This window comes from Oceanobacillus sojae, from assembly GCF_900162665.1.
In the GTDB taxonomy this organism is placed as follows: Bacteria; Bacillota; Bacilli; order Bacillales; family Amphibacillaceae; genus Oceanobacillus; species Oceanobacillus sojae_A.
Genome location: NZ_LT727809.1, coordinates 1 through 57671 on the forward strand (window position 1 = coordinate 1; position 57671 = coordinate 57671).

Sequence of the window (57671 nt, forward strand, 5' to 3'; positions counted from 1 at the left end):
TCTGGTGGCGATAGCGAAGAGGTCACACCTGTTCCCATGCCGAACACAGAAGTTAAGTTCTTCAGCGCCAATGGTAGTTGGGGGCTTCCCCCTGCGAGAGTAGGACGTTGCCAGGCACATTGAAAAAGAGTTAAGCATAATAGTGCTTGGCTCTTTTTTATTATTTTTCATGATAGAAAAATCCCTTTTCGATTGAGAGAAATTTTGTCTTCTTAATCAAAAAGGGCATACTTAATAATAATATATTTTATTTTTTGGTAATATGCCAGCGATTGTTGATTGAATCAGTTATACTTGCAATCGCACCGTCTCCCGTAACATTACATGCTGTACCCAAGCTGTCTTGAGCAAGATACAGTGCAATCATTAATGATACCATCGTAGGGCTGAAACCTAACATTGATTCGAGTAACCCAATAGATGCCATCACTGCTCCTCCTGGAACTCCAGGTGCGGCAATCATCGTAACTCCTAGAACAAGTAAGAAGGGAAAAATAGTTCCAAATGTAATGGATTCTCCTTGTAAAAATAAAACAGCAGTGGCACAGCTCAACAGGGTAATCGTGCTTCCGGATAAATGTATATTTGCAAGTAAAGGAATTGTAAAACCAGCAATATTATCTTTTACCTTTAATTTTTTGGTCTGCTCCAATGTAACAGGAATTGTTGCAGCAGATGATTGAGTTCCAAGTGCTGTAAAATAAGCTGGCAACATTGTTTTTAACATCTGAAAAGGATTCTGCTTGTTTAACGCCCCAGCAAAAGAGTACTGAAGAATTAAGTATAAAATATGTAATAGAATAATCATTACAAATACAACAGCAAATACCTGTAGAATCGATGCTACCTGACCTGCGTGAGTCATGTTAGCAAAAATTCCAAAAATATGAAATGGTAATAACGGGATAATCGCTTTACTGATAACTAATTCTACGATAGAACGAAAATCATTAAAAACATTTAATAAAGCATTATTTTTTAAAGCAGCCATTCCAATTCCTAAAACAAATGCAAGAATAAGTGCAGTAACTACTTCAAAAGGCGGGTGTAATTCAAAATCTAAAAATCCTCCCAGCAGTGCACTGCTGGGATCATTAAACATGGTTAATGATTGTCCGTTTAAAATAGCTGGGTAAAGATTGCTTGCGGTTATGAATGCAATGATACCAGCGAAGATAGTGGATGTATAAGCAATTAAAGCGGTAATGGATAATAATTTCCCAGCTCCTTTACCCATGTAACCAATCCCGGGGGCGATAAAACCAATAATGATAAGAGGGATAATGAAACTTAAAAATCCGCCAAATATATCATTAAAAGTGGCAAATAAACGAATAAGCCAATCATTTGCAATTATTCCGATAACAATACCAAGAGCAATTGCAATAATAATACGTAATAATAAACCAAATCGTTGCATAAAAACTCTCCAATCTAATTTGCTTATAGCTCGTAATGAGTCATAGTATAACTTAAATTGTAGCTGATAGCCAGACAGATATTTCATTTGAATAAGCATAACTAATAAAAAATGGGAAGTACCGCAAAGGATACTTCCCTGTCTGACATATTAACTCATTCCAAATGGCCCTAACGTTTCAGGATCTTTTTTTCCTGAGTTTGATTTTTGTTTCGAGCTAAAAAAAGGTGCTGCCTGTTGCAGCGCCTGACCTACATTCTGTTGTTGATTGGTCATAGAATAAAATGTAGCTGCGCCGATACCGACAGAGGCAACCAGTGGAAGCCAAATTGAGTTTTTTTCCATACTAATCCTTCCCTTCAACAAGTGTGAAAAAGGCAGTTATTAGCAGCTGACCAACAGATAGAAAGCCAGCCCAGACAAGCTTATTATTTCCGTAGAAAAATAAATTATGAAAGTAATTAATTAACATCTGCTTTTGTGTCGAGAGCTGCATTCATCCCGGCGATTCTGCCGGTAACCAGGGCAGAGGTAATATTATATCCCCCGGTATAGCCATGTATATCTAAAATTTCTCCGCAGAAATATAATCCATGCATCATTTTTGATTTCATTGTGTTGGGAACAATTTCTTTAATAGAAATGCCTCCGCCGGTAACAAAGGCTTTTTCCATCGGAAGACTGCCATGTACTTGGAAGGTAAAATTTTTAATATTTTTCACAAATTCAAGCGTGGTGCTTTTAGATATATTGGCACATTTTTGTTCTGCTCCAATATCATGCTTTTCCATTAAATAATCAAGAAGACGTTCAGGAACCAGTCCTTTGACTGCATTCTTAAAAGCTTTTTTGGGATTTTCTGAAAGAGTATCCTTTATTTGCTTGAATAAATCATCTTCTGTTATTTCCGGTAAAATATCAAGATGCATTTCTACAGCATTTCTGCCGCGCATAAGCTCTTTGACAACAAATTGGGAACAGCGTAAAACGGCAGGGCCGGAAATACCGAAGTGGGTGAAAATCATATCCATCTGATGCGTGACGATTGGTTTTCCCCGCTTATTTAATACGCTTAAACGAATATTTCTTAAAGAAAGACCCTGAAGTTTTTTTTGCTTAATAAATTCTTCATTTGAAGTAAGTGCCACTTCTGTAGGGTATAACGCAGTTACGGTATGTCCGGCAGTTTTTGCCCACGGGTAGGCATCACCTGTAGAACCAGTATGAGGTACAGCTTTCCCACCTGCAGCAATAACAATAGCTGCAGCTTTAACAGAATCATCTTCTTCAAGATGTACAGTGTGTATATCTTCACCGTATTCTATAGCCGTTACTTTCGTATTCATTTTCACCGTAACACCTTGCTCTTCCAATTGATGGATAAGAGCATTTACAACATCCATTGCTTTATTTGATGCCGGAAACATTCTGCCATGGTCTTCTTCCTTTAATGCAATTCCGAGACCTTCAAAGTAATCAATAATATCATAATTATTAAATACGGAAAAAGCGCTATATAAAAATTTACCATTACCGGGAATATGCTTTATCACTTCCTCTTGTGGTAAGCGGTTGGTTACATTACAACGGCCGCCTCCGGAGATGGCTAATTTTTTGCCAAGTTTTTTTCCTTTTTCAATAAGCAGTGTTTTTGCACCATGTTCAGCTGCTGAAATCGCAGCCATTAATCCGGAGGGTCCTCCGCCGATAACGACAACATCATAATTCAAAGTTTTCCCATTCCTTTCTTTTCCATGCGTATCGTAGCATTTTCTAAAAAAATGTACAATATATATTATTTATTCGTAATAATAAAGAGTTTTCATAGGATTTGTCGATTTTTAGCAATTTAAATCAAAGAAAGCAGCCAAAAAGTATGCTAAAATTAATAGGAAGTGCTAAAATAAAGCAATCTATTTTATTAATCTAATTGTAGGTGAAAAAGTTACAATGTCAAATATGCTAAGAGGAACGATGCTGTTATCAGGTGCATCCTTCCTGTCCAGATTTTTAGGAATGATTTTTGTTATACCGTTTTTTGCAATTGTTGGTACGGCAGGAAGCGCGTTATTTACATATGCGTACACTCCATACAGTATTTTTATCAGTTTATCCACCGTTGGGATTCCTGCGGCAGTATCGAAGTTTGTGTCTAAATATAATGCTTTAGGGGATTACCAAATCGGGATGCGGATGTTTCGGGCTGGCAGCGCATTGATGCTTGTCACTGGTGTTATTGCGTTCCTTGTAATGTTTTTATCAGCTGATTGGATAGGAGCACGGCAAATTAAAGGAGACGGCGGGCCAATTACCCCGGATGATATAGCTTTTGTTATTCGGATGGTCAGTTTTGCGTTAATTGTTATTCCGGCAATGAGTATTGTCCGGGGGTTCTTTCAAGGGAATCAATCGATGGGGCCAACTGCTATTTCACAGACAGTAGAACAAATTGTTCGTATCATAGCTATTTTGGCCGGCTCATATATTATTGTAAATTATTTTAATGGATCAATTACATTAGCAGTCGGTTTTGCTGCATTTGCAGCTTTAATCGGTGCGCTTGCATCATGTTTGGTTCTATTCTGGTATTGGCGAAGGAGAAAACCGTTTATTGATAAACAAATTGCCAAACAGGAAACAACACATGATTTTCGCACAGTTGATTTATTTAAGGAATTATTCCGCTATGCCGGTCCATTTGTATTAGTCGGCTTAGCTATTCCGCTGTATCAGCTTGTCGATCAGTTTACATTTCAGCCGGCAATGGTTGCAAGCGGCAGAGGTGCATTATATGATACAGAATTAGCGGTAATTAATAATTTAGGACATAAAATAATTATTATTCCAATGACGATTGCTACAGGATTATCTATGGCAATGCTTCCATCATTAACAAATGCTTTTACACAAAATGATCAACCTGCTTATAAAAAGCTCATTAATCAGGCTTTACAGGTTATTATGGTTTTTGTTATTCCTGCAGCTGCCGGGATTGCAATCCTTTCTGACGAAATTTTTGGGGCTTTATTTACGCTGGAGGATATTGAGATTACCGGCTCATTAATGGCGTGGTATGCTCCAGTAGCATTGCTGTTTGGACTTATTACCGTTACAGCAGGAATGCTGCAGGGGGTTAACCAGCAGAATTATGCAGTTGTCAGCTTGCTGGGCGGCTTATTAGTGAAAGTAATTTTTAACAGCCAGTTTATTCATCTGTTTGGCGGCAAGGGTGCAATTTTAGGTACGGCGATTGCAGCAGGAATTGCTGTCGGTCTCAATTTAGCACGATTAAAAAGAACTGTGAATTTTTCATTTAAACAAACAATTAAACGAACGATTTTAATATTAATTTTTACTGGCATGATGTGCTTCGTAATTGCTGTATTAAAATTTGCTTTCAGCTTCTTCCTGCCATATCAGGAGGTACGCTGGGCAACGGTTGTCATGCTTCTGGCCGGCGTATCCGCCGGAGGATTGTTTTATCTCTATTTAGCGTACAAATCAACTTTGCTGGATCATATATTTAATGGAAGTGTACCAGGTTTAAACCGATTAAACCGCATGAAAAGATAGAAGTTGGGAGATTCCTATGCGATTAGATAAATTATTAGCAAATATGGGCGTCGGAAGCAGAAAAGATGTAAAAAAGCTGCTGAAAGCGAAAAAAGTCACTTTAAATAATAAAGTAATCAAAGATGGCTCTGTTAAAGTAAATCCAGATGAGGACAGTATACGTGTAGAAGGGGAGCCCATTATCTACAAGGAATTTATTTATTTAATGCTTCATAAGCCTCCTGGTGTTGTATCAGCAACTGTTGATGTAAAAGATAAGACAGTTACTGACCTGTTATCGGAGCAGGATAAGCATTTTCAGCCTTTTCCAGTAGGAAGACTGGACAAAGATACGGAAGGGTTATTATTAATTACAAATGATGGGGAACTGGCCCATCAGCTGATCTCACCTAATAAAAATGTTTCGAAAATGTACCGTGCAAAGGTAAAAGGAGATCTCCCGCAGGATGTTGTTCAACAATTTGCTGCGGGTATTACTCTGGATGACGGCTACCGCACTAAACCAGCTAAACTCAAAATAGTAGCTGCAGCTGAAGAACCAGGGGTTTCTGAGGTCGAAATAGAGATTACAGAAGGAAAATTTCATCAGATCAAGCGGATGTTTGAAGCAGTAAATGCTAAAGTTATCTATTTAAAACGGTATCGAATGGGCGAGTTGAGCATAGACAGCCAATTACCATTAGGAGCTTATCGCCCGCTGACAGAGGAAGAAATGGCGTACTGCTTCCGTTTAAAAAATAAGGAGTTTTGATGATGTCCCATTATTTTATTGGTATCCAGGTGAAGCCGGAACTGGCAAAGCAATTATCAGTATGGCAGACAAGTCTAAGCAACCAGCTTCCATATAAGCAATGGACAAGCAGGACGGACTTTCATATTACACTTGTTTTTCTAGGAGATGTGGATGAGAATTTAATACAGACTCTTCAAAGCAAACTCCCATTTGCAGCAACTTATTCAATATTTGATATAAAAAGAACCACGTTAGGGACGTTCGGAAACAAGCAGCATCCGAGGGTTCTCTGGATGGGTATTGAGAATAATCCAGTATTAAACCAGATTCAGAGAAAAGTTGTTCAAATCTGTGAGTCAATTGGATATAATAAAGATAACAGAGCATATACTCCGCATATTACAATAGCTAAGAAATGGGCAAAACAAGATAAATTCTTAACTGAAAAGATTTGGAATGATGTATTGAATAATATGCCTGACTTAGACGATAAATTTAAGGTGGATGCTTTTCATTTATATAAAGTACACCCTGCGTCAAATCCCAAATACGAGATTGTTCAAAGTTTTCCATTGAGCTGAAAGCAATGAATGAGTACTGCGAGCGTATATAGATAAATGAGTTTGTAAATCGACGGTAAAACGATCTTTGCAGCCCTTTTTTATAGTGCACAGCACAGGATAAATATTTTCTATTTAAAGCATTCAACTAAAGAGCTGACGAATGCCAGGGTTTCTAATGAGAAAGAGGAGAATAGATGGCACAGTTAATTAAGCTACAGGATTATATCTCAAGATATGAGTGGGATACATATCGCTATCCCACACAATATATCAGACAAAAGAAAGAGCAATGGCAGCGCTTCTATTCAGATTGGCTTAATCCTGTTCTGGAGGATGAAGAGCAGGCAGAAGCTGAAAATACGGAGGAAAAAATTTCTATTCTGCAGAAATGGAAAGAGCGTTTCATAAAAACGCCGGTTGTTGTAGAGGATCTAACACCTGATGAGAAGATAGTAAAACGAAAAAAAGACTTGATTAAAGTGCCTGATACAGAGGAAGAATTAAAACAGGTTTTTCTGGACCGGTTATTGGAAATTCAAATGAAATGGGCGTCATCAACTGTTTCACAGGTGTCTATTGTTGATTCTGGTTATTATAAAGATTCTTTATTGCGATTCTTATTACAGCGTTTTCCAGATACATATTTAGTGATGTACAGGCCGATATTTGAAGTGAAACAGGCGGCAGTTGAAACAGATATTATACTTATTACTCCCATTGGGGTAGAAATACTTGCTTTTGTAGAATTGAATACAGAGGAAGTAATTATGGCCGGAGATGAACGGACCTGGACCGTTACAGCAAAAAATAATGAAGAGCCGACACGTATTGTTAATCCATTAATTTCATTAAAAAGATCTGAAAAATGGATTGAACGTTTTCTTCATGCGGAGAATATTGATATTCCGATTAAGAAAATGGTTATATCCAGAACGAACCGTATTTTATATGCAACATCACCTTACCAAAGTGAGATTATTGATAAGCTGGCTTTCCCGGAATGGTTTCAGGATAAGAGGTCTGTACATTTACCGCTTAAGAAGAGACAGCTGAACGTAGCTGAAGCATTATTACGAAACAGCTTATCGCAGTCTATACCAAGACCGGAATGGGAAGAAGAATAAGCAGCCGGATTACTATAAGAAGAGGATAACAAAATATGTATTTATTGATTGTGAATCCGAATGCCGGAAATGGTCATGCCAAAAAGATTTTTGAACGAATTCAAAAAATGACCAGCTATCAAAATATAGAGCGAAAAACATTATTTACAAATCAGCCGGGCGATGGCCGGATTATTGCCGAAACTTATTCAAAAAATGAACATATAAAACAGGTTATTGTTATCGGTGGCGATGGAACGATGCATGAAGTAATGAATGGCTGGTCAAATCAGGCTGTGCCCATCTCATTTATCCCGGGCGGCTCCGGGAACGATTTTGCTAAAGGAACAGGGCAACGGAATAATGCTGAAAAACAATGGCAGAATCTCATTTCAAACCCGGCTAAGCATCATTTTTGGAACGGCTCATTTCAGCTGGAAAACGATCGAGAAAAAAAGTTTATAAACAGCCTGGGTATTGGAATTGATGCAGCTACAACAAAAATAGCGAATCACTCCCGTTTAAAGATTTGGCTTAATCATCTCAGATTAGGAAAGCTGATTTACCTCATTGCATTAATTCAAGCTATTTTGAGATTTCAACCAATGAATATCCATTTGACGTATGATGGAAGGACAAGACATATAGAAAATGCCTGGATGGTATCAGCGGCGAATCACCCCTACTGTGGAGGAGGATTAAAGGTAGTTCCTCATGCAACAGTTAACCCAAACCATCTTTCCGTATTGGTTATCCATCAGATTTCCAAAAAGAAAATCCTGTTGTTATTCCTGCTGGTTATCTTTGGGCTGCATCGATATTTAAAAGAAGTTGAATTATTTCAGGTAAAAGAAATGACAATGGAGGTTGAATCACCTGTCAGCTACCAGGCAGATGGGGAAACCGGCAGACTTCAGTATTGTTATGTAAAAAGAGATAAACAGACGGTACATATAAATAAATAGTAAGAAAAACAGATTGATTGAAGTTTCATTCTATTTTAATATAATTGATAAATCATATAGATATTGTAATTTTGCTCATTTATAGATACAATAAAGACTTAACACGTTAAAAAGAATCATATTATTTATCGGAAATAGAGAAGGATTGCTTACCTTATCTGTATTCGTAAACAGATAAAAAAAAGAATGGTCTATTACATAAAGTGAAACTTCATTCAGTAGGGTTTGCAACACATAGAATGTTTCGGCAGGACTGGGACTTTCCAGCCGAAGAGCTTTTGCGGTTACCTGCCCCATTAGGGCCGTTACTGGCTGCCAGACGTCCACTTAAATAATGAATTATTTTATTATTTCTTGAAGTGGGGGTCTTGCGGTCAGTTACACTGGGATAAATAAAGATTTTTCGGACGATCCTTGAATGCTAATTTTGAAAGATGGGAAGACATTATGATTAACTGGCTCGAACATGCTTTAGGTACAGGGTGGCTTGTCAGACCGGCTGGTGGTTTAACCGGTGAGGCATTTATAGCTGAAAAAAATGGGAAGCGTTTGTTTCTGAAAAGAAACACATCGCCCTTCTTAGCGGTACTCTCTGCGGAAGGAATTGTACCAAAGCTTATTTGGACAAAGAGAATAGAAAATGGTGATGTTATTACCGCTCAAGAATGGCTGGAAGGGCGTTCTTTGAATGAAGAAGAAATGAAGCAGCAAGCTGTGGCTGATTTATTGTATAAAATACATCATTCCTCTGAATTAATGCATATGCTTTTAAAAATGGGGAAAAAACCGACGACTTCAGATGAAAGTTTTGCAAAATTATGTTTGCAGTTAGAAGAAAATGGTTTAATACATGAGCATAAAGAGGTAAAGGAAGCAATTGGTTTATTAGAGATGATGCTTCCCTACACTAGAAATCAAAAGCTGGCAGTATGCCATTGTGATATGAATCATAATAATTTAATCCTAACAAGAGAAAATATGATTTATTTAATTGATTGGGACAATGCAACCATTGCTGACCCAGCAACAGATATTGGTATGCTCTTAAAATGGTACATTCCCCGGGAAAACTGGGAAGAGTGGCTTATCAATTACGGCATAGAACCGGATAGACAATGGTTTATTCGCATGTACTGGTATCTGCTTCAGGATAATCTGCAATTCTTATGCTGGCATTTTGCACGTCAAGAAAATGGAAAGGTTCAGCAGAGATTAAAAGAACTACTGGAAATTAACTGGTCCATTAAAGAGTTTATCGTATCATAAACTGCGCGCATACATCTTCTTACAGATTTTGCTGGACCATATTAATCCAGTGACTGATCTGATCCTGATGATCATCGATATGCTTGGAGCAATCAGAGATGACAGCCCCTTCTTTACCATATTGATGAATGCTTGACAGGACATCCTGAATATCCTGGTCAGAAAGTTCTTTTTGGGCTAGTATGGAAGCAGCAAGCCGTTCCAGCTGAGCATATTCATTGGGGGAACCAGAAGCATTAGATTGATGCTCATCCAGAATATCACATAATAGCTGCAGTTTGTTTTCCATAGATAATTGCATCTTAATTCACCTCATTCCTGAGCATAGTTTAAACGAATGATCATTTATTATTCACAGCAGCTTAACTTCTCTGACCTTCTTTTTTATAGAGGATGTTTAAAAAGTGATATATGAGCTGCGTTCTTTACGTACCGGGTTTACGGTTTTTGAAGTTATTACATAAGTAAAAGCAGTAAAGTGAGGACAATTTATATGAGACAAAGATATAAGCCTTGGGCTGACGATTATTTAAAAGAAAAAAATCATATTGCACTAGAAAATCCCGGACTGAATAAAGGGAAATGGAACAGCGTTTTTGGAAATGAAAATCCGATTTATGTAGAAATTGGCTCGGGTAAGGGGCAATTCATCACGGGGATGGCAAAGCAGTATCCAGATATTAATTTTGTCGGGATCGAAGTTGCCAAAAGTATTATTGTTTCAACTGTTCAAAAGGTGGATGAAGAAGGCTTGGGCAATATCCGCCTTTTAAATGAGGATGCGAACGATATCCGTTCTTTATTTGCGGATAATGAAGTTGAACAGATTTACCTGAATTTCTCTGACCCCTGGCCAAAAAATCGTCATGAGAAGCGTCGCTTGACTTATAAGAGCTTTTTAGAGCAATACCAGGATATTTTGTCAGAAGAAGGTCAAATCGTTCTGAAAACAGACAATAGGGGATTATTTGAATATTCCCTGGTTAGTTTTTCCGAATATGGGATGAAGTTGGCAGAAGTGAATTTGGACCTGCATGCGATAGAAGATGAAACAAATGTGAAGACAGAGTATGAAGAAAAGTTCTCTTCCAAAGGACATGTTATTTATCGCTGTAAAGCAAAATTCTAATCTTTTCAAATGAGTGATTGACAGCTATTGCATTTATTTGTCATAATGTAATATGATGTTATCGTATGTAATGAACCTTTAATCTGGTCCTGTGAGGCTGGTAAGGTCAATCGGATAAAGCAAAATATATATTCCTTTAGAGGATAATGTTCCTTTGTAAATTCTGACACCTTGCCTTCCAAATGGGTAAGGTGTCTTTAGGTTAGACAGGGTATAAATATGGAATTTACGTAGAAGGGACAGATAGCTATGAAATCAAGGGAAATACAGGTACATGAACGGCCGCCGTTATTACAAAGTCTGCCTTTAAGTCTGCAGCATTTATTTGCTATGTTTGGATCAACCGTTTTAGTTCCAATTTTATTTAATGTGGACCCAGCCACCATTTTAATGATGAATGGTTTTGGAACACTGCTTTATATTCTTATTACAAAAGGAAAAATTCCTGCATACTTAGGATCGAGCTTTGCGTTTATCTCTCCAGTTACAATGGTTCTGACGAATGGCGGAGGATATGGTGCAGCACTGGGTGGATTCTTTGTGGTCGGTCTTGTCCTGACCTTAATTGGGGTTATTGTAAAATACGCAGGTACGAGCTGGATTGATGTGATTTTCCCGCCGGCTGCGATGGGAGCAATTGTTGCGGTTATCGGACTGGAGCTTGTGCCTAATGCTGCAGACATGGCGGGACTGTTGCCTGGAGAAGATGCTTCCAGAGATATGACAGCTATTACTATATCTTTACTGACTCTGGGAGCCACTATTATTTACTGGGTAACCTTACGTGGATTCTTAAAAATTATTCCAATTTTACTTGGTATAGTGACTGGTTACATTATTGCAACCATGTTTGGAATTGTTGATTATTCAGCAGTGCGTGAAGCTGCCTGGATTCAAATGCCGACATATTATCAAATTGAGTTTAATTGGTCTGATATTCTTATTATCTTACCTGCTGCACTTGTTTTAGTACCGGAGCATATTGGACACTTAGTGGTTACAGGGAATATTGTAAAGAAAGATATGGTAAAGGATCCCGGCTTGGACAGATCGTTATTTGGTAATGGTATTTCCACAATGATTTCCAGCTTTTTCGGATCAACACCAAATACAACGTATGGCGAGAATATAGGTGTTCTCGCGATTACAAGAGTATATTCTACATGGATTATTGGCGGAGCAGCAGTACTTGCAATTCTTCTTTCTTTCTGCGGAAAACTGGCTGCCTTAATTTCGTCTATACCAACACCTGTTATGGGCGGGATTTCTTTATTACTATTTGGAATTATCGCAGTAAGCGGCTTGCGTATGCTTGTAGAGCAGCAGATTGATTATAATAAATCACAAAATTTAATACTGACCTGTGTCGTTTTAGCAATTGGTGTAAGCGGAGCAACGATCCAGCTGGGAACAGTAGAGCTGAAAGGGATGGGCCTGGCAACAATTGTCGCAATTTTAATTAGTCTATTCTTTAAACTGTTAGATATATTAAACTTATCAAATGAAGATAAGTAAAGAAGTTTAAACTAAATAATTCACTAAAAAAAGAACTTTGGCAGCATTTAAAGTGTAACGGAAGAAATTACATGCTGCTTTAAAGTTCTTTTTTCTATTATAAATTTTTCCAGATGAATAAAATTACAAGGAAATATAGAAAGCGATACCAATTCAGGAGCCATAACATTTTATTAGCTGTTATATAATAGAATGCAGTAATATCAAGCTGTAAAGCCTGTTAAATTCTTATTGACGAGTGGTCTCATTGGTGATAATATGTCGATTATCGACAAAATGATTTAATGGTTAACAACTGATTTGAAGCGAAAAGCATTACCTGGAAACAAATTATTCATTGAATACTTTGAAAACGAAGCAGTGCCATATTCTCATGGGCTGTATTTTTTACTCTTATATAAGTTCAGCTTAGATAGAATATGAATTTTTTTCAGAGAAGTATTTTTAGGTATTAAAATCTTTTATGTAATGCGGGTAAGGAATGTATCCAAAAAAACGAAATCTTTTGTTATACATTAAATAGTCAGAAAAATATGTGAATGCAATATTAATCTCTATATATTGAATTTACAAAGTTTTTCAATTGTATCGTTAAATCAGGTATTGATTGTCTATAGTCGTAAAAATGTTCATAACCTTTTTTTTAGACAGACATCAAGAATGAAACTATTAAATTTTGGAGGATGAATGAGCATGTCACAGATGTTAGCGTTAGTACTTATTGTTTTGATTTTATATATAGGGGATGTTGTTGCTGCCAGGACAAAAGCCTGGGTGCCATCGATTTTTGTCTGTGCAGTATTGTTTTTAGCTGGATATTGGACCTTTTTCCCGGAAGATATTGTTTCAGTAGCAGGGATACCTCCTGTAGTTGCTACAGCACTTATGTACTTGTTAATTGTAAATATGGGTACACTGTTATCTCTGCAGGAGCTGAAAGCACAGTGGAGAACTATTCTAATTGCATTTGCCGGTATTTTAGGTGTGGTTGTCTTTTTACTCAGCTTCGGAACATTACTATTTGGGTTCCAGCCGATGGTTGTTGCCATTCCTCCATTGGTAGGCGGGCTGGTATCTTCACTGATCATGTCTGAGGGAGCTGCAGACGCCGGGCTTGTCAGTCTATCCGTATTTGCGATTGTTATTTATGTTATGCAAGGCTTCGCCGGCTACCCTTTAACATCAGTTATGCTGAAAAAAGAAGGGAAGCGGTTATTGAGTCAGATACGCAGCGGGGAATTAGAATCAGTTGATGAGACGGCGGATAAAGAGACTGTGAAAGAATACGAGGGTGCAAGGTTATTTAAAAAGCTGCCAGAGCAATATAATACAAGTTATTTCATCTTTTTCAGATTAGCATTCACTGGTTTCCTGGCTTATATTGTTTCTACTTTGCTGGAGCCGCTGGTAACTATCAGTCCAATGGTGCTTTGCCTGTTATTTGGTGTCATTGGAAGAAGCGTGGGTTTCTTAGAAAAGCAGGCACTGCAAAAAGCAAATGGTTTTGGGTTTGCCATGTTAGGATTAATGCTATATGTTCTTGACGGATTAAGAAATGCTACTCCAGGTATGATGCTTGATATCATTTACTTATTAGTCGGCAGTATTCTTTTAGCAGTCATTGGTATGTATATTTTCTCATTTATCGTTGGAAAGCTTTTGAAAGTCAGTAAGGCAATGGCATATGCCATATCATTGACAGCCTTTTATGGTTTCCCGGCAGACTATGTTATTACGAATGAGGTTATCAACTCTTTAACAAAGGATCCAAAGGAAAGAGAAATTTTAACGAGTCATATGCTTTCGCCGATGCTTGTTGGAGGATTTGTGACGGTGACGATTGTGTCTGTTATACTAGCAGGTGTATTTGTTAATTTCTTGTAAGTATGTATTTAATGGAGGTATCATCACATGAAAGTTAGTCAGGAACGGATTGAAAAGCATATTAAACGTTTAAGTAAATATACAGCTACACCAAATGAGGGTACGACACGCTTAACGTATAGTGAAGAGGATCTACAGGCCCGCACCTATATAAAAGAGCAGATGAAAGCATATGGACTGGAAGTAAGGGAAGACGGTCTCGGTAATATTTTTGGCAAGCTGGAAGGCGAAAAGAAGGATGCTCCGAGTGTTATCGTAGGCTCTCACTTTGACAGTGTTCCGAATGGAGGAGATTATGATGGTCCAGCCGGTGTCGTTGCCGGATTAGAAGTAGCAGCTCTATTTCAGGAAAATCAAATTAAGCCGGCATATCCTTTAGAAGTTATCGCGATGATTGAAGAAGAAGGCTCCAGATTCGGCGGCGGTTTAATGGGATCCAGAGGAATTGCCGGATATCTTCAAAAGAAAGACATCGAACAGCTGAAGGATAAAAATGGTATCTCTGTGCCGGAAGCTATGAAAAAGATCGGTTTAGATCCTTCCTTAAACGTAAAACGTAACCCGGAAACAATAAAAGCATTTTTAGAAATGCATATTGAACAGGGGCCACTTTTAGAAGAAGAGCAAATTTCGGTTGGTGTAGTGGAATCTATTGTCGGATTAACACAGCTGGAAGTAACGATTTCCGGAAAAGCAGGACATGCTGGTACAACACCGATGGATCGTCGCTCAGATGCGCTGGTTGCAGCGGCGAATATTATTGCCAAATTCCCGCAGATTGCAATAGAAGAAGGAGAAGGAACTGTTACAACAGTAGGAAGACATGAGGTATTCCCAAATGGAGCCAATGTTATCCCGGATAAAGTGAAGTTCTCTGTCGATATTCGTTCAAGCAAAGAAGAGCATATTAAAAACGTAGTACAAAAAGTAAAAGACGTCATTGCGTCTTATGAAACGGATAATATCCAGGCTGAAGTAGAGCAATCGCTGTATATGGAGCCGAAGGAATTAAATCAGGAAATCCGTTCTCTGCTGCAAGCATCCTGTGAACAGTTAGATATATCATATATAACAATGCACAGCGGAGCAGGACATGATGCGATGGTTCTTTCTGATATAACGGATGTTGGATTGATTTTTGTTCCCAGCAAAGACGGTCTAAGTCATTGTCCGGAGGAGTGGACAGCAATACATGAGCTTGCTGCAGGTGTGGAAGTATTATATGAAACGGCATTAAAATTAATAGAAGAATCCTAGTGCTATTTTAGCACTGGGTTTTTTTATTATCGACAGCTTTTCTTACAAATAAAAGTCTGGTGCTGGCAGGTATGAGCTTTGCTAATGAACAGGCAGCGGACTATATTTCGTGTATCCTTCGAACTGCTGATAAATTAACGGAAAAAAATGTACATGACTTATTATTACATATTGATAAAAATAATTCTGTGAAGGAAGAGGAGCTGGAAGATTCAATTTCTGTATATCGGGCAAGCTTGAAATATGGAATGAAAATAGGATTTAACATGGCTAAATTGGAAATAAAAGAAAAATTTCATTCTTCCATATGATATATTGTTAGTACAAGATTGATTCAATTTATAGATAATGCTGATTATGTATTAATTATTTAATTGCATTTGTGCATTTTGAAGTAATAAAAGGAATGAAAAATAAACAGCAAAAAAGCCCGCTAAAAAAAGCAGGCTTTATATCTATGTATTGATTAATTTATTCAACAATGATAAAATATAAAAGTTAAAGATATACTTGATAATATATACGTATATATTATCATTATACAGTATAAGAATATATATGTCAACTATTTGTTTCGGTTTCAAAGGAGGAAGTTGATGGATAAGCAAAATAATAACCATGAATTTGAATATCAGCGGCTGGAGAAGGTATTAGATATTATTGAAAAGAAACAAACTGCTTTGAAGGAACAGTCCTCCAAGGTCAAAGAGGATGTCGTAGAGCTGCGTAAAACTTTTTGGGATGATATTACGGTCAACATGGATGAAATGGATGATATCATTGAAACACAGGAAAGCATTAAGCAGCAATCAAATATCCTTGCCCAAAAAGAACGGCATTATGGGAAAAATTATCAACGGATGAATCAATTAGAGCGGCTGAAAAATCAACCTTATTTTGGAAGAATTGATTTTCAGGAAGAAGGCAGTGAAGATATAGAGCAAATTTATATTGGTACTTCTTCTTTAATGGATGAAGAAGAGAAGGATTTTCTTATCTATGACTGGCGTGCTCCTATTTCCGGGATTTATTATGATTATGCTCCAGGACCGGTAGAATACAGGAGTCAGGAAGAAACGGTTCATGGGGAAATGAGCTTGAAGCGGCAATTTATGATTCGTAATGGCAAAATGAAAGGAATTTTTGATACATCGGTAACAATCATTGATGAGATGCTGCAGGAGAGTTTAAGTCAGGCGGCAGATACGCAAATGAAATCTATTGTCTCTACCATTCAGCAGGAACAAAATGCTGTTATCCGTCATCGCGGCAGTAAGGTGCTTGTTGTTCAAGGCGCTGCAGGAAGCGGAAAAACATCAGCGGCTCTACAGCGTATTGCTTATTTACTTTATCATCATCGGACCAATTTAACGGCAAATCAAGTATTATTATTATCTCCAAATGATTTATTTTCGAGCTATGTAGCAAATGTTCTGCCTGAGTTAGGTGAAGAGCCTGTTAACCAGCAAACTTTCCACCAATTTGTTTCTAATGGAACGGATAATGCACTGCATGTAGATTCACCATTTACTCAAATTGAAAAACTGATGCGTTTGGAGGAAAAAGAGCAGCAAACCAAATTAGAAGCTATCCAGCATTTTTCCAGTATTGCTTTTATGGATGATATTAATCGGCAATTAGAGAAATTAAACCGGACAAATCTTACTTTCAGATCAATCCGTTTTCGGAATGAATTACTGATTGATAAAAAAGAGATAGAAAATTATTTTGCATCACTGGAGAAAGATATGCGCCTTCCCAATAAAATGGAGCAGCTGAGGAATTGGCTGCTGCAGCGTATTCGTGAAATCCAGAAAGAAGAAATCAAAAAAGACTGGGTTCTGGATCAGATTCAGCTGTTATCCAAGGATGATTATATGAAGGCTTATCATGAAGCTGAAAGTGAGCAGGAGGAAAGCAGTATTCAGGATGAAGAAAAGGTTTTACGAGAGAAAATTATTCGTAAAACTTTTGCTCCTTTACAAAAAATGATACGTCAAAATCGCTTTGTCAATACATTTAAAATGTATATGGACCTGATAGCAGAGTTGAATGGGAATGATGCTATCCAGCAATATAAGGTAGAAGCAATAAGGCTGCTCCGGAAAAAACAGCTTCCATGGGAACTGGCAACAGCTTATAATTTCTTTAAAGGGGAGATAATTGGCCATGAAGTTACCCGCCCGGTGCATTTGATTGTTATTGATGAAGCACAGGATTATACACCGTTTCAGTTTGCGTATCTAAAGCATCTTTATCCGTATGCCAGCTTTACATTACTTGGTGATGTTAATCAGGCAATCTATTCCTATGCATCAAAGGAGAACCCAATTCAAGAAAATATCTCATATGAAGATAGTACAGAACGGATTGTATTAACAAAAAGCTATCGATCAACGAAGCAGATAGCAGATTTTACATCTTATTTTTCGCCAAGCGATGAACCGGTAGAACCTTTTAATCGCAGCGGTGCACTTCCAGAAGTGATCCGTCTGACAAAGTCGATTTCCGAAAAGGATGCACTGCTTTATAAAATAGAGGAGAAGCAGCAAGCAGGATATGAAACAATCGCCATTATTGCGAAGACAGCTGCTGGTTGTGATGATATATACCGGAAGCTGCATAAAGAAATAGATTTAAAACAAATTAATGAGGATTCAAAAACCTACCAAAAGGGTGTTGTTGTTGTTCCTGTTTATTTGGCGAAGGGGATTGAGTTTGATGCGGTAATTCTTGCAGATGCTTCTGATAAGTTGTATTCGCATGCTGCAGATAAATATCTGCTTTATACTGCGTGTACCCGGGCTATGCATGATTTAACGATTTTATTTTCCAATGAAATGTCTCCGTTCTTAAGCAAAGTCCCTAACGAGAAATATAGATATACGACGATTGTTGAGAGATAAGAAAAAGGATTTCTGCCCCTAATTTGAACGGGTGCAGAAATCCTTTTTTTTATTGATAATTATTTGTTTCAAAAAGGTCGATCAGCTCGATATCTGGATTTTTATCTTTAAACCAGTTTAATGCAAACTCATTACGGAAGAGCACGAGCGGCTGATCATGACGGTCGCGGACCAGCAGATTTCCTGAGTCAAATAATGAAGCATCAGCCTGTTCAGGCTTCAGCCATCTGGGAATACGCTCACCAATGGGCTCCATGATTACTTCCGCATTGTACTCATTTTCCATACGATAAGTAAAAACCTGATATTGTAATTCCCCGACTGCGCCCAGAATAAAAGAATCTGTTAATTTATCCCGGAACAGCTGTATGGCGCCTTCCTGGACAAGCTGTTCAATCCCTTTACGGAATTGCTTTGACTTCAATGCGTTTTTTGCCATTACCTTTTTAAAGATTTCCGGCGGGAACTGCGGCAGCTCATCGAATTCATATTTTTCTTTACCAGTAAGCAGGGTATCTCCAATTTGATAAGCATTTGGGTCATAAATACCAATAATATCTCCTGCATATGCTTCCTCGATAGTTTCCCTGGATGAGGCGACCATCTGCTGAGATTGGGCCAATTTTAATTCCTTTCCAGTCCGGGCCAACTGAACGCTCATACCGCGGGTGAATTTTCCCGAACATACACGTAAAAAGGCAATACGATCACGGTGCGCTGGATTCATATTTGCCTGGATCTTAAAAATAAATCCGGAAAAGTCTTCTTCCTGCGGGTCAACTGCCCCTTTGGTTGATTTTCGCGGTGTCGGACTTGGTGCTAAGCGGATAAAGGAATTAAAAAATGTTTGAACTCCAAACGGAGACAGTGCACTCCCAAAGAAGACAGGAGTTAACTCGCCGTTTAAAATCGCTTCCTCCGAATACGTATTTCCAGCTTCTTCAACAAGCTCTAATTCATTTAATGCGTCCTGGTAAGTTGCATTTTCAGTCAACTCCGGATGATTTTCCAATTCCTGATAAGGAATATAGGTTTCTTCTGCGCCAGGGTGATGCTGTACAAATTGCTTATTATCCCGGTCAAAGATTCCTAGGAAGCCTTTTCCCATGCCTGCAGGCCAATTCATTGGATAAGTATCAATTTCTAAAACCTCTTCCAGCTCCTCTAATAAAGCGAGAGGTTCTTTTCCTTCCCGGTCTAATTTATTCATAAAGGTAAAGATAGGAATACCGCGCATACGGCAAACCTTGAACAGCTTAATCGTCTGGGCTTCAATCCCCTTGGTGGAATCAATAATCATAACCACACTGTCGACAGCGGTTAATGTCCGGTAGGTATCCTCACTGAAATCCTCATGCCCTGGGGTATCTAAAATATTGATATGAAACCCTTCATATTGAAAGTTCATGACGCTGGATGTAACAGAAATACCACGCTGTTTCTCAATTTCCATCCAGTCAGAGGTAGCGAATTTACCGGATTTTTTTCCTTTAACTGTTCCGGCTGAACGAATCAGATTACCATATAATAACAATTTTTCTGTCATCGTTGTTTTCCCGGCATCGGGATGCGAAATAATCGCAAATGTTTTTCTTTTTTTTACTTCTTCTTGAATTGTCATAGCGAAATCCTTTCTATAGATAGACTGATCAATTATTAAAAGCTGTGCTGCCTGCTGATAGTTTGATCAGGAGCTACGTTTAAAATCATCATTTTTTTATTAGATGTTCAAGTGTTCTTGCTTTATAATAAACAATAGATATATCATACTACAATTTAACCCCATTCGTGAAATAATCAAAGGGAAAAAATAAAAAAATCTGGCCAGGTGCTTATTTATGACAGAATATAAGCCTGGCTGAAATTATGGAAGTATGAGAAATGAATGAAAAGGTCGTGCAGTAAGATGGTATGGATATCCAAACAGGAAATTAAAGAGCGGTGCGGAGAGCTGTCTTTTAAATATGGAGAACGTCTCTGGAAGAAAGGAAATGTCCAGTTGACCTTTCTCAATCAGCAGATTGTTGGCACAGTCAGAACAACTGATGATTTTCATATAACGCTGACGTACCGGAATAATAAAATAGAAAGCACCGGATGCAGCTGTCCGAAGCTTGGTTCGTATACATTGGATTGCCAGCATATTGCTGCAGTTTTAATTGGCATTCATGAAACTGGAGAGCCGGAAGCAGACAGTACTTCACTTACAGGAAAATCAGAAAAGGAATTCCGTCATCGCGGCTATTTTGAAACAAGGCAGGCTATTCCGGTTCATTTTTACTTGCGTATCCCCAAAAATCAAGAACGGAAAGCATTGCAAATGGCTGTGCAAATTGATGATAAACCTGTTAATGATATTTTCGCCTTTTTGGATGCATTAAAAAGTGGAACACGATTTTCAGTTGCTGAAAATATCTCATATGATGCAGCTAAATTTTATTTTGAAGATGACAGTAATCAGATTTTAGAACAGCTTATTCAGGCTTATGAGGACCAGCAGATGATTGGAACAGCTTTTGGGGATAAAACAAGCTGGATTTCTATTCCGGTAACAGTATGGGAGAGAATGGAAAGATTACTTCATTCCAGTCCGCTTGTTTCTTTATATTTGGAAGCTGATGCATATCACAAGCAGTTATTAAGCTTTTACGACGCGTTGCCCTCATTTTCTTTTCGTATCCGTCAAACAGGAATAAATTATTCGATTTCATTTTTGGAAAGAAGCCGGACAATATTTTTGCTGGCTTATCAGCTTATTTATCAGAACGGTTCTTTATATTTATTGACAGAGGAAGAAAAGCAGCTGATTCATTTATGTGAGCAGCTGTGGAAACAACAGTCGGGAACAATCGTTGTCAGCAAGGAACAAATTGTATCTATTTCTGTACTTTTAGAGCGGATCGGTGAAGTAGAGGACACAACCGGAACGCTGAAGAGTCTCTATACACCGCTTAAGGCGAACGTCTATATTGACCGCGTTCATAATCGCCTTCTGGCAGGTGTGGAATTTCAATACGGAGATAAAAGGATAACACCATTTGAGAAAACAGCAATGGTTCGCCGTGATAAGGAAAAGGAAGCAGAAATTATTGCGTTTCTGGAAAGGAGCGGCTTTGCAAATACGGAAGGCAGTTTTATTTTGCAAAATGAGCAGCTCGAATATGATTTTTTATATCATTACCTGCCTGAACTGTATAAGATGGCGGATGTTTTTGTAACAAATGCTGTCCGAAACCAGATCAGTAAAAAAAGGTTCCAGCCGATTGTACGTGTGAAGCATAAACGCGATCGAACGAATTGGCTTGCCTTTTCTTTTCAGGTGAAAGGCTTCTGGGAGCAGGAGGTTCGTCAGATTCTTGAAGCAATAGAAGAAAAGCGTCCATATTACCGGTTAAAGGATGGCTCTTTCCTCTCATTGGAAACGGAGGAAATAAAGGAATTGGAAAAATATCTGCTCTCTGTTTCAATGACGCCTTCTGAAATTTTGGAGGAAATTGAGCTGTCACTGAAGGAAGGGCTATCATTTGCTCATCAGATGGAGGATAACGGCTATTTGGCTGATGGAGCAGCAGTGAAAGAAATGATTCATGATATTCAAGCACCAGCCAATGAGAAGTATCCGATAGCGGCGGAGATTGAGCCTATTTTAAAGCCTTATCAAAAAGATGGTGTCCGCTGGATGCTGGCGATGGCTGAAGCTGGTCTTGGCGGTGTTTTGGCAGATGAAATGGGCTTGGGAAAAACGGTACAGGCTATTGCATTTTGTATGACGAAATATCAGCAGCAAACAGAGAAAAAAGCACCCGTACTGATTATCTGCCCAACATCTTTATGTTATCAGTGGAAGCAGGAATGGGAATTATTTGCACCAGGATTTTCGGTGGGAGTGCTGGACGGTTCCATTCAGGAAAGAAACCGGAAAAAGAAAACATTGCTTGAGAGAGACATATGGATTATTTCTTATGGTGTTTTAAAAAATGAAATCGATTGGCTGAAGAAAAATATAACCTTCCAGACAATTATTTTTGATGAAGCACAGACGTTTAAAAACCCGGCCACACAGGTTTTCCGGACAGCGAAAAAATTAAAAGCTGATTATCAGTTCGCTTTATCAGGAACTCCCTTAGAAAATAAAATGGAGGATTTATGGTCAATTTTTCATATTATATTTCCTGAGCTGCTGGGCGGATTAAAGGACTTTGCCTGGCTAACTAATGATCAGGTTTTAAGGAGAGTCCATCCATTTATGCTGAGGCGGGAGAAAAAGGATGTTCTGGAGGATATGCCGATAAAAACGGAATATATCGAACGTGTTCCGTTGACAGAAGAACAGAAGCAAATTTACATTTCGTATTTATCTAAATTGAGACATCCAAAATTTAAACATTTGGATAGGGATACGATTCGTAAAAACCGTATTCGAATTTTAGCAGGATTGACCCGTCTGAGGCAAATCTGCTGTGATCCTGCATTATTTGTCCGTGACTATGATGGGGAATCTGCCAAGCTTCAGCGCTTAATGGAAATTGTAAAGGATGCAAAGCGTTCAGGAAAGCGTATGCTGATTTTTTCCCAGTTTACGCAAATGCTGAAACGAATAGGCGATTTATTGAGAACAGAGGAGATAACCTATTTCTATCTGGATGGACAGACGCCTTCGGAGGACCGCCTGCAAATATGCCGTTCATTTAATCAGGGAAAAAATGATATTTGTTTAATATCTTTAAAAGCAGGGGGAACAGGATTGAATTTAGTGGGAGCAGATACGGTTATTTTATATGATACGTGGTGGAATCCGGCGGTAGAGGATCAGGCAATTGACCGCGCGCACCGGATTGGCCAAATATATGATGTAACAGTGGTTCGTATGCTGGCTGAAGGTACAATTGAAGATAAAATGTATGACCTCCAGCAGAAAAAAAGAAAGTTGATCGAACAGATGGTACAAACAAAGGATCTATGGAACCATCAGCTGACAGACGAAGATGTGGAGAAGCTGCTTCAGGAAACATTGGAATAAATAATGGGCTCAGAGCGGGATGGTGATTCATCTTTGTCTCTGAGCTTCTTTTTTAACGTAAATAAAACTTCTGCTAAACCAATGGAATAAATTGAAAGTATGAAATCATTTTACATAATCTGATAAGAGGCTTGACGTTTATTCAGGCTAATGATTATGCTTAAGAAGAAAGAGAATAAATCTGAATGAAATCAAGGGAGGCTGCTTTATGGTTACATCAAAAGAAATCATGGAACTTACTTCAACCTATGGTGCAAATAATTATCACCCATTACCGGTAGTTGTTTCAGAGGCTGAGGGAGTCTGGGTAAAGGATCCGGAAGGAAATAAATACATGGATATGCTAAGTGCATACTCAGCGGTGAATCAAGGGCATCGACATCCTAAGATAATTCAAGCGTTAAAGGATCAGGCAGATAAAGTGACACTGACTTCAAGAGCTTTTCATAATGAACTGTTGGGGCCGTGGACGGAGCGTCTTGCCAAATTAACAAAAAAAGATAAGGTATTGCCGATGAACACAGGAGTTGAAGCGGTAGAGACAGCAATAAAAGCTGCCCGCAGATGGGCATACGAGAAAAAAGGTATAGAGGATAATCAGGCGGAGATTATAGCTGCCAAAGGTAATTTTCATGGCAGAACAATGAATGCGATTTCATTATCTGATGATCCTGGTGCAACAATAAACTATGGTCCGTTTGTTCCTGGTATTTATAAGATAAATTATGGAGATGTTCAAGCTTTAAAGGAAACGATTACGCCAAATACAGCAGCAGTTATTTTGGAACCGATACAGGGAGAAGCAGGTATCCTTATTCCGCCGGAGGGCTATTTGCAGGAGGTCCGAAAAATTTGTGATGAAGAAAATATCCTATTTATTGCCGATGAAGTACAAACCGGATTTGCCCGGACTGGAAAGATGTTTGCCTGTGAATGGGAAAATGTGGAGCCGGATATATATGTAATGGGGAAAGCGTTAGGTGGAGGTGTTATGCCTATTTCTGCCATTGCAGCTGACAGGGATATTATGGATGTATTTACACCTGGTTCACATGGCTCGACTTTTGGAGGGAATCCGTTAGCCTGTGCTGTTTCTATGGCTGCATTAGATGTAATCGAAGAAGAAGGTCTTGTCAATAAATCACTTGAGCTGGGCGAGTATTTTGCTATTGAATTAACTGCTATTGACCATCCTGATTTGAAGGAAGTCCGTTCTAAAGGATTATTTATCGGTGTAGAATTTAATAAGCCTGTACGTCCGATTTGTGAAGCTTTGAAGGAGAACGGAATTCTTTGTAAAGAAACACATGAAACCACGATCCGCTTTGCACCACCGTTAACGATCAGTAAAGAGGAACTGGACTGGGCTCTGGATAGAATAAAGAAAGTGCTGCAGACTAATTAAATAAGAACTATTGAATGAAGAGCTCTAATGAGAAAATCATTAGGGCTTTTTATTATTTCTCAACTTTCGTACCTTAAAAAGTAACTTGCTTATCCTGGCAGGGTAAGGTATAGATGTTTATTCTCAGGTGCGGAGTTGAGTTATTATAAAACATCAATTCCCAAACAGTGGAAGTATGAAATAAGTGATTAAGCAAAAGATAAGCAGTGAGGAGGTGAGAGACAATGAAAACACTACATGCTATTGCAGTCACTTTATTGATTATTGGTGGTATCAACTGGGGATTAATTGGATTTTTTCAATTTGATCTAGTGTCGGCTATTTTCGGCGGGCAGACCGCTGTCCTTTCTCGAATTATTTATGGACTCGTTGGGATTAGTGCCATTTATTATCTTACAACTTTATTCTCTGGAGTTGGTGAACCGGTCCGGGATGATTCAGATAATCTGCGGACAAACTTCGGAACAGAATTCAGTGAGGATTACGGCATTGAAGAAGAAATTGAGGATAAATAACTAAACGAAGAGCCTTTCGAATAGATAAAACGCGGCTGTCCCGGAAGATATGAGGAAATCCCGGGACAGGCAGTTTTATTTTATGAGAAAGGTCTTTGTTTTTCTAAATCATCTATTGTTTCTATAAACTTTTGGCGTTCTTGTGCTGTGGGAAGACGACAGGCCTGTTTTTTACCGAACCATTTATGCCGGTTGCGTGCAATAAACTCATATAAGGCATCCCGGATAAAATACGGTAGGATTTTGCCGGCTATCAGCATTTTCCAGGGGAATGTTAATTTATGCAATATATTTAAAGCAGCATCAGATTTGATATACACTTTATCTCCATCAATGAATAAAACGCTGTCGATATTATCTGGAACCCGGTATTTTTTTTGAATAAATTCTCCGGCCTCACTTTGCAAGGAAGTAAACAGAAATTGATTTTCTTGGTCCCTGTTCAGAATAAATTGAACGAAGCCGTCACAGATATGACATTCTCCATCAAATAAAATAAGTTTCATTCCTACCACTCCTACAACTAAGCTTAGTATTATCATACAACCCCTGTTTATTACAGACAAGTTTAACTGGTTTGATAAAGAACCCGCAAACACACTGAAATCCTTTATTAACAAGTAATCGCCCATACTATAAAGAAAAATAAAGTAAATCACTTGGTCTTTAAAATATTGGTGTTCTTGTCGAGGAGATGAGCTCGGGGCCCGCTGAAAGCGTAGTGTATTTCTAAGGCCAAAAGATTACTCAACCCATGAAACCCTTTGGAGCGGCCATCTTTCAGCATTTTTATACACCTTCTTATTATTATAAAAAAACATTAAGCCTTTCTGTATGAACAGTAATCAGACTGTGATAAGATAACAAAGGTGCATTTTTTAATGTATTAAAGGAGTAGAAAGTTTTGGAAGGGTTTCAACTGCAATTTATTATTTCTATATGTATTATTTTACTGGGATACTTTTTTAAAAGGGTAAAAATTTTAAAGGAATCGGACGGGCAGACAATTGCAAGAATTGTATTTAATATTACCCTCCCCGCATTAGTGATTGTTACATTTGATCAGATGGTGATATCCTTATCCCTTGTTTCACTTATTTTCATTGCTTTTTTATTTGGTCTTGCTTCAGCACTGATAGGAATCTTGGCATTCCGCTCAGAGGAAGCTGGTATAAAAGGGATGGCTGCCATGATGGTTCCTGGCGTTAATGTCGGCCTATTTGCCTTCCCGCTTGTAGAAGCTATCTGGGGGAGGGAAGGCATCAAGCATTTTGGCATGCTTGATGTAGGGAATGCTGTTATTGTGTTTGGAGTATGCTTTTTTATAGCTGGTTATTTTGCGAAGGGAACATCAAAGTTTTATTTGCGGGAAGCATTCAGTCCGCTATTTCGATCCATTCCATTTTTAACATACATGTTTGTCGTAGCCTTGAACCTCTTAGGATTTCATTTACCTGGTCTATTTTTGGAGACTGCAGAAATTATCTCTGTTGCAAATATGCCCTTGTCCCTGTTATTGCTCGGTCTCTATTTAAATTTTTCCTTTGAGAAATCATGGATTCCTCTGATAGGGAAGTATTTAGTCGTGAAATACGGAACAGGACTTGTATTAGGTTTTAGTCTTTTCTGGCTGCTTTCTGATTATCCAATGCTTGCCAATACCGTTTTAATCGGTTTTATTCTGCCCGCCTCCACAACATCTGTGGTATACGCAATAAGGTATAAATATAATACAAAAATAGTAGGCACTATAGTTAATATAACAATCATCGTAAGTTTTCTTCTAATCTGGCTGCTTGCAAGCTTTGTGGCATATCACTAAAGTTCTGTAAAAAACATTTAAAAGACTAATCCATGCTTTTTTTAGCATGAATTATAAAGCTTTTACGTCTAATGTTTGAACAAAATCAACAAATGCACGGACAATATTCATTTGCAGGGTATCTTCCTGATAGTACATCCAGGTTTGTCTTTTTAGGGGCTCGCCGGTTGGATCTGTAATCGGCTTGATAAATAATTCAGCGTGCGGCCGAACGACAAGATTAGCAACTACCGCATAGCCGAGTCCGTGAACAACCATTTCTTTGCAGGTCTCCACCTGGTTGACGTGGATTGTAATATTAGGACGCTCAATATAATTTTGATGCCACCAGTCATCTAATAAAATCCGCATATGTTCATCTGTGTAATAATCTACTCTTGGGAGCTTAGGGAGTTCATCCCATGTGAAATCCCAGGGAGAGGCGACACAGATCTCTTCCTCATATAACAACGCTTTCTTTTCCTTCCAGGCATAATTACCTTTAATAAAGCTGATATGCACATCATGATTTAATAATAGACGATGCATATCGCTGCTCCAGCCTGTGACAACCTGACATTCCACATCAGGATATTTTTCTTTAAAACGCTGCAGCAGCTTTGGCATTTTATTTGCAGCAAAGAAATTGGAAACACCTACCCGCAATGTTCCTTGTACTTCTTCCTGCATATTGCTCAGCTTTTCTTCCATTTTACGCTGTTCAAGAAGCATTCTTTTAGCGTGATGAGCAAGCTCCTCGCCCTCGGGGGTAAAAGTAATACCACGCCGTTTCCGAAGAATAAGCGGAACTCCATAATGATTTTCGAGCTTTTGAATCCTCGATGTCAAAGTAGGCTGGGATAAAAATAATTGATGAGCAGCCTGAGTAATATTTTCTGTTTCATAAAGTGCAGCAAGCATTTTCCAATCCTGTAAATTCAATTGCCAGCCTCCCAAATTAAGATATAGAAAAAATCTATCGTTATTTATTAGTATTATATATTTTTCTAATTTTCTATTCAAGGTTATACTGTATATAAGAAAAACATTTATCGCAGAGCCTGCAGCAGGAAAGAAGCAAAATATCATTTTTGAAGGGGAATTGGACGGTCATTAAAAGGCCGGTTTGTTGAACAGATTAACAGCCGGTATTTTTACTTTCGGAATAGTTTGCCTGTATCTGTTTTCAAAATAAATGATTACGCTTTCATTTTTAAGGAGGAGAAATAATGCGCACAAGTGAAGAGTTTGTTCCTGGGTTAGATGGTGTGATTGCGGCTAAAACAGAAATATCTTTTTTAGATGTGGATCGGGAGAAAATAGTTATCCGGGGAGAGGACTTAATTGAATTAGCCAAAGATAAAACATATTTTGATGTTGTCCATTTATTACTGGAAGGGTATATTCCTGGTCAGGAAGAAAAGAAAAATCTTGAAGAAAAAATTAAAACTTCTTATAGTCTTCCTGAAGATGTGCTGCCTTTATTTAAGTTTTTGCCAAAAGGAATGCATCCAATGGACGGGATGCGTACGGTTATTTCGTTATTAGCCGGATTCGATTCTGAAATTGAAAACCGTTCCAATGATAAAAATAAGGAGCGCGCTTATAAGCTATTAGGTCAGTTGCCTTTTATTACGGTAAACAGTTATTTTGCAACAGAGGGCCTGAATATAGCTGAGCCAAATGAAAGTCTCAGCTACAGTGCTAATTTTTTATCCATGATTACAGGAAAAACACCGTCAGAGCTGGAAATAGAAACTTTTGATCAATTATTATTACTCTACAGTGAGCATGAGATGCCAAATTCTACTTTTGCCTCACGTGTTATCGCGTCTACTCATTCAGATATGTATGGTGCATTGACCGGAGCCATTTCTTCCTTGAAAGGCCATTTACATGGAGGTGCAAATGAAGCAGTCATGTATATGCTGCAGGAGGCGGATTCTGTAGATGCGTTTGAAGCCTTAATTCATCATAAGCTGCAAAATAAGGAGAAAATCATGGGATTCGGGCATCGGGTTTATATGAAGAAAATGGACCCAAGAGCAGCCATTACAAAGGAAGCGTTACGAAGGCTTTGTGAAAAAGACAATGATTATAAGCTCTTAGAGATGTGTGAAGCAGGGGAAGTTATTATGAGAGAAGAAAAAGGCTTATATCCAAATCTGGATTATTATGCAGCACCGGTTTATTGGAAGCTTGGTATCCCGATACCGCTTTATACACCGATTTTCTTCAGTGCCAGAACGGCAGGTCTTGCCTCACATATTATTGAACAGCACGATAACAATCGTATTTTTAGACCGAGAGTAGCGTACACAGGGAAAAGTTATTAACAAGGAGGAAACAACAGATGGTATCCGTAAAAACAAACCAGACAGATCAACTTTTAGAAGAGATTGCTGATTATGTATTAAATAAAGAAATTAACAGTGAAGAAGCTGTTAAAACGGCGCATCATGTATTAATTGATACAATTGGCTGCGGTATTCTTGCTTTAAATTACCCGGAGTGTACAAAGCTGCTGGGACCAATCGTACCTGGCACGGTGGTTCCGAATGGTGTAAGAGTGCCGGGCACACCTCATGTGCTTGACCCGGTACAAGGGGCATTTAACATCGGAGCAATGATACGCTGGTTAGATTATAATGATACCTGGCTGGCAGCAGAGTGGGGACATCCTTCTGATAACTTAGGAGGTATTTTAGCTGTAGCTGATTACGTCAGCAGGCTGCGCCAAAATAAGGGAGAAGAACCTTTAACAGTTGAAGAGATTTTGGAGATGTCGATTAAAGCGCATGAAATTCAAGGAATTCTTGCTTTAGAGAACAGTCTGAACCGCGTTGGTCTGGATCATGTATTATATGTAAAGATTGCAACAACGGCTGTTGTTACGAAAATGCTGGGCGGCGGGAAGGAAGAAATCGTCAACGCACTATCAAATGCCTGGATTGATAATTCAAGCCTGCGGACATATCGCCATTTTCCTAATACTGGTTCCAGAAAATCATGGGCGGCAGGTGATGCAACAAGCCGTGCAGTAAGGCTGGCTCTTATGGCAGTAAAGGGAGAAATGGGTTATCAGACTGCTTTGAGTGCAGAAGGATGGGGCTTTCAGGATGTTCTTTTTAAAGGAAAAGAATTGGTTTTAAAAAGACCGTTCGACAGCTATGTGATGGAAAATGTATTGTTTAAGGTATCTTATCCGGCAGAATTTCATGCGCAAACAGCTGCAGAAGCAGCTGTTCAGCTACATCCGGAAGTGATAAACCGCATTGATGAAATTAAAGAAATTACTATATCAACGCATGAATCAGCTATCCGCATCATTGATAAAAAAGGGCCGCTCCATAATCCGGCGGACAGAGATCATTGTCTGCAGTACATTACAGCAATTGGATTATTAAAAGGAAATATCGTGGCAGAGGATTATGAAGATGATGTAGCAAAAGACCAGCGTATTGATGAACTGCGCGATAAAATGACTGTGACCGAAAATAAGCAGTATTCAGAGGATTATCTGGATCCGGAGAAGCGATCTATTGCAAATGCCGTGCAGGTTCATTTTATGGACGGCACTTCTACAGATATCGTAGATTGCGAATATCCTCTAGGACATCGATTTCGCAGGGAGGAAGCATTCCCGCAAATAATTAAGAAATATGAAGCTAACTTAGCAACACAGTTTACAGAAAAACAGACAGAGCGTATTAAGCAGCAGACGATAAATTATGATACGATAAAGAAAATGGCAATTACTGATTTTATAGAATTATTTTTAGGTTAGAAAGGTGGGGAAAAAATGGCTTGGATTGTAGATAGCCCGTTCCCGCAACATGAATTAGCTGAAAAATTTCGGCAGATGGCAGAGGAGAAGGGAATTTTGCAAATTCCCGGGGCACATGATGCAATGGCAGGTTTAGTGGCAAAACAGGCAGGATTTCAGTCGCTGTATTTATCTGGAGCTGCTTATACTGCAAGCAGAGGCTTACCTGATTTGGGTATTGTGACCTCAGCAGAGGTAGCTGACCGGGCAAAGGATATTGTCCGGGCAACCAATTTACCATTACTTGTAGATATTGATACAGGCTTTGGTGGTGTATTGAACGTTGTCCGGACGGCCAGAGAAATGGTAGAGGCAAATGTGGCTGCAGTTCAGCTGGAGGATCAGCAGCTTCCTAAAAAATGCGGACATTTGAATGGAAAGAATGTCGTTACCAAGGAAGAAATGATGCAAAAGATAGCTGCAATTAAAGAGGTAGCTCCTACACTTTATATTGTAGCAAGAACCGATGCCAGAGCTATAGAAGGTTTAGATAGTGCAATGGACCGTGCGAAAGGTTATGTTGAAGCTGGAGCAGATGCTATATTTCCGGAAGCTCTTCAAAATAATGGAGAATTTCAGGCTTTTGCGGAGGCAGTGGATGCACCGTTGCTGGCTAATATGACGGAATTTGGGAAAACACCCTATTTAACAGCAGCAGAATTTGAAAACGCAGGCTTTGATATGGTTATTTATCCAGTGACCTCTTTACGTGTTGCTGCAAAGGCTTATGAGCGTATTTTTGGACTGATTCGTGATGAGGGTACACAAAAAAATGGATTAGAGAATATGCAAACCAGAAAAGAACTCTATGAAGCTATTCAATATGATGAATTTGAAGCGCTTGATCAGGGAATTTCCAAGACTGTAATAGAGGATTATTTTAAGTAAACTAAAAAGGATACCCGTAATTTTAAATTCTAAAATCACGGGTATCCTTTTCTATTGAAGGGATACAAGCTTAACCTAATGCGACATCAAGTACCATCATAAGTGCAAAACCAATCATCAGACTGATGGTTGCCAAATCTCTATTCCCATTCTCCTGAGAGCTGGGGATAACCTCCTCTGCAACAACAAAGATCATCGCTCCAGCTGCAAAGCTTAATGCATAAGGAAGCAATGGTTCAATATGCGCAACAGCTAATGCTCCTATTACAGCGGCAATGGGTTCCACCAGCCCAGAGAATTGTCCATACATAAAGCTTTTTCCGCGGGACATTCCTTCCCCGCGCAGTGGCATGGCAACAGCAACACCCTCAGGGAAATTCTGAATACCTATTCCAATAGCAAGCGTGATTGCTCCGGCTAAAGCTGCTTCTGTACTATGATTTGCTAATGCACCAAAGGCAATTCCGACAGCGAGTCCTTCAGGGATGTTATGGATGGTAATAGCAAGCACAAGTAATGTACTCCGTTTTCTTTTAGATGGTGCGAGCCCTTCCGCATCTTTTTTTTCTGTGTTTGGATGAAGGTGGGGAAGAATTTTATCAATAACCCATAAAAATCCGCCTCCCAGTAAAAAACCGACTACTGCAGGGAACCAGGGACCGATTGCATTATCCGTTGATGCTTCGATAGAAGGGCCGAGTAATGACCAATAACTGGCTGCTATCATAACACCTCCGGCGAATCCTAACATGCTATCTAACAGTTTTTGATGGACTTTTTTTGTTGCAAATACGATTGCTGCCCCGAGTGCAGTCATTCCCCATGTGAAAATTGTTGCTAATAAAGCCTGCATGACAGGACTGAGATTTTCAAAAAACTCTAACATGATGTCTATTCCCTTCTTTTCCATTCGTTTATCATATATATATTTTATTCAAGAACTAATAATTACGCTAACTTTATTACTTTATCATTAAATAGGATGAAAAAACAATAATAGTTTTTCATGATTATCCGGCTTTCCCCATGTATCCTCATTGTTATTATTTTTACTTAATTATTCCATACCTTAAATGAATTTCGCAGGTATAATAAAATTAAGAAAAAATGAAAGAAATATAAGGTCGGTGAAATAAAGATGTATGTTATCAGCCTGTTAGGAATGAGTAAGGTTATTCAAGCACCCATGTATAAAATAGGGGAGTGGCTGGATTCTTTTAAAGGATTTATACCAACAAAAATCGTTGATCAAATAACATATTTTGAAATTGAAGCAGTAGAGGTTTTAGCTTTTATAAAGGAAAAAATAGAAGAAGAATACGACTTAATGGAGATCAGACAGCTGCTAAAAAATAAGAGTTTTATATAATATAATGTGAAACCTTCTTCCGCAGAGATTCAGTCTGACCTCGTGGAAGAAGGTTATTTTGTGTAGAAAAAATATGAATGAGTATTAGTTCCCAAAAGTAAAATTATTTAAAATCCAATGTTGCTTCTAAAAACATAACTGTAATCATCGCGTAAATATCAAAAATTGGTTCATCCGATAAGATGGAAGTATCCAGCATATCTAAAGAAAGGTCAGTGTTATCTTCCCAAAAATCATCATCTTCTGATACATCGTCATTTTCTTCCCACATTTCATCATCTAAACCAGAGCCATCTTCCATTGCTACATAAATTTCAGTTGCATTTTCAATTTCAAAAAGCGTTGTATAATTGTTAATGGAATCTTCATATAAATTGAAAAGTTCTTCGAGTTCCTCGATAGATCCAAAATCATATTCTTCCGCAACAGCCTCTAAATTCTCTTCAGACAGGTCTTCATCCAATGCAGTAAGAGGGTCATTCATAATTAAATCTAAACTGAATTCAATATCCTCGATAAACATGTACCAGATACTATCCGGAAATTCTTCATCCTCTTCAAGTAATCCTTCTTCTTCATATAACAGGTCGTTTAATTCATCATATGTCAGATCATATGTATCATAAATTTCTTCTAAACCTTCTTCAGTAAGGGGCGTTCCGAGATAGGCCGGATCATCAAAATCATCTAAACCAAGGTCAAAATCAGCCAGATAATCTTCATAATCTTGCAATTCCCAATCAATGGATTCTAAAAAGCTTTCCAATTGAGGGTCATCTGCATCAATAGCAAATGCTTGGGAAGGTAAAAGACCAATCATAAGTGCCAGTGCAAAACATACAGACAATAATTTCTTTTTCATCCTTCATCCTCCTGTGACTATTCTATATCTTAAGTATAAAGCGTTTTAAGACGAAATTCCATGCTTATAAGAGTAAGACCAAAAAAATAAATCGAAAGTCACGAGTCAAGAATAAAGTTGCTTGTTCGATAAATTGACACAAAGTTATTGACAAATTATTGAACAAAAGGCATACTATAATTAAAGGAGATGAGATACATGGAATTGAATAAAAAATTATTAAAAGGCTTGTCTCTAGTTTGCGGGACATTAATTACAATTGGTGCAGTACTGTTTATATACGGATATTTTGTAAGCGCTATAACTCTTGTAACAGCTATAGGTATCGGCTTAGCAGAGGGCGGTACATTTATCTTTATTATGGGATTGTTCCTTGTTGCAGTGGAAGAGAATATTAGGAAAAAGAATCAAAATCAGAAACAGATATAGTTGATGAAAAGACGATAATTAAATGCCATAAAAAAAGCTCAGGCGCGGTGCCTGAGCTTTTCAATATTTTTAATACATATATCCCCATATCATTGCCAGTAATGAACCAAGGATAGTTATCAAGGCAAGTACTACGCCGTAAATTGTATGGACATAGATACCGCCTTTATCTTCACTTTCTCCGGCATGCATAAATACAACGAGCTGCACCCCTGCTTGAATAAATGCTGTAACAACAAGAATGGTTAATCCCATTGCAAAAGACATGTCAAAGAAATAGACACTTAATGCAACCACAGTCAGGAGCAGTGAGAAGATATATCCGTTAACCTGCTTCATTGGAAATAGTTCTCTCATGCTACATCATTCCCTTCAAGTAAATAAAGCTGAAAATGAAGATCCACATAACGTCTAGGAAGTGCCAGTAAAGAGAAAATATAAATGATTTATTCGCTGTCCGCGCATTTAAGCCATTGCGAAGGATTTGAATAATAATCATGATACCCCAGAACAATCCTAGTGTTACGTGAGCTCCATGCGTCCCGAGCGTTGTTAAGAGTGTTGCTGTAAAACCGCTTGTCTGCAATGTTGCACCTATATGGTAGTAATGAATAAATTCATATACTTCCACGCTGAGAAATCCAGCACCTAAGAGAAGTGTCACTATCATAAACCCGATCATTGCTTTTACACGATTAATACGCATTGCATGGACCGCTAATCCAATTGTAAAACTACTTGTCAAGAGAAGGAATGTCTCAATCAATACCGGCGGCAATTCAAAAATCTCTGCCCCGGCGGGACCACTGCCCACGCCGCGGTCTACATAAACAAAATAAGATGTAAACAGCGTCGCAAACAACATGATTTCCGCGCTTAGGAAAATCCAGAATCCCAGGATATTCATTCTATTGGTTTCGGTGCTATATTCAAGAGGCAGATTTTTGGAATCAAGTTTCATTACTTAGCACCTCCAAATTTCTTTTCCGTTTCTTCAATTTCTTCTTTGTGAATGTGATGCCCGTCATCCTTTTCAAAGGAACGATACAGCAGACAGCCAATAATTCCGGCGAATGCAATGATTACTCCAACCCATACGTGGAATATAAAGCAAAAGGCAAAGACAAAGAAGATACCGGCAAAAATAATGGACCAGCCGCTGTTATTCGGCATATGAATGTCCTTAATTCCGCCTTTGAATAAGTCATGACCGTTCTTCTTATAATCCCAGAATGCTTCACTTGAATTAACGTTTGGTGTAATAGCAAAGTTATATTCCGGAACCGGATTATGAGTTGCCCATTCAAGAGAACGTGCATTCCAAGGATCGTCACCGACATTTCTTGGCGCATATCGGAAGCTGTAATAAACGTTATAAACGATCAATACGAACCCGATTGCTAAGAGTAACGCTCCGAAGAAGGATACCATACTTAATGGCCCAAATCCAGATGCTTCTGAATAAGTGTACATTCTTCGTGCCTGTCCGTTTAAACCAGTAATGTACATTGGGAAGAAGGATAGACAGAATCCAATAACAATATTCCAGAATGCCCATTTACCAATACGTTCATTTAATAAGAAACCAAACATTTTAGGCCAGTAATAAATGAGACCGGCAATCATCGCGAATACTACACCAGGGATGATTACATTATGAAAGTGAGCTACTAAGAACATGGTATTGTGATACTGGTAATCAGCACTTGCGATTGCAAGCATAACACCAGTTACTCCCCCGATGGTAAACAGCGGAATAAATGCTACAGAATACATCATTGGCGTCGTAAATCGTATTTTTCCTTTCCACATCGTCAGGAGCCAGTTAAATATCTTAATTCCCGTCGGAACAGCAATCGCCATGGTTGTAATGGAGAAGATACTGTTTGCAACTGCTCCTTGTCCCATAGTGAAGAAGTGGTGAACCCATACCATAAAGGATAGCAAGGAAATAATAACCATCGACGCGACCATCGATTTATAACCATATAAATTACGCTGTGAGAATGTAGCGATAATTTGTGAGTAAATCCCGAATGCTGGAAGTATCAGAATATATACCTCAGGGTGTCCCCAGATCCAGAACAGGTTCGCCCACATCATATCCATACCGCCATCTCCTGTTGTAAAGAAGTTGGTAAAGAATTGGCGGTCCAGTGTTCCCATTAATAAAGCAATTGTTAATACAGGGAACGCGAACACGATAATAAGGTTTGTAATTAATGCAGACCAGGTAAACATCGGCATTTTCATTAATGTCATACCAGGTGCACGCATTTTCATAATTGTAGCGATAAAGTTAATCCCCGTCATCAAGGTTCCGATCCCGGAAATTTGCAGCGCCCAGTTATAGTAGTTAACCCCAACATGTTCACTGAAGTCTGTTCCTGCCAGCGGATAATAGTTTGTCCAGCCGGCATCCGGAGATCCTCCGATTACGAAGGAAAGGTTAAACAGCATTGCCCCGGCAAAATATAACCAGAAGCTGAGTGCGTTCAAACGAGGGAAGGCAACATCTCTCGCTCCAATTTGCAGTGGAACAACGAAGTTCATCATACCGATAATGAATGCCATTGCCATGAAGAAAATCATAACAACACCATGTGTCGTGAAAACTTCGTTATAGTGCTGTGCGTCTAAGAAACTGTTATCAGGAACAGCTGTCTGCAGCCGCATCATAACAGCATCAGCGCCGCCTCGGAAAAGCATCAGCAATGCTGAAATAATATACATAATTCCGATACGTTTGTGATCAACCGTTGTTAACCACTCACTCCAAAGATAACCCCATTTTTTAAAGTAGGTAACACCGAAGACAATCGCTATACTTACAAGTCCAATTGCAACAATGGACGCATAAAGCATTGGATCATCATGGGGTGGAATCGTAAATCTATCAAAAAAATCCATTATGATAAAACTCCTTTCTAGAGCTTAGAAATATTCAGGTACATTCGAGGAATGTACTGCTTAGTCAAATGAATGACTTAATGATGGTGATGTCCGCCGTCCTCTTCTGAATCCGGGGAACCTCCGTGATTATGAGGACTGTTTTCTCCTTCAGGCGCAGGTTTGAAATCCAGATGCGTCCCTGTGAAAGTCATTTGTCCTAAATGTCCAGGCTCTAATAATTCTTCAAATTTTTCTTCTGTAAGCGGATCGGCAGTATTATGAATATCTTCGACCCAAGAATCAAATTCACTTGGAGGAAGTGCAGTTACTGTAAATTCATTCTCTGCAAAACCTTCTCCATTAAAGTTAGAGTTTCTTCCCATATATTCTCCAGGCTCTTCTGCGACAACATTCATGTAGTTTGTCATATCAGCCATTGCATATTTCTGCCCTGCAAGCTGCGGAATCCAGAAGCTTGAAATCGTGCCATGAGAATATAAACGGAATTCCACATTTTGATTTGTTGGTATGAAAACATAATTTACTGTTTCAATATCCTGCTCCGGATAACTGAAATGCCATTTCCAGTTAGAAGATGATGCGTAGATAACGACCGGCTCATCTTCAGAATACCCTTCTGGAGGACTTTCCACTTGATGTGTTGAAATAGTGGAGACAACAGATAAAAAAGCAACAATTAAAATTGGAATCGTGACGATAATCCCTTCCACATATTTATTACCTTCAATATGCGGAGGTTCATAATCGGGATCTTGTTTTGATGCTCTATATTTAAATAAAATAACTGTTAGCATTACTAGGACAACAACTACAATGAAAGACATTGTAATGATGGATAACCAAATCACATTTGCAGTTGTCTCTGCCTGGGGACCCTTTGGATTAAGTACGAGTAATGGTTCACAGCCTGCCAGTAACCCGGCAATACCTGTTAAAATTGCTAAATAGGCCCACTTTAACTTCATGTTAATACCCCTTCCCTTGATTGTGTATAAGATTGTCTGTTTTTATTAAAAGGTTGTTCAAAGAAAACCGAAAAAATGTTCTATCGATTATTGAACACACAATTAATTTAGTATAACTCTATAGCAGACATAATATTAATACTGATGTAAAGAAATTACAAGACATTGAGAAACACTTCACAAAATGTTCATGAAAACTTCTACATATTTTTGAAAAGTGTCTAAAAATGTCGAAAAAAACTTGACAATAATAAAAAATGGTAGTATGGGATTTCCGACAGTCTGTTGGAAAGTTCGGACGAGTAAAATATAATTCATGATAATAAAAAATCTTGGATGAAGGATTCCATTTATTATTTTGTTATTATTAAAGAAGCATGAAAAAATATCCGTATAAAAAAATGCGCAAAAAGGTTTAAAATGGAATATGATATAATGACATGAAGGGGGAGTCAGTATGGATCCACTAGATATTTTAATCGATTTAGAACAATTACTTCCTTATTATAAGCCGATTATTCGTGCAGATAAGCAGTTAATCAGCGGCTATGAAGTAATTGCTTATTTTTTAGATGAAAATGGCAGAAAGCAGCGTTTGGATTGGCTCTTCGATGATACTTCTATTCCAGATGAATTTCGTCTGGAAGTTAATCAATACATTCATCAAAAAGCGATTGAAAAGAAATTACAGGAAAATTATTCAGGATACCTTTCTTTTTATTATGATGTGGAATTACTCGTTCGTGATAATGGAGAAACCTTTATTAATTTATTACATGACTATCAGGAAAAAGGATTAGATCTGAATAAAATTATTCTGGAAATTAAAGATATTTCTCTGACCGATAATATGGACCAGCTAAATCATATCATTAAATATTTAAAAACTCTAGGAGTAAAAATCAGTATTGAATTAGCTTACCCGAACGGCAGTTTAAATCAATTAGCTGTTTTACATCCTTCTTTTATAAAAGTAGACACATCTTTTTTAAAGGATGATCTGCTGCCGCATTTATATAAGGATGTTTATTTCGGTGTATCAATGCTATCCAGAAAAATTGGTGCATCTCTATTATTTAAAGGGATACGTTCTTACAATCAATTGAACTTTGCCTGGAAAAGCGGGGGAGAATATTATCAGGGAAGTTACCTGACTAACCCGCAGCAGGATTTTATTGACGAAGATTGCTGTAAAAGTGAATTAACCGAGTACTTTAGTGAATTCGTGACTTATGAGCAGCAGAAGGCAAAAGCGCAATTTGAATTATTAGATTTAGTTCATGGAACCATTAACGGTCTTTTAACACAGATGAAACCAGGGAATGATGATGCCTGGTTATTAAAGCTTGCCAAAGGCTGTGAAGAATTTGTATTTCGTATATATATCTGTAACAGTGTTGGCTTACAAGTATCAGCAAACGTAGAAAAGGATAATCAGGGGAATTGGATATTATTACAAGAGGGAATACATAAAAATTGGAGCTGGCGTCCGTATTTTTTCGAAAATATTATGCGGATGAATATAGAGAAAAAAGGAATTTTATCTGATTTATATACAGATATTGAGCGTTCAGAGCTAATTAGAACTTATGCTTATCCACTATCTCAGCAGCGCTATATATTTTTTGATATTCCATATAGTTATTTGATCGAAAAAGAAGGACTGTTATAAAAGGTATAAAAATCAAATTGGAAGAATGTTTGATTCGTCGGGAGGGTTCAAAATGAAATTAATTCACACAGCAGATTGGCATTTAGGGAAGCTGGTTCAAGGCGTATATATGACGGAAGATCAGGCGTTTATCCTGGATCAATTTGTTGAGATGGTTGAAAAAGAAAGTCCAGATGCTGTTATTATTGCAGGAGATTTATATGATCGAGCTGTGCCTCCTGTAGAAGCAGTTGATTTATTAGATAGAACATTGGACAGGATTATTAATCAATTAGATATACCTGTCTTAGCAATTGCAGGCAATCATGACAGTCCCGGCAGACTTCATTTTGGCAGCCGTCTGATGAAGGAAAAGGGCTACCATATTATTGGACAGTTGTCGGAAAATCTAAAACCGGTTATTCTTTCAGATGAATTTGGAGAAGTTCATTTTCATCTTATTCCGTATGCAGATCCAAGTGTGGTGAAAGCTTTGTTTCAAGAAGAGGATATCCGCAATCATCAGGATGCAAATGCTTTTTTAGTTAACCGGATAAAAGAAGATATGGATAAAGCAGCACGTCATGTTTTTGTTGGACATGCTTTTGTAACTCCTTTTGGAGAGACAGAGGAAAATACAAGTGATTCAGAACGTCCATTGTCTATCGGCGGAGCAGAACATGTGGATGCTCATCTATTTAAAGATTTCCATTATACGGCTCTGGGGCATCTTCACCAGGCTCATCATGTACTGGAAGAAAAAATCCGCTACTCCGGATCAATACTGAAATATTCCTTATCAGAGGAGCATCATCAAAAAGGATATTTAGTAGTGGAACTGGATGAAAAAGGAGATATTCAGGCGGAGAAGAAGCTCCTTATTCCTAAACGGGAAATCCGTTCGTTGAAAATGAAAATGGAGGATATTTATAAACAGCCGCGAAGTGAAGATTATGTATTTGTACAATTGCTGGATGAAATGCCGATATTATCACCAATGGAAAAGGTACGTTCTATCTTTCCAAATGCTATGCATGTCGAAAGAATCAGAACAACAATAGGTGCGAATAATCAAACAGCGGATCAGGCTCCTAAGACGAGTTTGAGTGAGATGGAATTATTTGATTCATTTTACCGGGAAGTAACGGAGAAGGAAGCAACAGAAGAAATTAATCAGATAATGAATGAATTATTTCAAGAAATTCAGGATGCAGCCAGTGAACGGAAAGCATCCAGATAAAAGCAGGTGAAAAGAGAATGCGGCCATTACAACTAACATTAAATGCTTTTGGACCTTATAAGGAAAAAGAAATCATTGATTTTGAAGAGCTCCAGGGAAATACACTTTTTGTGATTTCAGGAAAAACGGGGGCAGGAAAGACCACGTTATTTGACGGAATAGCTTTTGCATTATATGGGAAAGCCAGCGGATCCGACCGTGAAGATCAACGCATGCTGCGCAGTGACTTTGCAGATGAAGATATACATACATCGGCTGAGCTTGTTTTTCAAATAAAGGATAAAACATACCGTATTTTTCGTCAGCTCGGTCATGTGAAGAATGGTAATAAGAGCAAAACAGGCGATAAATGTGAATTTTACGAAGTGCGTGAAGAAGGGGAAGTACCTTGTGTAGACAGGCAGATAGTAAGTGAAATTGATCAGAGAATAGAAGATATTATCGGCCTGACACCAGATCAATTTAAACAAATTGTGATGCTGCCACAAGGGGAATTTCGTAAATTGCTTACTTCCGGAACAGAAAACAAAGAAGAAATCTTAAGGCGTTTGTTCAAAACAGAGCATTATAAATATATGAATGACCTGCTTAAAGAGAAGAAAGCAAAATTAGAGCAGGAAAATCAGCGTATTTTAAACCGGATGGAACAGCTGCGTGCACAAATTTTCTCTTTGGAGCTTGCAGATGATTCTGATATTCATGAATTGGCAAGCAGGGAGCATGTTAATACAAGACAGATTATTGAAGCTTTAGAGTCAGAGCTGACAAAGAATGAAGAAGCGATAAAAAAAGCAGACGCTTATTATAAAGAAGCGGTAAAACAGCAGGAGTTTGCACAAAATCAATTATTCCAGGTGAAACAGATTAATGAGCACTTTTCAGAATTAGAAACATATCAGAAAAATCTCACAGCATGGAAAGATCAAGCGCAAGAAATGACTGCCTTAAAAGAAGGGTTATCTGCTGCTGAACAGGCGAAATTAATTATACCTTATGAGCAACAGCGAAATGAAGCAAGAAAGGAGTTTCAGGAAGGTAACCAGGCGTTGCAAATGCTGGAAGCAAAACAAAATGAAATGGAAAAACAAAAGCAGCAGGCAGAAGATAACTTTAAAAAGGAACAGGAAAATGCCGGAGAGCGTGAAAAAGTCTCGATAGAAGTAAACCGCTTAGAAGGATTTTTGCCCGTTGTAAAAGAATTAGAAGCAAAGAAACAGGAGATTCACAATCTGGCAGGACATTTAGAGGAAGACAAGAAGCAGCTGGAAAAACTAACAGCGTTCCGCAAAGTACGAAGTCAACAAATTGACCGCTTAGAAAAAGAAGAACTGCTATTAGATAAAGATAAAGACAAGCTGGAGGAAGTAAAAGAAGAATTAAGAATACTGCGTGAGCAGGCAATGCTGATGAAAAAATATAAAGAAAAAGTAGTGCATATCCAAACAGGGAAGGCTGCTCTGAAGGATAAAGAAGCTGTTTATCTGAAGGAGAAAGAGAGTTATAACCGGTTGGAACAAGCCTGGTTTGCTAACCAGGCACATGTATTGGCTGTTCATTTACATGACGGTGAGCCCTGCCCGGTCTGCGGCAGTGTGGATCACCCTTCCCCGGCAGCAACGAAGGAAGCAGAAGTCAGCAAAGAAGAACTGGAACGGGCGAAAAAGCTAATGGATGAAAAAGAATCTATTTGGCGGGAGCAGACGGCAAATATAAGGGCTTATCAAGCTGAAGGAAGAGAATTAGAGCAGGAGCTCGCACAGCATGAATTGGAATTTTCTGATCCGGAACAAAGGTATCAGGAAATCGTTGAAAAAGGAAAACAAAAAAAAGCGGAAGAGAGCAGGCTGGAGCAATCTAAAGCCCGCTTATCCAAATGTAAAAAAGAATTAATAAGCATGCGGCAGGAACAGAAGCAGAGCGAAACAGCTGTTAATGAACAGCAGAACCGGGTCAGTCAGCTTCAATCCGAATATCAAAGTAAGCAGGCTGTTTATCAGCAGCAGTACATGCAGATTCCGGAAAATTTACGTGTTCTTTCCGATTTAGAAGCAGAGATAAGCGGTTTAAGAACAAAAAAACAACGCCTGGAGCAGCGCTGGATAGATGTACAGGATACTTACAGAAAAGTACATGAGGCATTTACAAAATGGACTGCTGATGTGCACCATTTGAGAGAAAACCAGACAAAATGGAAACAAAAAATGGATGGCTTGGAGAAAACTTTTCAAGAAAAATTAGAGCAGTCCGATTTTACAGAGCAGACATATCAAGAAGCAAAATGGGACGAAGCAGCTTATCAGGCCGTCAGGCAAAGAATTGCCGATTATGAAAAACAAGGTTATCAGTTAGAAAAACAAATTTCTGAGCTTGAGAAGAAATTAGAAGGAAAGTCAAAACAAGATCTGTCCGAAATAGAAGCTGTTTTAGATAATTGGAAACAAAAAACAAAGACCAGTCTGGAACAGCTGCAGCAGCTGCAGCAGGAAAAGAAAGATATGACATTCTTTATGACGCAGTTACAGGAATTCGATCTCCAATCTGCGGATGTGGAGAAGAAACGGATGGTAATAACAGATTTATATGATACTTTGCGGGGGCAAAATCCCAAAAAGGTATCTTTTGAACGGTATCTGCAGATGGAGTATTTAGAACAAATTATTGAGGCTGCAAATCTGCGTCTGAATGATCTTTCCAATGGGCAATTCTATCTGACGAGAAGTGACCGCCAGGAATCACGCGGGAAACAGAGCGGTCTGGGATTAGATGTGTATGATCAATATACAGGACAGACCAGGGATGTAAAAACATTGTCCGGAGGAGAAAAATTCCATGCTTCCCTTTGCCTCGCACTTGGGATGAGTGATGTCATTCAAAGCTTCCAGGGCAATATTGTTATTCAGACAATGTTTATTGACGAAGGCTTTGGATCATTGGACGAAGAATCATTGCGTAAAGCAATTGATGCACTTATTCAGCTGCAGCAGTCCGGAAGAATGATAGGCGTCATTTCTCATGTGCAGGAGCTGAAGGATGTATTCCCGGCAGCGATAGAAGTTCATAAAACAAAAGAAGGCTATAGCAAAACAGAAATAATAGTTAAATAACTAGTCTATATTAGTTGAACTAAATAATTCCTCACTGAACTGATATGTGCTCTTGCTCCATTCACACGAATGGAGCAAACGAAGTATTGTCAGGAAATAGTGCAAGCATTTGCCTGTCACACGTTTTTGTTACTTTTATAAATTCAACTAATATTTTTATTTAACGATTATAAAGATAAAACACGCTATTTTGTTTGCTATTTAAACAATCCTTGTATTATCATTTAATTATTGTATTTTTCGACAATATTTGTTTTGGATTGTCGTCTGGATAATTAGGATATATTTTGCAAAGGAAATATAAAAAGCTTTTTTGCTAATGTGATTTTTATTGTATCAAGTATAAAAAATCTCGATTTTCTGGAAATAGTAGAATACGTGATTTTCTAAAACAGCCTTAATTATAGTAAGAAGAAGGGTAGGAATAATAGTGAAGATAGGAATTGATAAACTGGGATTTTATGCACCACATCTGTATGTAGATATGAATGATTTAGCAAAAGAACGAGGAATTGATCCGGGTAAATTCACCATTGGTCTGGGACAGGATGAAATGGCTGTTCCGCCGGTGACACAAGATCCGGTTTCTTTAGCAGCTAATGCAGCAGATCAGATTTTAGATGAGGAAGATAAGGAGAAAATCGATTTAGTTATTTTTGGAACAGAATCTGGAGTGGATCATTCCAAATCAGCTGCTGTTTATATACATCAATTATTAGGTTTGAATCCCAGAGCCCGCTCAGTAGAACTGAAGCAGGCCTGCTACGGAGCAACTGCGGGAATTCAAATGGCAAAAGGACATATTGCGCTTCACCCGGATAAAAAAGTTCTTGTGTTAGCCTCTGATATTGCGCGTTACGGGTTGAACACCCCAGGGGAATCAACACAAGGCGCCGGTGCAGTTGCTATTTTAGTAAGTGCTTCTCCAAGATTACTGGAGCTGGAAAGTGAAAGTACGTATTATACAGAGGATATTATGGATTTTTGGAGACCGGTATATTCCACAACCGCTTATGTGGATGGAAAGTACTCCAACGAACAATATATTGCCTTTTTCCAAAAAGTATGGAAAGACTATCAGGAACAGACTGGAAGAAATTTAGAGGATTTCGCAGCAATAGCTTTTCATTTACCATATACAAAAATGGGCTGGAAAGCATTGCGTACAGTGATTGAGGATGCATCTGAGGAAGTACAGGAAAGATTAAAAAATAATTATCAGATCAGTACGAAATATAACCGTAATGTAGGAAATATTTACACCGGTTCCCTTTATCTCAGTCTGATTTCATTATTAGAAAATCAGGATGAGTTAAAAGAAGGAGATACGATTGGTTTATACAGCTACGGTTCTGGAGCTGTCGGCGAATTCTTCTCCGGAAAACTGCAGCCGGGCTATAAAAAGCATCTGCAGACAGCAGAGCATCAAGCAATGTTTGCAAATAGAGAATGTATTTCTGTAGCAGCGTATGAGAAAGTATTTGAAGAATCACTTCCAACAGATGGCAGTGAGAAACAGCTGAATATTGATGAAGATCCGGCAAAAATCTGTTTAGCCGGTGTAAAAGATCATATTCGCAGCTATGCAGCTAAATAGTAATATAAAAACTCCTGGAAAAATAACTTTTGACTGGGAGTTTTTTTGTTGAAAATAAAAAGTGAATATGGAGGAAGCATATTTCATCTGCTTATATTCATTCAAATAGGTGGAATTGATGATTTCAAAATGTATAATTGGGGTAGAGTGAAGCATATCATAAAAGTTGGAGGGTATTCTAATGACAAATAGTAAAGAAGTTATTAAAGTAACGAATCCGGCAACAGGCGAAGTAGTAGATTCAGTCTTAAAAGGTGGTAAGAAAGAGGCGGAACAGGCAGTTGATAAAGCACATCAGGCCTTTCAGGAGTGGTCGAAACAATCTGTCTATGAAAGAACTGCTTTATTAAATAAATGGCATGGACTTATTGAACAGCATGAATCAGAATTAGCCGAAATCATGACATTGGAACAAGGAAAACCTGTAAAGGAAGCGGCAGGAGAAATTCAATATGCCAACAGCTTTATTGCCTGGTATGCAGAAGAGGGAAAAAGGCTCTATGGCGAAACAATTCCTGCAACAGCGAGAGATAAGCGGATCGTTGTCACCCGTCAGCCTGTTGGAGTTATTGCAGCAATTACACCATGGAATTTTCCGGCTGCAATGATTACCCGTAAGGTTGCACCGGCATTGGCAGCAGGCTGCACGGCAGTTGTGAAACCGGCGAGCGCTACACCTTTAACAGCTATTCGTCTGCGTGAGCTTGCGATAGAAGCAGGAATTCCGGAGGGCGTGCTTCAAATTGTAACAGGAAGCTCCAGTGAAATTAGTGATGCCTGGATGGAGGATACACGGGTCCGGAAAATATCATTTACTGGCTCAACAGAGGTAGGTAAATTATTAATGCGGAAATCTGCTGATACAGTGAAAAAGATTTCTCTGGAGCTCGGCGGTCTTGCACCATTGATTGTTATGGAAGATGCAGACATTGACAAAGCTGTGAATGGAGCGATTGCTTCTAAATATCGTAATGCGGGGCAAACCTGTGTCTGTGCGAACAGAATTTATGTTCATGAGTCTATTGAACAGAAGTTTGCAAAGGCTTTTGCAGAAAAAGTCGCTCAGCTAAAAGTAGGGAATGGTTTAGAAGAAGGAGTAGAAATTGGTCCTTTAATTGACCAGTCAGCAGTTGAAAAAGTGCAGAAGCATATTAAGGACGCTCTGAACAAAGGAGCAGAAAAACTGTTAGGTGATGAAAAAGCAAATGAAGGTTTATTTTTTAGCCCGGTTGTATTAACCAATGTAAATGATGAGATGCTGTGTATGCATGAAGAAACCTTTGGCCCTCTGGCTCCGATCACCACATTTGAGTCCAAGGAAGAAGTTATTGCGCGTGCTAACAATACTCCTTATGGATTAGCCGCATATTTATTCACAGAAAACCTCACTACAGCGATTGAGGTTGGTGAACAATTAGAGTATGGGATTGTCGGTATTAATGACGGCGGCCCGTCAACAGCACAAGCTCCATTTGGCGGCTTTAAAGAGAGTGGACTAGGCCGTGAAGGCGGTCACCACGGAATTGATGAGTATGTTGAGGTGAAATACCTGTCCATCCAGCTATGATACTCACCTGAAAATGTGTGCAGTTAAAAGGCTTGTAATTGAAAATAATCATTTCTGAGATAGCAATAAAAACATCTGAGTACAGGCAATCATGCTTTACAGACTGAATCTTTGCCAGCGGAAGCCGGGATTCAGTCTGTAAAGCTTATCAAATGAAATAGAAGGCAGATGTATTTGAACTATTCTATTTTCAAATTCATAAGAAAAAACGGTATTTTATTTCCGTGACACGTTTGAAGGAAAGCTGTATACTACTTCTAGAGAGGTGCAGGTGAATGGAATTTAATATTGGCCCCAGGATGTTAAAGACAGGGCTGGCAGTAACATTAACACTATTAATTACAAGTTTTTTTGATATGGAATATGCTGTTATCGCAGCGATTGCATCTGTTATAGCAATGCAGCCGTCTATCATGCGCTCATTCAATTATATTAAAGAAGTAGTTATTGGAAACTCTGTCGGAGCAACACTCGCCATTTTAGGGGTATTTTTACTCGGCAGTCATCCTATCTCAGTCGGTGCAGTTGTTATTTTATCCATTGCAATCAATATCAAGCTTGGCTTGACCAAAACAATTAATTTAACAGTTCTAACTATTGTCAGTATGATGGTAGCAAGTCACGGAGATCATATTAATTTCTTTTATATTTTATCCCGTGTATCTCTGGTAGCCATTGGGGTGCTTTCTGCTTTTATTGTTAATGTATTTGTAAATCCCCCAAATCATCAAAAGATTCTGTTTCAGATGATTAAGGAAGCTAGTGAGAGCTCTCATTTTCTTCTGCGGGTTATTCCGAGCAATACAATGAGTGTACCGCAAATTCGTGATGAAGAAAGAAAAGTGGAGAAGCAAATAAATAAAATAAGAGATTATTTTGATATCATTACAGATGAGAAAAATAGATTATTTATTCGAAAACGCAGATCGTTTTTCCGGAACATTGTGATCTATAAGCAAATGATACAGGTATTGCGGAAAAAGCATACATTGATTGTAGAGCTGGAGAAAAATTTAAAGGAAATTGAACAGATGGCAGCCGGTAAATCCTTCTTAATTAAAAAGCTGGTCAGCGAAATCAATAACTATAGTGAAAATGTCTTTCTCATGTATGAGGACCGTATCGTTCTGGATAGAGATTTGCAAAAAGAGACAAAACAGGCGATGGGTGTAACGATTAATAATTTAATTGATGCATTACAGGGTACAGACTATGAAAAATGGCATTATGTCTTTCCTGTTGCGAATAGTATCGTGGAACTTTTTTATGAACTGGATAAGCTGGAAAAGTATGTCCGTAAAAAAGGGTTACATGCAGAGGGATAAATGTAGAGCGCAGGTATTAGCCGAAGGAGATTGTGATGTCACAGTCTTCTTTGTCTTGTGCTGAGGAAATATAATCCGAAACTTCATTTCGAGTCAGCTTTTCTCTTTCTTTTATAAAAGAAGACTATCAGTGATAAATTTTTTGTTTGTCAATATCAGAAAAACGGGTATAGTTATCCTCTGTTTTGTATATAGTAGTAATACTATATATAGAAGGGGGAGTATCAATTTGGTACGTTTTTTATCTCGTCATGAATTAGAAAATCTATATTATATGTATGAAAGGTATGAGGAGACCTACCATACTTTACAGCAAAGCAAGCAGGAGCAAATCCCGGAAGATTTGCAGATGCAAATAGATGAACAAATGGAAATTGTTAAGAAGCAGCAGCGCCAAATGCTTTCTTCACTAACATAAAAAGCGTGTAGGGTAACTATCTCTACACGCTTTTATGAATTTTATCGTTTTTTATTCTGAAGGTTTTCCTTTATATAATCAATAAATTCATTTGCCTTTTGTGTTGGAGCATTTGTGAATAAACTAACAAAGATAAACAGTAATGTTGATAGAATAAGTCCCCATAGGCCAGAAGCCAGTCCAAACGGTTTTGCCTGCAACAGCTCTAAAATCAGAACAAGGGCGCCGGGGATGATGGTACTCGCTAATACAGCAGCTGCTGTTCCTTTTTTCCAAAAGAAAGCGCCAAAAATTGCCGGAACCACAACGATTAAACCTGCAGAGGAAGCCACAGATAATACGGCAATCAAATCTAACTGCAGTTCTGCGAATAAATAAGCCAATAAAGCAATAACAGGGATAATAAATTTTCCAATCTTAAGCTGGACACGATCTGTTGTATCTTCGCGAATATTTCCATATACATCCTTTGCAAACATGGAAGATAGTGTAAGCAATATAGAATCAATCGTTGAAACAGCGGCGGCAATAATACCTACCATTACAATAACAGCCAGAACAGGCGGTATCGCCGATGAAGACAGTACAACAGGTGTTGCTAAATCAGGATTGTCTAATCCCGGTTCCAGTAAGAAAGCGGAATAACCCCAGAAGATAGATACAAAGGTATAAATTAATCCAAATATCATAAAGCCTAACAGCATATGCCGCATGCTTTTTAAAGAAGCAGGCATAAACAGACGCTGACTGACTTGTGGATTGGAAATGCTGAAGAAAAACCAGGGTATGGTTAATCCAATAAATGTTAAAAAGCTGAAATAGCCATTACCAGGCACTGTCAGCATTTCAGGATGACTGGTTTCCAGCTGCTGAAAGAATCCAGTGAACCCGCCCAGCTCGTGAATCAGAAAGAGTACAATCAAAGTAGATCCAATAATCATAAATAACGATTGCAGAGAATCCGTCCAGGCAACAGAGCGTATTCCAGCAATATAAGCAAAGACAATCGCTAATATGACAGCGATGATTACACCAGTACTGAACGAGATTTGCTGGTTGGATACACCCTGCAATAAATATCCTACACCAGCCAGCTGTACGGCACTATATGGAATAAGAAAAAGACAGTTACTAATAGCAATTGCAATGGCCACAGCTTTACTTTGATAACGATCACCAATCATTTCAGAAGGTGTAATATATCCATATTTTTTACCAGCGATCCAAAAACGTGGGCCAAAAAATGCGATTAACGATACACCCATTAAATAAATTAACTCAAAGCCGAGTGCTCCGACGCCTCCGCGATAGGTAAGCCCTGCTAACCCGACCAGCATAAACGCGCTGTATGTAGTAGCACTGTAGCTTAATGCAGAAACAAAACCGCCCAGTTTACGATCTCCCAAGAAATAAGCTCCCATATTTGTCTGCTTGCCGGTCCGTGACAAAAAAGCGATAAAAACAGATACAGCAATATAAATTCCTAATCCCCACCAAATAAGCGATACATTCATTCCTCATTGCTCCAATCTTTTATCAGCATTGTATTGCATACGATTACAATTAAGGTTAATATCAACCAAAAAAGAAAGCTTCCATACCATTTTTCTACTTCTTTAAGAAGTGTAAAGGGAATGATAAAAGCAGCAAGAACAATAACTCCAATTATAATCGCTGAGATTTTTTCCTTCATGTCAATACCTCCGTTTATCTATGTGATTTGATTCACAATAAAAAGAATGTGAATTCGTTAACAATCATAGCAGATAGTTCATAAATTTGCCACATTTTTTTGTGAGAGGATAAGAATAAAATTTTTCACGCTGCTTATGTCTATGGGGAAAACCATAAACGATTTAAAAAGGAGGGCTGCTAAAATAGACTGAATCTTGGAGTCTCCATATCTCGGGAAAGGGAAAAACGAGCTTTTAGTTTCTTATGGCAACGTTTGCAAGATATTAATTTATCAGATAAACTTAGAAGAAAAAGGGAGGATAAAGATGGAAATTTTACAGGTTGGCAGAGCGAAACTCACTTGGCTAAACGGAGGCGTAACGCATCTGGATGGCGGATCGATGTTCGGCGTAGTTCCAAAAGCGTTGTGGGAGAAAAAATATCCAAATAACGAAAAAAATCAAATTGAGCTGCGTACAGATCCTATTTTAATTGAACTGGATGGTTCTTATTTATTAATTGATTCAGGAATTGGGTGGAATAAACTATCAGATAAACAGAAAAGGAATTTCGGCGTGTTGGAAGAGACCAAACTAGAGGCATCTTTACTGGAATTGGGGTTAACGGCTGATGATATTGATATCGTTTTAATGACGCATCTCCATTATGATCATGCAAATGGTTTAACAAAGCCTGCCGGAGAAGGAGAATATGAATCGGTGTTTAAAAAAGCAAAAATTTATGTTTCTCAGGTGGAGTGGGACGAGATGCGGCATCCTAACATCCGGTCTGTAAATACTTACTGGGAGAAAAATTGGAAACCAATTATAGAACAAGTTCATCCCTTTAAAGAGGAAGTGGAAATTTTACCGGGGTTAACGATGGTTCATACGGGAGGGCATAGTGATGGCCACGCTATTATCCGATTTCAGGATGAAAAGGAGAGCTTCTTACATATGGCAGATATTATGCCGACACATGCGCATCAAAATAAGCTCTGGGTTCTTGCATATGACGATTACCCTGTTCAATCAGTATTGCAAAAGGAATACTGGATGGAGCAGGGGTATAAAGAGAATGCGTGGTTCACTTTTTATCATGATGCGTATTTCCGCGCGGTTAAGTTTAATGAAGCAGGAGAAAAAATAGGTCAGGTAGAGCGTGTTCGTTCCACTTATGAATAAAAGGAATTGTTTTGGGCAGAGGGAAAATAAAAAGGGCAGCAATCTCAAAAAAGAGAAGGCTGCCCTGAATAAGCATTGTATTAAACGGCTGCTTCTGTATCTATAACAGCGCCGGTTTCTATGTCTACGTAGAAATCAAATTGCTTGTTAGTACCATCGATATTTCTGGTTACTCCGCCGCGGTACACATCGTAAAGCAGACCGTTTCTTTCTAATTCTTCCGGTTTCATGTAAATCCAGGAGCCGCTGATAGGGCCGTTACGTTTAAACATTTCTTTTGCATGATTTAATGCTTTTTCTGGAGTGATTTTTGTTTGATTACTTACTTGTTCACGTGCAATATATCCGATAGCAATACCGAGTGCTGCTGCAAGTAATACCTTTTTTTTGCTCAATTTATTCACCTCTGTTTTAGTAAGATTCAATGTCTGCTATATGTGTAGTATATCGTAATTTGACAGAGAAATACAAACAATTGAACATAAATACTGGAAAGAGTTTCGCTTTTTCGAGTATACTTGCAGTAGTGTTAATATCGTTTTTTAATCGATGCAGTAATATATTTAGGAGGCTTTTTAATGAATAAAGAAACGCTTACACTGTTTAAGAATTTAACTGAATTACAGGGCGCGCCAGGTAATGAGCATGCTGTCCGTAATTTTATGAAACAAGAGCTGGAAAAATACTCGGATGAAATTATTCAGGATAATTTAGGTGGAGTGTTTGGCGTAAGAAATGGTAAAGGGCCTACGGTAATGGTAGCTGGTCACATGGATGAGGTAGGCTTTATGGTGACACAGATTACGGATAACGGAATGCTCCGCTTTCAGACTTTAGGCGGCTGGTGGAGTCAGGTTATGCTGGCTCAGCGTGTTCAGGTAATGACAAAAAATGGACCGGTTACTGGAGTTATCGGGTCTATTCCGCCACACTTACTGACAGATGCACAACGCGGTAAACCGATGGAGATAAAAAATATGTTAATTGATATCGGAGCGGATGATAAAGAGGATGTAGCACGTATCGGTGTCCGTCCGGGAGATACTATTGTTCCAATCACACCATTTGAACCGATGGCTAACGAGAAAAAAATTCTGGCAAAAGCCTGGGATAACCGTTATGGCTGTGGACTGGCCATCGAGCTTTTAAAAGAACTGCAGGGAGAAACTCTTCCAAATCAGCTTTACTCCGGTGCAACTGTTCAGGAGGAAGTCGGATTACGCGGATCACAGGTAGCGGCAAATATGATAAAGCCTGATATTTTTTATGCTTTAGATGCTTCGCCGGCAAATGATGCGTCAGGAGATAAGAAAGCATTTGGACAATTAGGAGAAGGAGCGTTATTGCGCATCTTTGACCGCACAATGATTACACATAAAGGAATGCGTGAATTTGTTCTCGATACGGCGGAATCGAATGATATTCCTTATCAATACTTTATTTCACCAGGTGGTACGGATGCAGGCCGCGTCCATTTATCAGGCGACGGGGTACCTTCAGCAGTTGTCGGAATCTGCTCAAGGTATATTCATACATCGGCATCCATCATCCATGTAGATGATTATGCAGCTGCGAAAGAATTGATTGTTAAACTTGTTAAAACAACTGACGAGACAGTGGTTTCCGGGTTAAAGCAAAGCTGACAATATGCAAGAAACTGTTATTATAGGATCAAAAAATCCGACAAAAGTAGAGGCAGTTAAAAATGTATTTCAGGGATTTGAAGTAAGCTCACTTGATGTACCTTCCAATGTATCTGTTCAGCCTTTTTCAGATGAAGAAACACGGGTTGGTGCGATTAATCGTGCAAAGGCGTGTGTATCCGGCGGGAGCGCTTCAATAGGAATCGGTTTAGAGGGGGGAGTGATGTATGTAGATGATACATTATTCCTCTGCAACTGGGGAGCTCTGGCTACAGAAAATGGAGAAATATTCACAGCCAGCGGAGCAAGAATAGCTCTTCCAAAAGAAATTGAAAAAGGACTTCAAACAGCTGGTGAATTAAGTATTGTAATGGACGCATATACAAAAAAAGAAAATGTCCGCAGTCATGAGGGGGCAATTGGTATTTTTACGAATAACCTTGTGTCAAGAGAAGATATGTTTACGCATGTCGTGCAGCTTCTTAAAGGACAGCTTGATTTTGCAAATAAAAAATGATAATAAAAAACAGGCCGTTCAGCCTGTTTTTTATTATCACCAAAAGTTAATTATTCGTAGATATACGCAATAACATCTAAAGCCTGTTCTACAGATTCTACGGTAATATTTGCTTTATTTGAAAGCTCTTTTAAAGGATGAATTAATTTTTCCGGGCGAATAATAATTGTCGGTTTTCCTAAAGCTATAGCAGTGCTTGCATCCATGGCAGTATTCCATTGCTTGTACTCTTCTCCAAATAACGCAATAACAATATCTGATTTCTGCATTAAAACCTGTGTCCGGAAGTTATTAACACTGGAAGCAGCATCATCGCGATAAAAATTACCCGGCTGCTTTCCTAAAATTACTTCGCCGATATCATCAGAACGATCATGATTTGTCTGCGGAGAAACAAATGTCAAAGGAAGCTTTTTTTCCTCGGCAAGCTTTTTAACCTCTTCTCTCCAATTATCATGAATTTGTCCAGCAAGATAAACAGTTAAATTCATTCCAATCCCTCCCAATCAATGTTATCTTATATAATATAATAGTAAAGGTTTTCCATAATCTTGTTAAGTTATTTGATCGATACTCATGTGTGAAAGTTGAGTAATAAAAAATAATTCAGGATAAAGTAATGTAACTAGTGCAGTGTTTTTTCGAAACAACTGCCGTTCAGAATTTATATATCAACTTGAACGGTTTCCAATGTATCATGATTGAAAGAAAATGGGCAGCAAGCTATGATAGAAGAAGAGAAAGGGTGTTTAAAAATGAAAGAATTACAAAATACAGAGGAATTTAATGCGTATATTAAGGAAGGACCTGTTGTCTTTTTATTTACTGCAGGCTGGTGTCCGGATTGTCGTGTGCTTGAACCGGTATTACCTGAAATAGAGGAAGCATATTCGCAATTTGAATTTGTGGAAGTGAACCGGGATAATTTTATTGAGCTGTGCCAGGAGTATGATATTTACGGCATCCCGAGCTTTCTTGCCTTTGAAAAAGGAGAAGAGCTTGGCCGGTTTGTTAGTAAGGATCGAAAAACGAAAGAAGAAATTGAATCCTTTTTAGAGGGGCTTTCTAAATAAATAAGGAGGCATTTTTATGGCAAAAATGACCAGCATCAAGATGAAGCACCTGCTGGAGGATGAATTGAAAAATCCTGATTATCGGATTGTGTACAAGCGTGATGATGATGCAGTGCGAATTGAGTGGAAAGAATCAAAAGAAGGAATGACGGTTTCCCTGCCTAACTTAATTGCTAAATACAATGAGCGGGGGATGGAAGCTGTCGAAGAAATTGTGGAGCATGTTCATGAAGCATTGAAAATCATGAATCAGACACAGCATTTAAAAGGAATGGAGAAGCAGATTTTTCCAGTACTGCGTTCCCCTTCTTTCCCAACGGAAACAAAGGCTGGAAAGAAGCTCATTTTTAAAGATCATACTGCGGAAACAAGGGTTTTCTATGCACTTGATTTAGGAAAGTCCTACCGTCTTATTGATGAAGAATTATTAGGGGAAGAAGAATGGACTAAAGAAAGGCTGGATGAAATAGCGGCTTTTAATATTCGTTCCTTATCCTATCAGCCTAAAGTAGACCAGGTGGCGGGAAATGATTTCTATTTTCTGGCAACGCAGGATGGTTATGATGCCAGCCGCATTTTGAATGAAGCATTTTTAGAAGAAATGCTTGCGAATGCAAAAGGGGAGTTAACTGTAGCTGTACCACATCAGGATGTTCTTATTTTAGGTGATATTCAAAATAAAACAGGATATGATATTTTAGCACAAATGACCATGAAGTTTTTTGCTGATGGAAGAATTCCAATTACTTCTTTGCCATTTGTTTATGAAAATAAAAAATTAGAGCCGGTATTTATATTGGCAAAAAATAGACCAGAGAAGAATTAGGAGTGAATGTGATGGATGTTTTTTATAACCGCCAGGGAATTGGAGATGTATTGATCCTCCCTGTTAAAGAAGGTAATCGATACGAATTGAAGGAAGAAACAAATGATGATATTACAAAAATAACTTCAACAGAAGGGGAAGTGCTTGGATATAATATTTTCCGGGCTTCCACATATTTTAATTTAGATGGAAAAAATGGCGCCATTCCTTTAACAGAAGAGTTTCTAGCTAAAATTCGTACACTTTTCCAGCAAAAAGGTATAGATGACCCCCTTGAATTTGATTTGCGTCCGAAATTTGTAGTAGGATTTGTTAAGTCAAAACAGGCTCATGAAAATGCGGATAAACTAAGTGTATGTCAAATTGACGTTGGAGAAGAAACCTTACAAATCGTTTGTGGCGCTCCTAATATTGATGAAGGACAAAAGGTTGTTGTGGCCAAAGTAGGAGCAACAATGCCAAGCGGAATGAAAATAAAAGCATCTGAATTAAGAGGTGTACCTTCCAATGGAATGGTTTGTTCGCAAAAAGAACTGGGCTTACCAAATGCACCGCAGGAAAAAGGTATTTACGTATTAGACGATACTTATCAAATTGGCGAAGAATTTACATTTTAATTTACAAATCCCTTGTGCCGGCAGGGGATTTTTTAAACGATACAAAAGGATAAGGAAAACAAAACAAATGTGTGCTTTGCTTATCTGGTAAATCTAAAGGGAATTTTATCGCAGGAATAATTTAAATACCTATTAAAAACTGCTAGAATGAACAGTATGAACAATTAAGGAAATGAGTGAATGCATATGTGGTGGGAGCAATGGAAAGAACGGCTCAAAAACATATTTACAAAAGAAGTGGAAGTTGAAGAATTAATTGAGGTTGAAGTGGAAGACTCTGAAAAACAACCAAATATCCAGACAAAAATGACATACCATTATCCTTCCGGACGAACATTTAAGTTTCCGGTAATTCCTGATACTGTTGATCAAAAGAAAGAACAGACAATTGATAAACAACCAAGCTACAAAAGAAGAAATCAAGAAATTGTACAGGAAAGAAGAGAAAGAAGACAAATCAGAGAAGGCATAGAAAATAGAGAGAACAGGCAAAGAAAAGAAACCATTTCAGATAAAAGCACAAAGAATCTCCGTACATTGCCAAATCAAAGAAGAAAAGAATCTGCGCTGCATACACGTAATAAATTGCAGGAAGAAAATAAACCGGGCAGGAAAGTCTATAAGAAAAATCCGGATGTTCCTTTTCAGCCGACGGAGGTTCCATCCCCGATTTACGGTTTTCAGTCAAGAGAGACTAAATTACTTCATGAAGTGCCTGCTTATCAAAGAAAAGAAGCGAAGTATCAAACAGATCATGAAACAGCAGCTACTTTAGAGGATACTGCTGTCCATTCTGAAGCACTGACGGAAGAGCAGGAAATACTGCTGTCTTCAAATAATGCAATATATCATTCTGAGGAAGAACAAACTGATTTATTGAAGGAAGAAAGTAAATCAGACAACTACCAGAAGGATAGTTCAGCAGAGG

The 57671-nt window shown here is 38.4% G+C and carries 52 protein-coding genes and 1 rRNA gene (1 of these 53 running past the window's edge); 36 read left to right on the top strand and 17 right to left on the bottom strand.

Going from position 1 to position 57671, the window contains the following annotated elements:
- Window positions 1–116, top strand: a 5S ribosomal RNA gene (rrf, locus tag BN1068_RS00310).
- Between the two features lie 131 nt (window positions 117–247).
- Here the strand turns inward: rrf and BN1068_RS00315 are convergent.
- The 3 genes from BN1068_RS00315 to BN1068_RS00325 form a co-directional block, all read right to left on the bottom strand.
- Entirely contained in the window at window positions 248–1420 is a 1173-nt protein-coding gene (locus BN1068_RS00315) for a dicarboxylate/amino acid:cation symporter (RefSeq protein ID WP_077600851.1), read from the bottom strand.
- A 150-nt stretch (window positions 1421–1570) separates the two neighbouring features.
- Entirely contained in the window at window positions 1571–1765 is a 195-nt protein-coding gene (locus BN1068_RS00320) for a hypothetical protein (RefSeq protein ID WP_077600852.1), read from the bottom strand.
- A gap of 116 nt (window positions 1766–1881) precedes the next feature.
- On the bottom strand, window positions 1882–3150 hold the full coding sequence (locus BN1068_RS00325; protein WP_077600853.1) for a BaiN/RdsA family NAD(P)/FAD-dependent oxidoreductase: 1269 nt from the start codon (window positions 3148–3150) through the stop codon (window positions 1882–1884).
- A 220-nt stretch (window positions 3151–3370) separates the two neighbouring features.
- Here BN1068_RS00325 and BN1068_RS00330 point away from each other — a divergent pair, with 220 nt between their 5' ends.
- From BN1068_RS00330 to BN1068_RS00355, 6 genes are all read left to right on the top strand, one after another.
- A complete protein-coding gene (locus BN1068_RS00330; RefSeq protein WP_077600854.1) occupies window positions 3371–4993 on the top strand; it encodes a putative polysaccharide biosynthesis protein in 1623 nt (540 codons plus the stop codon).
- Between the two features lie 16 nt (window positions 4994–5009).
- Window positions 5010–5744 (top strand): pseudouridine synthase, encoded by a 735-nt coding sequence (locus tag BN1068_RS00335; protein WP_077600855.1) that lies wholly within the window; start codon window positions 5010–5012, stop codon window positions 5742–5744.
- A gap of 2 nt (window positions 5745–5746) precedes the next feature.
- Window positions 5747–6307, top strand: a complete 561-nt coding sequence (thpR, locus tag BN1068_RS00340; protein ID WP_175637034.1) for an RNA 2',3'-cyclic phosphodiesterase — start codon at window positions 5747–5749, stop codon at window positions 6305–6307.
- Window positions 6308–6483: 176 nt separating this feature from the next.
- Complete coding sequence (locus tag BN1068_RS00345; protein WP_077600857.1) at window positions 6484–7413, top strand: nuclease-related domain-containing protein; 930 nt, start codon at window positions 6484–6486, stop codon at window positions 7411–7413.
- A gap of 35 nt (window positions 7414–7448) precedes the next feature.
- On the top strand, window positions 7449–8357 hold the full coding sequence (locus BN1068_RS00350) for a diacylglycerol/lipid kinase family protein (protein ID WP_077600858.1): 909 nt from the start codon (window positions 7449–7451) through the stop codon (window positions 8355–8357).
- 447 nt (window positions 8358–8804) lie between these two features.
- Window positions 8805–9623, top strand: a complete 819-nt coding sequence (locus BN1068_RS00355) for a phosphotransferase family protein (protein ID WP_077600859.1) — start codon at window positions 8805–8807, stop codon at window positions 9621–9623.
- A gap of 19 nt (window positions 9624–9642) precedes the next feature.
- Here the strand turns inward: BN1068_RS00355 and BN1068_RS00360 are convergent, their stop codons facing one another.
- Window positions 9643–9924: a YtzH-like family protein gene (locus BN1068_RS00360; RefSeq protein WP_077600860.1), complete on the bottom strand. Its 282-nt coding sequence runs from the start codon at window positions 9922–9924 to the stop codon at window positions 9643–9645.
- A 192-nt stretch (window positions 9925–10116) separates the two neighbouring features.
- On the opposite strand from BN1068_RS00360, the gene trmB reads away from it, so the two are divergent.
- The 6 genes from trmB to helD all read left to right on the top strand — a co-directional run bounded on the left by trmB (window position 10117) and on the right by helD (window position 18314).
- Window positions 10117–10752: a tRNA (guanosine(46)-N7)-methyltransferase TrmB gene (gene trmB / locus BN1068_RS00365; RefSeq protein WP_077600861.1), complete on the top strand. Its 636-nt coding sequence runs from the start codon at window positions 10117–10119 to the stop codon at window positions 10750–10752.
- A 249-nt stretch (window positions 10753–11001) separates the two neighbouring features.
- On the top strand, window positions 11002–12267 hold the full coding sequence (gene uraA / locus BN1068_RS00370; protein WP_077600862.1) for a uracil permease: 1266 nt from the start codon (window positions 11002–11004) through the stop codon (window positions 12265–12267).
- A gap of 693 nt (window positions 12268–12960) precedes the next feature.
- A complete protein-coding gene (locus tag BN1068_RS00375; RefSeq protein WP_077600863.1) occupies window positions 12961–14151 on the top strand; it encodes a hypothetical protein in 1191 nt (396 codons plus the stop codon).
- Between the two features lie 27 nt (window positions 14152–14178).
- Window positions 14179–15408, top strand: coding sequence for a Zn-dependent hydrolase (locus BN1068_RS00380; RefSeq protein WP_077600864.1), 1230 nt, complete (start codon window positions 14179–14181; stop codon window positions 15406–15408).
- Between the two features lie 71 nt (window positions 15409–15479).
- Entirely contained in the window at window positions 15480–15719 is a 240-nt protein-coding gene (locus BN1068_RS00385; protein WP_077600865.1) for a hypothetical protein, read from the top strand.
- A 285-nt stretch (window positions 15720–16004) separates the two neighbouring features.
- Entirely contained in the window at window positions 16005–18314 is a 2310-nt protein-coding gene (gene helD / locus BN1068_RS00390) for an RNA polymerase recycling motor HelD (RefSeq protein ID WP_077600866.1), read from the top strand.
- A gap of 49 nt (window positions 18315–18363) precedes the next feature.
- Here the strand turns inward: helD and BN1068_RS00395 are convergent, their stop codons facing one another.
- Window positions 18364–19935, bottom strand: a complete 1572-nt coding sequence (locus BN1068_RS00395; RefSeq protein ID WP_077600867.1) for a peptide chain release factor 3 — start codon at window positions 19933–19935, stop codon at window positions 18364–18366.
- 285 nt (window positions 19936–20220) lie between these two features.
- On the opposite strand from BN1068_RS00395, the gene BN1068_RS00400 reads away from it, so the two are divergent.
- The 3 genes from BN1068_RS00400 (at window position 20221) to BN1068_RS00410 (ending at window position 25254) form a co-directional block, all read left to right on the top strand.
- Complete coding sequence (locus BN1068_RS00400) at window positions 20221–23334, top strand: DEAD/DEAH box helicase (protein ID WP_077600868.1); 3114 nt, start codon at window positions 20221–20223, stop codon at window positions 23332–23334.
- Window positions 23335–23542: 208 nt separating this feature from the next.
- Window positions 23543–24739, top strand: coding sequence for an ornithine--oxo-acid transaminase (locus BN1068_RS00405; RefSeq protein WP_077600869.1), 1197 nt, complete (start codon window positions 23543–23545; stop codon window positions 24737–24739).
- 224 nt (window positions 24740–24963) lie between these two features.
- Complete coding sequence (locus tag BN1068_RS00410; RefSeq protein ID WP_077600870.1) at window positions 24964–25254, top strand: DUF378 domain-containing protein; 291 nt, start codon at window positions 24964–24966, stop codon at window positions 25252–25254.
- Between the two features lie 80 nt (window positions 25255–25334).
- Here the strand turns inward: BN1068_RS00410 and BN1068_RS00415 are convergent, their stop codons facing one another.
- Window positions 25335–25760 (bottom strand): thiol-disulfide oxidoreductase DCC family protein, encoded by a 426-nt coding sequence (locus BN1068_RS00415; RefSeq protein ID WP_077600871.1) that lies wholly within the window; start codon window positions 25758–25760, stop codon window positions 25335–25337.
- Window positions 25761–26158: 398 nt separating this feature from the next.
- On the opposite strand from BN1068_RS00415, the gene BN1068_RS00420 reads away from it, so the two are divergent.
- Window positions 26159–27076, top strand: coding sequence for an AEC family transporter (locus tag BN1068_RS00420; RefSeq protein ID WP_077600872.1), 918 nt, complete (start codon window positions 26159–26161; stop codon window positions 27074–27076).
- A 51-nt stretch (window positions 27077–27127) separates the two neighbouring features.
- Here BN1068_RS00420 and BN1068_RS00425 read toward each other — a convergent pair whose 3' ends face one another.
- Window positions 27128–27997 carry a LysR family transcriptional regulator gene (locus tag BN1068_RS00425; RefSeq protein ID WP_077600873.1) on the bottom strand — a complete coding sequence of 290 codons (870 nt, stop codon included), beginning with the start codon at window positions 27995–27997 and terminating at the stop codon, window positions 27128–27130.
- 287 nt (window positions 27998–28284) lie between these two features.
- Between BN1068_RS00425 and mmgD the strand changes: the two genes are divergently transcribed.
- Genes mmgD through prpB form a run of 3 tightly spaced genes read left to right on the top strand, consistent with a single transcriptional unit; the run spans window position 28285 to window position 31769 of the window.
- The gene (mmgD, locus tag BN1068_RS00430) at window positions 28285–29391 is read left to right on the top strand and encodes a citrate synthase (RefSeq protein WP_077600874.1); all 1107 of its coding nucleotides are present in this window, start codon (window positions 28285–28287) and stop codon (window positions 29389–29391) included.
- 17 nt (window positions 29392–29408) lie between these two features.
- On the top strand, window positions 29409–30842 hold the full coding sequence (locus tag BN1068_RS00435; protein ID WP_077600875.1) for a bifunctional 2-methylcitrate dehydratase/aconitate hydratase: 1434 nt from the start codon (window positions 29409–29411) through the stop codon (window positions 30840–30842).
- Window positions 30843–30857: 15 nt separating this feature from the next.
- Window positions 30858–31769: a methylisocitrate lyase gene (prpB, locus tag BN1068_RS00440; RefSeq protein ID WP_077600876.1), complete on the top strand. Its 912-nt coding sequence runs from the start codon at window positions 30858–30860 to the stop codon at window positions 31767–31769.
- Between the two features lie 70 nt (window positions 31770–31839).
- Here prpB and BN1068_RS00445 read toward each other — a convergent pair whose 3' ends face one another.
- Window positions 31840–32655 carry a ZIP family metal transporter gene (locus BN1068_RS00445; protein WP_077600877.1) on the bottom strand — a complete coding sequence of 272 codons (816 nt, stop codon included), beginning with the start codon at window positions 32653–32655 and terminating at the stop codon, window positions 31840–31842.
- A gap of 252 nt (window positions 32656–32907) precedes the next feature.
- Between BN1068_RS00445 and BN1068_RS00450 the strand changes: the two genes are divergently transcribed.
- Window positions 32908–33138, top strand: a complete 231-nt coding sequence (locus BN1068_RS00450; protein WP_077600878.1) for a hypothetical protein — start codon at window positions 32908–32910, stop codon at window positions 33136–33138.
- 103 nt (window positions 33139–33241) lie between these two features.
- Here BN1068_RS00450 and BN1068_RS00455 read toward each other — a convergent pair whose 3' ends face one another.
- On the bottom strand, window positions 33242–34000 hold the full coding sequence (locus BN1068_RS00455; RefSeq protein WP_077600879.1) for a processed acidic surface protein: 759 nt from the start codon (window positions 33998–34000) through the stop codon (window positions 33242–33244).
- Window positions 34001–34198: 198 nt separating this feature from the next.
- Between BN1068_RS00455 and BN1068_RS00460 the strand changes: the two genes are divergently transcribed.
- A complete protein-coding gene (locus BN1068_RS00460) occupies window positions 34199–34429 on the top strand; it encodes a hypothetical protein (protein WP_077600880.1) in 231 nt (76 codons plus the stop codon).
- Between the two features lie 69 nt (window positions 34430–34498).
- Here BN1068_RS00460 and qoxD read toward each other — a convergent pair whose 3' ends face one another.
- The 4 genes from qoxD to qoxA all read right to left on the bottom strand — a co-directional run bounded on the left by qoxD (window position 34499) and on the right by qoxA (window position 38307).
- The gene (gene qoxD, locus BN1068_RS00465; protein WP_077600881.1) at window positions 34499–34786 is read right to left on the bottom strand and encodes a cytochrome aa3 quinol oxidase subunit IV; all 288 of its coding nucleotides are present in this window, start codon (window positions 34784–34786) and stop codon (window positions 34499–34501) included.
- A 1-nt stretch (window position 34787) separates the two neighbouring features.
- Window positions 34788–35390: a cytochrome aa3 quinol oxidase subunit III gene (gene qoxC, locus BN1068_RS00470; protein WP_077600882.1), complete on the bottom strand. Its 603-nt coding sequence runs from the start codon at window positions 35388–35390 to the stop codon at window positions 34788–34790.
- Complete coding sequence (qoxB, locus tag BN1068_RS00475; RefSeq protein WP_077600883.1) at window positions 35390–37339, bottom strand: cytochrome aa3 quinol oxidase subunit I; 1950 nt, start codon at window positions 37337–37339, stop codon at window positions 35390–35392. The genes qoxC and qoxB overlap by 1 nt, the downstream gene beginning before the upstream one ends.
- A gap of 77 nt (window positions 37340–37416) precedes the next feature.
- Window positions 37417–38307: a cytochrome aa3 quinol oxidase subunit II gene (gene qoxA / locus BN1068_RS00480; RefSeq protein ID WP_077600884.1), complete on the bottom strand. Its 891-nt coding sequence runs from the start codon at window positions 38305–38307 to the stop codon at window positions 37417–37419.
- Between the two features lie 457 nt (window positions 38308–38764).
- Between qoxA and BN1068_RS00485 the strand changes: the two genes are divergently transcribed.
- The 7 genes from BN1068_RS00485 (at window position 38765) to BN1068_RS00515 (ending at window position 49209) form a co-directional block, all read left to right on the top strand.
- Window positions 38765–39979 carry an EAL domain-containing protein gene (locus BN1068_RS00485; RefSeq protein WP_077600885.1) on the top strand — a complete coding sequence of 405 codons (1215 nt, stop codon included), beginning with the start codon at window positions 38765–38767 and terminating at the stop codon, window positions 39977–39979.
- Window positions 39980–40031: 52 nt separating this feature from the next.
- Window positions 40032–41198: an exonuclease SbcCD subunit D gene (locus tag BN1068_RS00490; RefSeq protein ID WP_077600886.1), complete on the top strand. Its 1167-nt coding sequence runs from the start codon at window positions 40032–40034 to the stop codon at window positions 41196–41198.
- 17 nt (window positions 41199–41215) lie between these two features.
- A complete protein-coding gene (locus tag BN1068_RS00495) occupies window positions 41216–44302 on the top strand; it encodes an AAA family ATPase (RefSeq protein ID WP_077600887.1) in 3087 nt (1028 codons plus the stop codon).
- Window positions 44303–44732: 430 nt separating this feature from the next.
- Window positions 44733–45899, top strand: a complete 1167-nt coding sequence (locus BN1068_RS00500) for a hydroxymethylglutaryl-CoA synthase (RefSeq protein WP_077600888.1) — start codon at window positions 44733–44735, stop codon at window positions 45897–45899.
- Between the two features lie 181 nt (window positions 45900–46080).
- Window positions 46081–47466 carry an NAD-dependent succinate-semialdehyde dehydrogenase gene (locus BN1068_RS00505; protein WP_077600889.1) on the top strand — a complete coding sequence of 462 codons (1386 nt, stop codon included), beginning with the start codon at window positions 46081–46083 and terminating at the stop codon, window positions 47464–47466.
- Between the two features lie 275 nt (window positions 47467–47741).
- On the top strand, window positions 47742–48791 hold the full coding sequence (locus tag BN1068_RS00510; RefSeq protein WP_077600890.1) for an FUSC family protein: 1050 nt from the start codon (window positions 47742–47744) through the stop codon (window positions 48789–48791).
- A gap of 229 nt (window positions 48792–49020) precedes the next feature.
- Entirely contained in the window at window positions 49021–49209 is a 189-nt protein-coding gene (locus tag BN1068_RS00515) for a hypothetical protein (protein WP_077600891.1), read from the top strand.
- Window positions 49210–49250: 41 nt separating this feature from the next.
- Here BN1068_RS00515 and BN1068_RS00520 read toward each other — a convergent pair whose 3' ends face one another.
- Together BN1068_RS00520 and BN1068_RS00525 are read right to left on the bottom strand one after the other, a co-directional pair.
- Window positions 49251–50723, bottom strand: a complete 1473-nt coding sequence (locus tag BN1068_RS00520; protein ID WP_077600892.1) for a sodium:solute symporter family protein — start codon at window positions 50721–50723, stop codon at window positions 49251–49253.
- A complete protein-coding gene (locus tag BN1068_RS00525; protein ID WP_077600893.1) occupies window positions 50720–50902 on the bottom strand; it encodes a hypothetical protein in 183 nt (60 codons plus the stop codon). Before BN1068_RS00525 ends, BN1068_RS00520 begins: the two co-directional genes overlap by 4 nt.
- 307 nt (window positions 50903–51209) lie before the next feature.
- Between BN1068_RS00525 and BN1068_RS00530 the strand changes: the two genes are divergently transcribed.
- On the top strand, window positions 51210–52067 hold the full coding sequence (locus BN1068_RS00530; protein WP_077600894.1) for a YtnP family quorum-quenching lactonase: 858 nt from the start codon (window positions 51210–51212) through the stop codon (window positions 52065–52067).
- A gap of 80 nt (window positions 52068–52147) precedes the next feature.
- On the opposite strand, the gene BN1068_RS00535 is transcribed toward BN1068_RS00530, so the two are convergent.
- Window positions 52148–52462 carry a PepSY domain-containing protein gene (locus tag BN1068_RS00535; RefSeq protein ID WP_077600895.1) on the bottom strand — a complete coding sequence of 105 codons (315 nt, stop codon included), beginning with the start codon at window positions 52460–52462 and terminating at the stop codon, window positions 52148–52150.
- Window positions 52463–52645: 183 nt separating this feature from the next.
- Between BN1068_RS00535 and BN1068_RS00540 the strand changes: the two genes are divergently transcribed.
- Entirely contained in the window at window positions 52646–53710 is a 1065-nt protein-coding gene (locus tag BN1068_RS00540) for a M42 family metallopeptidase (RefSeq protein ID WP_077600896.1), read from the top strand.
- 4 nt (window positions 53711–53714) lie between these two features.
- Window positions 53715–54227, top strand: a complete 513-nt coding sequence (locus BN1068_RS00545; RefSeq protein ID WP_077600897.1) for a DUF84 family protein — start codon at window positions 53715–53717, stop codon at window positions 54225–54227.
- A gap of 50 nt (window positions 54228–54277) precedes the next feature.
- On the opposite strand, the gene BN1068_RS00550 is transcribed toward BN1068_RS00545, so the two are convergent.
- Window positions 54278–54718 carry a YtoQ family protein gene (locus BN1068_RS00550; protein WP_077600898.1) on the bottom strand — a complete coding sequence of 147 codons (441 nt, stop codon included), beginning with the start codon at window positions 54716–54718 and terminating at the stop codon, window positions 54278–54280.
- Window positions 54719–54982: 264 nt separating this feature from the next.
- Between BN1068_RS00550 and BN1068_RS00555 the strand changes: the two genes are divergently transcribed.
- The 4 genes from BN1068_RS00555 to BN1068_RS00570 form a co-directional block, all read left to right on the top strand.
- Entirely contained in the window at window positions 54983–55300 is a 318-nt protein-coding gene (locus BN1068_RS00555) for a thioredoxin family protein (protein WP_077600899.1), read from the top strand.
- A 16-nt stretch (window positions 55301–55316) separates the two neighbouring features.
- Entirely contained in the window at window positions 55317–56126 is an 810-nt protein-coding gene (locus BN1068_RS00560; protein ID WP_077600900.1) for a DUF1444 domain-containing protein, read from the top strand.
- An 11-nt stretch (window positions 56127–56137) separates the two neighbouring features.
- Window positions 56138–56743, top strand: coding sequence for a YtpR family tRNA-binding protein (ytpR, locus tag BN1068_RS00565; protein ID WP_077600901.1), 606 nt, complete (start codon window positions 56138–56140; stop codon window positions 56741–56743).
- Between the two features lie 180 nt (window positions 56744–56923).
- Window positions 56924–57671, top strand: the beginning of a protein-coding gene (locus BN1068_RS00570) for a DNA translocase FtsK (RefSeq protein WP_254846679.1). 1802 nt of this gene lie beyond the right edge of the window; the window shows 748 of its 2550 coding nt (coding positions 1–748); its start codon is at window positions 56924–56926; its stop codon lies off the right edge, out of view.

Excerpts from the sequence above, each read along its gene's own strand:
- BN1068_RS00315 (WP_077600851.1), bottom strand. The coding sequence starts at position 1,420 with ATGCAACGATTTGGTTTATTATTACGTATTATTATTGCAATTGCTCTT.
- BN1068_RS00320 (WP_077600852.1), bottom strand. The coding sequence starts at position 1,765 with ATGGAAAAAAACTCAATTTGGCTTCCACTGGTTGCCTCTGTCGGTATC.
- BN1068_RS00330 (WP_077600854.1), top strand. The coding sequence starts at position 3,371 with ATGTCAAATATGCTAAGAGGAACGATGCTGTTATCAGGTGCATCCTTC.
- BN1068_RS00335 (WP_077600855.1), top strand. The coding sequence starts at position 5,010 with ATGCGATTAGATAAATTATTAGCAAATATGGGCGTCGGAAGCAGAAAA.
- thpR (WP_175637034.1), top strand. The coding sequence starts at position 5,747 with ATGTCCCATTATTTTATTGGTATCCAGGTGAAGCCGGAACTGGCAAAG.
- BN1068_RS00345 (WP_077600857.1), top strand. The coding sequence starts at position 6,484 with ATGGCACAGTTAATTAAGCTACAGGATTATATCTCAAGATATGAGTGG.
- BN1068_RS00350 (WP_077600858.1), top strand. The coding sequence starts at position 7,449 with ATGTATTTATTGATTGTGAATCCGAATGCCGGAAATGGTCATGCCAAA.
- BN1068_RS00355 (WP_077600859.1), top strand. The coding sequence starts at position 8,805 with ATGATTAACTGGCTCGAACATGCTTTAGGTACAGGGTGGCTTGTCAGA.
- BN1068_RS00360 (WP_077600860.1), bottom strand. The coding sequence starts at position 9,924 with ATGCAATTATCTATGGAAAACAAACTGCAGCTATTATGTGATATTCTG.
- trmB (WP_077600861.1), top strand. The coding sequence starts at position 10,117 with ATGAGACAAAGATATAAGCCTTGGGCTGACGATTATTTAAAAGAAAAA.
- uraA (WP_077600862.1), top strand. The coding sequence starts at position 11,002 with ATGAAATCAAGGGAAATACAGGTACATGAACGGCCGCCGTTATTACAA.
- BN1068_RS00375 (WP_077600863.1), top strand. The coding sequence starts at position 12,961 with ATGTCACAGATGTTAGCGTTAGTACTTATTGTTTTGATTTTATATATA.
- BN1068_RS00380 (WP_077600864.1), top strand. The coding sequence starts at position 14,179 with ATGAAAGTTAGTCAGGAACGGATTGAAAAGCATATTAAACGTTTAAGT.
- BN1068_RS00385 (WP_077600865.1), top strand. The coding sequence starts at position 15,480 with ATGAGCTTTGCTAATGAACAGGCAGCGGACTATATTTCGTGTATCCTT.
- helD (WP_077600866.1), top strand. The coding sequence starts at position 16,005 with ATGGATAAGCAAAATAATAACCATGAATTTGAATATCAGCGGCTGGAG.
- BN1068_RS00395 (WP_077600867.1), bottom strand. The coding sequence starts at position 19,935 with ATGACAATTCAAGAAGAAGTAAAAAAAAGAAAAACATTTGCGATTATT.
- BN1068_RS00400 (WP_077600868.1), top strand. The coding sequence starts at position 20,221 with ATGGTATGGATATCCAAACAGGAAATTAAAGAGCGGTGCGGAGAGCTG.
- BN1068_RS00405 (WP_077600869.1), top strand. The coding sequence starts at position 23,543 with ATGGTTACATCAAAAGAAATCATGGAACTTACTTCAACCTATGGTGCA.
- BN1068_RS00410 (WP_077600870.1), top strand. The coding sequence starts at position 24,964 with ATGAAAACACTACATGCTATTGCAGTCACTTTATTGATTATTGGTGGT.
- BN1068_RS00415 (WP_077600871.1), bottom strand. The coding sequence starts at position 25,760 with ATGAAACTTATTTTATTTGATGGAGAATGTCATATCTGTGACGGCTTC.
- mmgD (WP_077600874.1), top strand. The coding sequence starts at position 28,285 with ATGCGCACAAGTGAAGAGTTTGTTCCTGGGTTAGATGGTGTGATTGCG.
- BN1068_RS00435 (WP_077600875.1), top strand. The coding sequence starts at position 29,409 with ATGGTATCCGTAAAAACAAACCAGACAGATCAACTTTTAGAAGAGATT.
- prpB (WP_077600876.1), top strand. The coding sequence starts at position 30,858 with ATGGCTTGGATTGTAGATAGCCCGTTCCCGCAACATGAATTAGCTGAA.
- BN1068_RS00445 (WP_077600877.1), bottom strand. The coding sequence starts at position 32,655 with ATGTTAGAGTTTTTTGAAAATCTCAGTCCTGTCATGCAGGCTTTATTA.
- BN1068_RS00450 (WP_077600878.1), top strand. The coding sequence starts at position 32,908 with ATGTATGTTATCAGCCTGTTAGGAATGAGTAAGGTTATTCAAGCACCC.
- BN1068_RS00455 (WP_077600879.1), bottom strand. The coding sequence starts at position 34,000 with ATGAAAAAGAAATTATTGTCTGTATGTTTTGCACTGGCACTTATGATT.
- BN1068_RS00460 (WP_077600880.1), top strand. The coding sequence starts at position 34,199 with ATGGAATTGAATAAAAAATTATTAAAAGGCTTGTCTCTAGTTTGCGGG.
- qoxD (WP_077600881.1), bottom strand. The coding sequence starts at position 34,786 with ATGAGAGAACTATTTCCAATGAAGCAGGTTAACGGATATATCTTCTCA.
- qoxC (WP_077600882.1), bottom strand. The coding sequence starts at position 35,390 with ATGAAACTTGATTCCAAAAATCTGCCTCTTGAATATAGCACCGAAACC.
- qoxB (WP_077600883.1), bottom strand. The coding sequence starts at position 37,339 with ATGGATTTTTTTGATAGATTTACGATTCCACCCCATGATGATCCAATG.
- qoxA (WP_077600884.1), bottom strand. The coding sequence starts at position 38,307 with ATGAAGTTAAAGTGGGCCTATTTAGCAATTTTAACAGGTATTGCCGGG.
- BN1068_RS00485 (WP_077600885.1), top strand. The coding sequence starts at position 38,765 with ATGGATCCACTAGATATTTTAATCGATTTAGAACAATTACTTCCTTAT.
- BN1068_RS00490 (WP_077600886.1), top strand. The coding sequence starts at position 40,032 with ATGAAATTAATTCACACAGCAGATTGGCATTTAGGGAAGCTGGTTCAA.
- BN1068_RS00495 (WP_077600887.1), top strand. The coding sequence starts at position 41,216 with ATGCGGCCATTACAACTAACATTAAATGCTTTTGGACCTTATAAGGAA.
- BN1068_RS00505 (WP_077600889.1), top strand. The coding sequence starts at position 46,081 with ATGACAAATAGTAAAGAAGTTATTAAAGTAACGAATCCGGCAACAGGC.
- BN1068_RS00510 (WP_077600890.1), top strand. The coding sequence starts at position 47,742 with ATGGAATTTAATATTGGCCCCAGGATGTTAAAGACAGGGCTGGCAGTA.
- BN1068_RS00520 (WP_077600892.1), bottom strand. The coding sequence starts at position 50,723 with ATGAATGTATCGCTTATTTGGTGGGGATTAGGAATTTATATTGCTGTA.
- BN1068_RS00525 (WP_077600893.1), bottom strand. The coding sequence starts at position 50,902 with ATGAAGGAAAAAATCTCAGCGATTATAATTGGAGTTATTGTTCTTGCT.
- BN1068_RS00530 (WP_077600894.1), top strand. The coding sequence starts at position 51,210 with ATGGAAATTTTACAGGTTGGCAGAGCGAAACTCACTTGGCTAAACGGA.
- BN1068_RS00540 (WP_077600896.1), top strand. The coding sequence starts at position 52,646 with ATGAATAAAGAAACGCTTACACTGTTTAAGAATTTAACTGAATTACAG.
- BN1068_RS00545 (WP_077600897.1), top strand. The coding sequence starts at position 53,715 with ATGCAAGAAACTGTTATTATAGGATCAAAAAATCCGACAAAAGTAGAG.
- BN1068_RS00550 (WP_077600898.1), bottom strand. The coding sequence starts at position 54,718 with ATGAATTTAACTGTTTATCTTGCTGGACAAATTCATGATAATTGGAGA.
- BN1068_RS00555 (WP_077600899.1), top strand. The coding sequence starts at position 54,983 with ATGAAAGAATTACAAAATACAGAGGAATTTAATGCGTATATTAAGGAA.
- BN1068_RS00560 (WP_077600900.1), top strand. The coding sequence starts at position 55,317 with ATGGCAAAAATGACCAGCATCAAGATGAAGCACCTGCTGGAGGATGAA.
- ytpR (WP_077600901.1), top strand. The coding sequence starts at position 56,138 with ATGGATGTTTTTTATAACCGCCAGGGAATTGGAGATGTATTGATCCTC.